This is a genomic window from Parasediminibacterium sp. HNIBRBA5674 (assembly GCF_056745525.1).
This window is the reverse complement of the sequence record NZ_JBQWIE010000001.1, coordinates 288,357-337,046: the sequence shown is the minus strand read 5'-3', so window position 1 is coordinate 337,046 and position 48,690 is coordinate 288,357. Positions and strand designations below refer to the sequence as shown.

Here is a 48,690-nt window from a genome sequence, read left to right as displayed (position 1 = left end):
CATTGTTCTTTGTGTTTCCCATACAATTCAATCTCTGTCCATTCATTACAACCACCTAATACAGCACATATACTCAAGCCTATGATATCCGTTAAACTATGAAGTTTACTGCGCTCTATGCGTGGATCTGTCAAACCAGAAAAAAAAGATAGCATAAATGTTTTCTATCCAAAACGTTCGCCTTTACTTAATAAGTATGCAAAAAATAAATTTAGATGCGTTTGCCCTGGTGTGCAATAGCTTTACAAGTCAATATTCATCGTTAATTTGTACGCAGCAAATAGTATGTAATATGGAAGACAATCAACTCAATTTAGGCATAGGTACAAGGCTACAACATACACAACTTGGGCCAGGCGTTATTGTAGGTATTCGCTACGCTACCTACCTTATTTCGTTTATTTACCACGGTGTAAAAGAAATAGATAAAACCGATACCAATTTAGATGAGATTATTGCAGAAAATGTAACGGCAGAAGTTGAAACCGTATCGGCAGTAGAAACGTCTTTACTAAAAATATTACGCCAATGGAGCGATGTAACAGAACTAGTACCCCTTGGCGATAAATGGGTAGGTGGTACGATGTTGTTGCAAGCCGCTGATAAAAACTTAAAGCCAAAAGAAATACCTATTGAAGACTTCTTTCACAAAATAGTAATGCTGCGTGACCGCTTACGTGTACTAGAACAAAACATCAACAGCAACAAAAAACTTAGCGATGAAGAGAAGGTAAACATTCAGCAATACATTACTCGCTGCTATGGTAGCCTTACTACCTTTAATGTGCTTTTTAAAAATAAAGAACATTGGTTTGTAGGCGAAAAAAGTGGTGGTGAGTAAAAAATATTTAATTGAATAAATATTAGAGGCGATGTGAAAATCATTTGAAAATAAAAAAGGCAAGGTTTCACATAATAATCCCCTGTACATAACACATGTCAGGGGATTATTTTTTACAATTTCTGAGTGATTTATTTTATAGTATCATTTCTTTTGACTTTTAATTTTTTAGCCCCATAACCTACACCAGCTGCAATTAATAAGGACAGGCCACCATCTATAGGTGCACCGCCAGGTTCACCGTTACCTACTGGTTGTGCAAATATTGCAAAGGGTACAATCAGTAAGAGCATAACCAATAGCGACAAATATTTATTGTATTGTTTCATGTCTTTATGTAATTATCGGTTTAGTTTTTTATAAATTGTTGTTGTTGTTGTTGTTGTTTTCCATCATTAGTAATTACCACAAGCGTGTAAGACCCTGGCGCTAATTGAGAAGCTAGCAATGCAATAGTGGTACTTCCGGCATTAACATTTTCAACTTGCTGTAGTACTACTTTTCCATGTGCATCTGTAATAGATAGGGTAGCTTTACCTGCCACTGTTGAAATTACCTCTGCGTATAACGTGCTTTTTACAGGGTTTGGATAAATACTTAAACCACTTTTAATATTACTGCTTGGTGCTACAGTTACTGTTTTACTATAAGCTTTACTGCCATCTTTATCTACCATTTGTAAGCGATAATAAATGGTTTTAGGTATAGAAGAAAGTGTTGATAAATCATCGATGTATGTATAACTACCATTACCTGTTGCAGCTATTTTAGCAATATTATAGAAGCTACTACCATCGGCACTACGTTGTAATTGGTAGTAATCTGCATTTACTTCCGTTGCACTTTCCCAATTTACAGTTGCTTTATTATTGGTAATTAGCTTTGAAGTAAAGCTGCTAATGGTTGTTGGTAGTATACCCGTACCAAGTACACTTATCTCAAAGCGATTGTCACCTTTTGTAGCTGTATCGCTACTAATATTAAAGTTATAACCTTCTGCCCCTGCTACTAATAATGTTTCTTTATTTAGCAATTTATCACGTAAAACAAACTGTGTATTTGGTAAATCTGTGACAGCGGTTGCACTAATACTATATGTACCAGTTAGCAATGTTTTGATGCCTAATGGTATAATATTATCAGTCAGTTTATCACTTCTGTAATCTACTGCTAGTTGTTGATTATCGGCTGATAGACTATAAAAATCTAGTAAGCTATTGGCTTTTTTAGTAGCATCATAAGTATCGGTAGCCAATCCTGTAGAGGTAGCATTAAATCCTACTTTTACCTCATCAATTACCCCTCTATCATTTTTTATTACCAATTGCAAAAATGGATTTTTAGTTACCCCAAATGTGGCATAACTAGGTGTAAGTGCTGTTGTTTTATCGCTTTCCTTAAATACAAGACTCTGCCCAGTTGCCGTTGATTTTACATAAAACGCACCCATATTTGGTACTATTATATTGTTACTACCATTGTGGGTATAGGTATCAAAACCACCAGCAATGCTATAAGGGCTGCCAATAGCAATATTTTTTGTAGGATTGTATATGTACACTGTACCTAATGGTAAGCCCACTACATTTTTAAGATTAATAGGACAAGGATAAGGATTACCTATTAAGTTGTAGTTGTCGGTTGTGGCATCACCGTATAATAACGGTACTGTTACATCGCCTTGATTAATTATACCATTGGCTGCTGTTAACGTTACTGGTGAAATTACATTGCCAGTATAACTACCTATACCAGGACCACTTGCACCTTCATTACCATTGCCACGTACAAATAAAAATATAGCATTAGCAGGTTGCCATTTAGCGGTAGAAGTTGGGCTAGTAATAGGTTCTAATACACTAGCATCGCCTGAATGTTTTAATGGATTATAATAAAATGCCGATGGATTACCTCCTGCTAAATTAGTACCATACGTGCCATTGGCAGTATCTAAACCTGTAATACGAATGGTATTGGTTAGTAAGCTTAATGGCTGCCCTGTAGTGTAAGGATGAGCCAAAGTACGGTAGCCACGCTGTGCCTGGGTGTAACGCTGAACGTTTACAGTGCCAGAAATATAACCACCACTACTACTACCCTGCCCAATAGCGCCACCGCCATTTATATCTGTAGATACTAAGGTTAAATTACCGCCAGTAGTTAAAGTGCCAGATGCAGGAGTAAGCACGCCAGTTAGTTTCAATGCGCCACCTAGTGTTACACCTGCACTGTTATTAATGGTAAGGTTTTGTACCGTATTGCTACTAAACGTATTGGCAGGTAAAGTTTGCGCTGTGCTACCATTTAACTCCACTGTACCCGATGTGGCTGTTAATGTGCCATTATTGGTAATGCTACCTGCAATTTTTATAATACCAGTTACCGTGAGGCTTGCGCCTGTATTAATAGTAAAATTATTTACGGTGTGCGTACCTGTAATAATTGGGTTATTAGCACTACTTGCTACCACAAAGTCATTAACTACAGTAGGCACAGCACCGCCGCTCCAGTTGGCTGGGTTACTAAAGTCTGTACTCGTGCCACCTATCCAAGTAATATTGCAATTATTTACGGTTGCAGTTAAAGACGTTCTAGTAGCTGAAATACAGCCTGTTGTAGTATTTCTTGCTTCTGCATAATAAATTGTGGTTGTAGAGATAGTAGGTGTTATAAAACTATTAGAACCAGTTTGTAAGGCTGTACCGCCAGTTGCAGCAGTATACCAGTCTATAGTTTCACCAGTTTTAGGCGACGCTATTAACGTAACTGTACCTGGATTACAAACAGAAGATACATAATCGGCTGGTGGAGCAATTTTAAGAATTAATCTATTTTGATTAGTGGTATAAAAATTTTTATTTGCGTCTAGTAAAAGCCCCATTGGGTTACTTAATCCAGAACTGAGAAACGTACTTATAACTCCATTAGATGTTATTTTATTGATGGATCCACCATTCTGATTAACTACAAATAAATTGCCTGCTGTATCAATGGCAAGCCCTGTTGGATTATTTAGCCCTGAATTTATAAACGTACTAACCGTTCCATTAGTAGCTACTTTACTAATTTTATTATCCCATTGTTCTACTACATATAATATCCCAGAATAAAAAGCTAAAGCATTTGGACTATTAAAAGTATAACTATCTACAAAAGATGTAATAGTGCCATCTGAAGTGATTTTATTAATTGATCCATCGTCATTGCTAACAAATAAGTTTCCTAACGAATCTCTAGCAATCGCTAAGGGATAGTTTAATCCAGAACTAACAAAACTCGTAACCGATCCATCAGATGCTACTTTACTAATTTTATTATCCCATTGCTCTACTACATACAAGGTTCCTGAATAAAATGCCAAAGCATTGGGTTGATTAAATAGCCCACTACTTACTAGAGTAGTAACAGTGCCATTACTAGCAATTTTACTGATAGATCCATCCCATTGATTGGCCGAATAGATATTGCCTAATGCATCGGATGTTAAAGCAAATGGCCCATTTAAATCACTAGCAAATGTAGATATGGTTGCTACAGGCCCATTAATAGGCGCACTAGGTAATGGATTTACAGTTACAGATTGGCTTGCTGTTGCTGTGCAACCAATGGCGTCAGTAACTGTAACGGTATAAGTATTAGACGAACTAAAAGTATTGGTGGCAGTAGTGGTAGAATTACCACCGTTCCAAGAATAACTAGTACCACCAGTTGCCGTTAAACTAACGGTATTACAAGCTGTTGCTGTACCACTAATACTAGCCGTAGGCGACAGATTAACAGAAATGGCGCTTGTAGTACTAGAAACACATCCAGTAGTTATATCTGTTACTGCTAGAGAAATATTTTTTGTTCCAGAAGATGTATAAGTATAGGCATCACTACCTAAAGTAGAAGTAACGCCACCACCAAAATTCCAAGCATAAGTGGCACCAGTAGGCGAACCTGCTGCTAACCAACTAGTACTAGTTAAGTTTAAACTATAAGCATTGCCACTACCATCATTTGCTGTAGTGCCAGTACCCTCATTAAAGTTCCAATATGCCAATAAACCACTTTGGGGGCTTACACTACAGGCTGTCATATCAGACTGAATATTAGCCGTACTTCTCGCAATTGTCCAATATTTCACTTCATCTATTGACCCATAAAATAAATGACCAGTACCGCTTTGGTCTGCACCAACTACTGTTTTATTGCCCCCAGCAACTGTAGGTGACCTTGGTGTGGTTGTATTAGGTGACACTGTATTTTGTACGCCATTAACATATAATGACCAAGTACCTGAATTTCTTACAATACCAATATGCGACCATACACCAGGGGTAAGATTTTGCGATGACCCTAAATAAGCTAAGCCGCCAATTAATATTTTTAAATTACCATTTGCAGTCATTAAAATACCATAACCACCATTACCAGTATGCCCATTGTAAAATATTATTTGGTCATCTCTTTGGCTGTTAATACCACCAGACCATTTTGCCCAAACCTCCATGGTAATATTATCAACTTGTGTAGTTATTGTAGATCGTAGTGCCGAAGAAGATAAACCTGAAAAATTAAGCGCACCATTTGAACCACAAGCAGAAAGCCCACTAAACTCTACTGGAAATCCTGAACACACAACCGATGGTGTAGTTGTAAATGTAGAAGAAGGCAACGCATTAACAGTAATAGCACCAGATATATTACTAGTAGCAGATGAACCATTTGAACTTGATACAACAACATAATAATACTTTGTGCCAGAAGCTACAGTGGTAGGTGTGTAAGTACTACTTGTAGCTAGATTAATAATGCTACCACCGGTATTACTATTGGTTGTATTACTATACCATTGATATGATAATCCAACACCTGAGGCTACAACGCTTAATGTGGTTACAGAACTACCTACACACAGTGTTTGTGTTGCTGTGGCTGGTTGTGTTGTAATTGTAACTAGTGGTACGGTATTAAACGAAAAAAGAAATACAAAAAAACTTAAAACTGAATGCATACTTAAAAATTAGGTATTAGGTAAGTGTTAGTGATGTACTGAAAGTGGTACTAGCTACATCTTGTAGCAGCACGTAATTACTGAATAAAAAAGTAACTTTTTAAATGTAAGGCCCTTTAATAATTGTATTGATGCATATAAATGGGAGGTGTTTTACTGCAATGCAGTAACAAAGCGGGGCATTTTTCATAGTATTACGTATTTTTTATTAGGATGTATCGTAGTGCTTTTGGTAAAGCAGTAATTAGATGTAGTAACGAAGTTATTTTGATATTTACAAATAGCCATAACACTACTTATAACAAATAACTAAGCATATTACTACACCTTGTAGTGCAATAATTTGAAAAGCAATTCTTTTTACATTAATAAATCAAAAGGGCGAACCTAACATAATCAACCAATAAATAGGCAAGAAGAAAGCGTAATGGTTAATAGGCATTAGTAGTGGTAGTAATACAACATTGCACCCAAGCAAGGTGCTGCTTGTAACAGCAGCTATTAAATAAGTTTGTACATCTGCTATACACATTACACTTAGTTTATTTACATTAAAGTAATGCGTTGTTAATAAATATTATAAACCAACATGTAATTTTTTAAATACTATTTTCGAAATTGCTTTAAATGAAATTTAAACAATTGTTGAAGCGTCAAACACACCAACAACAATACCTACACAACAAACCACCATGAGTAAACATTGGCTGAGAAAATATCCCAACCTGGTAAAAGATAAGTTGATTACAGCACCAGAGCAGGTGTGGGTGAGCGACATCACGTACATAAAAACAGATGAAGGTAACTGCTATTTAAATATGCTTACGGATGCATATAGCCGTAAAATAATAGGGTATGCCATTAGCGACAACATGCACACAGAAGCCATGTTGCCAGCCTATCAAATGGCTTTAAAGAATAGAAGCTATCCTTTAGAAACATTAATACATCATACCACCAGAGGCTTGTAATATTGTAGTAAAGACTATACAGAACTCTCTAACAAATGTAGCGTAACCATCAGCATGACAGAAAATGTAGATCCGTATGAAAATGCTTTAGCCGAAAGAATGAACAGAACGTTGAAAGATGAATTTGGGTTAGGTAGGCAGTTAATTGCCCTCAAGGTAAAAGCATACCGGTTGGTAGAAGAAGCAATAGACATCTATAACAATTATAGACCACATTGGGCATTAAAACTTAATTGCCCAAATCAAGTACATTTACAAAAAATCCCAGTTACAGTAGCAACTGGGATATCTTAAAATCTGTCAACCTATTCTGGGACAATAAACAAACCTATTTATTTGCAAATCTAAAACTGCCCGTCCAAGTATTACTAGGTTTTGATAAAGAAGTAACCGCTATAGTACATAGGCAAGCCTGTCCACCTGTGGGAATACTTGTTATCGTGAAACTATTTGAAACAGTAGTTGACTTTGGTGTACCCCCCGTAAAAAAGGTGGTTGTTGATGTTTCTAATTTTGCAGTTACATCTATTTTAACACCCGCAGTGGGCAAGGTAGAAGAACTAATAGACACAGTAACTGGCAAACCACTACCTAGCGCAGCTGGTGTCAAAACTGCATCTACTACGGGCGTAGTTGTTACGACCAATGCAGGTTCAGTTGGTGTAGGCGGTGTGGGTGTATCTCCACCCCCTTTACTACAACTGCTTGAACTAGCAGCTAATATTATAAAGGTACATATTGGCATTAACCACTTAGAAAATGACAGACACATAAAGATAATTTTGTTAAAAATAATAGTTTTACGAATACCCACACATAAACTTATCAGCTTGTTTAACCTAATCGGTAGCAATAATAACATTTCTACTAAAACTTTCTTCTAGCGATATAATAGTTTCTGTTCTATCGATGCCTTTAATTTTTTGCAATTCATCGTGCAGTACAAAGCGCAACTGCTGAATATCTTTACATACTATTTCTATAAACATGCCATAATTGCCAGTGGTATAGTTTACTCGTACTACTTGTGGAATTTTTTTAAGCTCTTTAGCAACAGCATCATACATAGAACTTTTTTCTAGATAAATGCCTATAAATGCTACCACATCATAACCTAGCGCTTTTAAATCTACCGCCAGCCTTCTGCCCTGTACAATGCCAGAATCTTCAAGTTTTTTTATTCTTACATGTATTGTTCCACCCGAAACAAAAAGCTTCTTTCCAAGGTCAGCATAAGAGACTTCTGCATTAACCATCATTTCTTGAATTATCTGATAATCTAGTTTATCGAGATGTAATTTATTTTGCATTACGTGTTATTTTTGAATATTTTTCAACGAAAATTGATTTTTATTAAACGAAATCTAAATTTTTAAAATTAAGTTTGAAATATTTGTAAGATTATGGCTGTTACTTTAATATTGCACTATCAAAGCTCTTTAAGCGTTTAAAATAATTTAACAAAATAGGTACTTTTTTGAAAATAAAGTACATTAAACATTTTAAACGGCATATTTTTTATTGTGGGGTGATGAAATTTTTGGCAGACATGCCCTCTTGTCTCGGGGGTGAGGATAACAGAATAAACTTAGCATAGAGCCGAACAGATAGTAATACTTGTTCGACCAGGGTAGACCACTCAACTTTGTGCTATGGCTAACTGCCTCGTGGAGGTTCGATCCCTTCCCCTACAGCTACCATTGATAATGGGTAAACCATTGTAACGCCTACGACCACAGCATTGTAGGCATTTTTATTTTTTCTATTTTTTATTTAGGTGTCCTCGTTGGGTGTCTTTTTTCTAAAAAATGGCTATTTGAACCACAAAAAAACACCTTTAAAAAAGGTGCATTTCTTTATACAAACGGCTTGCTAGGTTTTATACCATTCGCTTACTTTCTTTTACAAAAAATGGCATTATGTCAAATAACAATCCCTTTGTTTCTGGTTTTACTACGTTGTCCTTAAAATCATTTTTCGGGTTGCTCTTATCATTTCGGCATTTGTGGGCGGCTCTTTCGCCTACATATTTGGCAGTACAAAAATGGCTGTTATTTTTTTGGTGGCTAATATCCTTACCACAAGTAACACAAAAACGGGCTGCCACGTTTTCACCGTTTACCGTATTGGTGAAAACGTGGCAATCGTTGTTTTTCGTTCCTCTTTTTTGAGGTACTGGTAATTCTTGGACACTCGGTGAAAACGTGGCACTTTTTACAACCTTCAATTTTTGGACACTTGGTGAAAACGTGGCATTGTTTAAAAGTTGCTGCCATTCACTTACAATCAACGCCCTAATAATTTCGTGTTTGTAACCGCCTTGCATTTTTAAAAACTGTTTACAATCCCTCTTTTCACGTTTTCTTTTATCCCTGTTAATTACTTTCCAGTATGTCGGGTTTATCCAGTTACTTATTCGGTGGTTGCTGAAATCCTTTTTAATGTCAAATACCAGCACTTTATCCCACATCGTTAGTATTTCTTTAACCAGCTTTTCAACCTTGTTAAAGTCCTGTAAATCTGCCAATTTAACCACCTTGTAAACTTTCTTCAAACTATCCATTTTATTAAACCGCTTCTCTATTCGTAGCAGTTGGTAGGATAGATTATTTTGCCGCCCTTTGTCATAAATCTTTACAGAATAATTTGTACATTTTAACTCTATCCCTAATTCAATGCCTTGCCTGTCTTTATCGTACGGTTTAAAATTCTTACCCATGTAATGGATAATATCTTTAAAAACAAAGGTGTTTACATCGAAATCTAAAGGCACATTTACACCTACCTCAATATTTGAGATTTTAACTTTAGAGGGGTTTAATTGAAATCTGTTGCAAACGTTGTTTATTTCTTGCTGTAAACAGTTCCATGTAAAAGGCTGGTAATTGTAGCCATCAAAATAACTCTTGTGCAAACTACCTTGTATTTGCAAGTATTGCCGCTTATTGGTGGCGTTCCCTTCTATCTCTTCAACTTCATTGTAGGTTAGTGTATAGCTTCGCCATGTGGCTGTGTAGGTGGTTGTTTTCTCTTTACCTCTAGTCTTATGTTTCACACTGCCATCTTTAATATTAACACCTATTTCAAACGTGTCAATCCCTACTTTTTGCAGCCACAAATGAAATGGTAGATCTATTACAATATCCAGCTTTACACCGCAAATCATACACTACCATATTTTTCGAGGCAATGCAAATAGGCGCTAGCTAGCTTCATTCTATACATGGCGCTATCAAAGTCACCGCCAAAAGTGTAAACATACATTTGTTGTTTGTCGGTGGTAGGTACTACCATTAGTGCCTCGGTTACCTTTTGCCCGTTTTCATCATAATGCAAAACCCTGTTACCAACCTTTGCTGGTCCATTATCAACCTTTAATAATCCAGTAAACAAATCCCATTTGCCTAATGAATACCTTTCTAAAACAACATCACATTTGAGTGTATCGCTTCGCTTCTTGGTAATTCTTAAAGTTTGTGGTAATCCTACACCTGTGTCAGCCAATAGTTTGTAAATGTTGTTTGCTGCATCTAATTTGTAAATGGTTTCAATGGGTGTTATTGTTATCTTCGCTTCGCTAAATTGAAATGAGGGCGGTATGTGGTTATTCATAGCTGTAACCCCCCTTTATTTTCATTAAACAGCTATCTATTTCGCTATGCTTATATAGCACCCTTGCACCTACTCGGTAGCCTGTTACAATCCCCTTTTTAATATACTTGTTTAAAGTGGGTAACGTAATCCCTAACCTTTCGGCGGTATTTTTTCGGGTTAAATACTTTTCTAGTGCAGAATCTGGAGTAGTTGGTTCACTTGTTGCTGTTGGTAATGATTGCGGCTTTTCGGCCACGCTGTTGCTAATGGCTGCCACTAGTTCATCAAATGGCAGTGAAAAAAAACAAAGTTGTCTGTTTTCGTACTCATAAAATTGTAATTATTTAACGCAAACAGTTTCAATTTTACTGATATTACTCTTGTCTCACACGCAGAACACTCGGCTTTCTATTTTATATTATTATATGCTGCTAACGATGGAATTTTAAATTGAAATTCGTGTTTTTCAAGACTTTTAAAAACTACGAACATCATTAGCGAAACACTTACCTAAACTTTCTTTTGCAGGCTGTTATATGCAAAATAAAATACCTATAATAACAAAATAGACGTTGTTTCACCGTTCGGCGGTAATTCAATCCATCCCTTTGCTTTAGCATTTTGATTAGGGCTGTAAATTCTGCCGAACCACATTTTATAGTAATTTTTTAGGCTGTTTTGTTGGTTTATCCGCTTGTTTTTCTATCTCAAAAATTTGATGTGTAGAGTTTTCTAGTTCTTCCATTTTTTTTTAATCAAAAATATAATGGGCTGTAAATGCAGCACTAGCAAGGTTTTTAATGTATTTTATAAAGAAAGGTTCGCTTTTTCCCTCAAGAAATAGGAAATTTAATTTTACTCTAGTTGAATTCCTGTGTTCATAGTCAAATCTTTGCTATCCTTCGCTATTAGTTTGTTTATTATCTATTTTTTCACAGGCTACAATTACTTCAAAACTTTAATCATTCAAAGACTCTAACTATTATCATCTACTAAAAAAGTTACTTGTTGTCTTGCACGGTAGGCGACTTTTCTTCCGTTCTGTGAAGCGGGTTGCCATTTAGGTCCTTTCTTAATAATTTTTATAGCTTCTGCTTCTGTACCAAAGCCTGGAGCATTTTCCGCTTTTACATCGCTAATATTTCCTTCTTTATCCACTACAAAAGATACCAAAACGGTATATTTACCAGCTTGTGCACCATTTTCAGCGGGCAAACCAGCATTTAAGTTTCTTTCTAAATATTTTTTCCAAGCTTCAAAACCACCAGGAAATTGAGCTGGAATTTCAACATGTACAAAAATGCTTTCTTCGATGTTTTCTGGAGTTACTTTTCCATTTCCTGAACCATTTACAGAGTTCTCAATCGGTGCGCTGACGATGTTATCACTACCTTTTTCGCCATCAAAATTAGAAGCTCCAATTTTTACATCTTCTGTTGCTTCAACTGGTTTAATCTCATTATTATCATCAACTTGGTCATCAGGTGCTATTACAGGAATATTTACTGCAACTTGCTCAAACTGCTTTTGCGGCTGAGCTTTTGGCTGTTCTTTAGGAATTTCAGGTTCGTCTTTCTTCTTGTCTTTATACTCATCTAAATTAACCTCAATGGTATTCATTGGCTTAGTATCACCTTTTTTGCCATTGGCAAATATTGACCCCATGGTGAATAACAAGCAAATACCCAATGTACCCGCTAAAGCTTTTACCAAGCGTTTGTTATAATTCTTTCTTAGGTCATAAGCGCCATAAGCTTTGTTTCTGCCGTCAAATAAAATGTCTAAAATGTTTGCGCTCATAATGTTTTGTGTGTTCATAATTGTAAGTTTTTAAATGAGACACACAGCACAAATTCTTCCATAAAATTTGTGAAAATATTTTTTAAACTTCGCTATAACCCAATGATAGCAAAGGTTTTAAAGAAATAGACAGAGTCGAAAAACAAAAATGCCTCCCAAAAATTGAGAGGCATTATTATGATTTATAAAAGCCAAAACTAATTATTCTTCACTTACTTGGAAGGTAATAGCTTGTCTTTTACGGCTAGTTACTTTACGGCCATTTTGTATGGCAGCCGTCCATTTGGGTCCTTTTTTAATAACCTTAATGGCTTCGTCTTTTGTACCATAACCAGGGTCAGTATCAGCAGAAACTTCGCTAATATTTCCTTCTTTATCTACAATAAAACTAACCATAACAGTGTACTTACCTGGAGGTGCACCATTTGAACTAGGTACATCTGCGTTTAAGTTTCTGTTTAAGTATTTGGCCCAAGCAGCAGCGCCACCAGGAAATTCAGATTCGATTTGTACGGTAGTAAATACCCTATCATAATCTTCCTCTACCTTAGGCGCTTCTACAACACCCGTACCAGTACTTGCCACAGGTGGCGCAACAATACCTTCATCTTTTGTACCTTCTTGATTAATTGTACCAATTTTGGTTTCGGCCAATTTTTCTTGTTCTGGAGGTGGTTCTTTTACTTCCTCATCCTTTACAATTTTAGGAGGTGTAAACCTTGTGATTTCCACTTTTGGTGGATCTTGTTTTGGTGGTGGAGGCGGTGGAGGGATGTCGGGCTTTTTCTCCTCCTTTTTTACGTCCTCCAATGATACGTCCTGCACAACTATCTGATTCTTGCTTTCTTTCTTAAAAGAGTTAGCGAGAATAGAACCAATAAACAACAGTAAGCATAAAGCAACTGTGCCCAATAATGCGTAAGTGATACGCTTATTGTAGGTTTTGCGAAGATCGTAAGCACCATATTCCTTATGTCTACCATCAAAGATGATATCAAGGACATCTGCCGACATAATTTTGTTTATATCCATCTTGGTGTCTTTTATAAATAAGATTCAATTAGTGGAAAATTCCACAAACTTTATTTTCCTGGCTGAGCAGCACTAGCTTCTGTTACTTTAATCAGTTGGTTTTCACCTTCTGAAATGTCTACTAGCGCATATCTTTTTACCACGTTAATTGACATCTCGTCTAAAATATCGATAACGTTTCTATAGTTACTTTCTTCGTTCGGCTTAAGGATTACAACAAAATCTTTTTCGCTTGTACGTCTTTTTTTATCTATAATAACATTACGAATCTCTTTAAAACTAGATGACTTGAAGTTAGCACCAGCAGGATCTAATTGACCTTCATAATAAAAAACGTTATTGTCTTTACCCAACATTACCGTAAGCACTGCTGATTCTTTTGCCTTAGTTTGATCTTCTGGCTTATCAGCATCTTTTGGTAAGTTTAACTTCATGGCTGTTGGATGGCTCATGGTAGTTGTAAAGATGAAAAACGTAATTAATAGAAAACCTAGATCTACCATTGGTGTTAAATCAACTCTCGTTGATAACTTTTTACCTTTTTTGACCCCTGGGCCTTTTTTATGGCCACCGCCACCCGAGGTATCCATTTCTGCCATGGTAGTAAATTTTAATTTTTACGCAATATTGTTTACTTAGTTACCCTTATTCAGGTTTGTTTTCAGCTCCACCTTTCTTTTGGTTGTCAATCCATAAATCGCTGCCTTCTGGTGCGCTTTCAGGATTCGTTACCATTTGAAACTTCAAGAAATCGTTTTTCTTAAAAGCATCAAGTACATTTTTGAAAGCTGGGTACTTAGCATCGTTATCACCTTTTAATAGAAGCGCTTTCATTTGAGAGCCTTGGTAAGCGTTAAAAATTAAACGCATCCATTCAATCATCTCATTATTAGTACTGTCTTTGCAAGGAATACCCGGTAAAAGGTTGCCTTTTCGCTGTTCTTTAGGCAATGCCAAAAATTGTGGCAATTGGCTAAAAGAAGTACCAAAAAATTCAGCTTCTTTAAAGGCTTTAACGTCGATACCAAGATTTCTAGAGCTATTCAATGCAGTTGCAATAGCTTCTTTTTTACTTGCATCGTCCATTGAAAGAAATACTTTTCCGTCTTTGTCGATTGTAACCATGACAAAATCCTTCTCTGGTGCCATTTTGGTTGAAACAGAGCTAGGCGTGGTCACAGTTACAGCTTCGTTTGGTTTGAATTTAGTTGTCAAAATAAAGAAGCTCAACAGCAGGAAGGCAACATCACACATCGCTGTCATGTCAATCGAAGTACTCTTTCGTGGAAGTTTGGGCCTTGACATTTTTATAGTATTTTAATGGTTTCGCAAATAGAGATTCAAAACTTTGATTTTTCCATACAAATAATCGGAGGGATTATTTATAGTTAGCAGCAAAGCTTTGTGTAAGTGTGAAACCAGACTCATCAATACCATAAGTAATAGCATCAATACGAGTAGTAAATACGTTGTACATAATGATAGAGATAGCAGAAGTACCGATACCTAACGCAGTATTATACAAGGCCTCAGAAATACCTTGAGATAATTTCGCAGCAGCATCGCCACCGCCTTCGTTACCTAATGCAGAGAAAGATTTGATCATACCTAATACGGTACCTAACAAACCTAATAAGGTAGCAACAGAAGCGATTGTAGATAAGAATACCAAGTTTTTCTCTAACATAGGTAATTCTAATGCTGTAGCTTCTTCTACTTCTTTTTGAATATTTAATACTTTTTGTTCAGTAGTTAATTCTGTGTTGGTGATCATTTCTTTGTATTTACGTAAACCACCTTTCATTACGTTACCTACAGAACCTTTTTGTTTGTCGCACTCAGCAATTGCTTTATCAACTTCTTTGTTAGCTAAATGAAACTGTACTTTGCGGATAAACTCAGCATTGTTACCAGTACCAGCAGCTTTAATTACAGTTAATAATCTTTCAATTACAAATGTTAATACAGTAAGGAAGCAACCGATAAGGATGGGTACGATAATACCACCTAAATACATACGAGGCAAACCACCTTTAGGACCATCATGATCAGGCCAAAACCAATGGCTAGCATCTGGATCTGGTTTTGTGAAATTACTTGAACTACCAATTAGGAAACGCCAAATGATGTAACCTGCAAGGATACAAAACAGGGGAGCAAATGTTGCAATAGAGTTACCGCCTTTTTTAGGTTGTACAGAGGTTGCACTTTTTACGGCAGCTGTTGCAGCTGGTTTAATGTCAGCCATGATTCAATTGATTTTTGGTTAAAAAAATTACAGTTGTTAAAAATTTTAATTCCGCAATGCTACTAAAAAAACTTTTGAAAAAACAAAACATTTATTTAGTTGAATTTTAGAAAGGGCATAGCAAATTAGGTATTTTATTCAATGCACCAAATTAGTTTTACAAATCTTAATGAAAAAAATATACGCAAAGGTTTGCAATTCATTTTTAGTACCAATAAAAGCAATGTTAAACAGAAATTGATGGAAGTATTTTACCATTCATAATAATCCACTCAACAAAAAGTATCTCATATAAAGCTCACTCTTACCTTTAAATTTCACTTTTATAAAACTTTACTACACTTATGAAAAGAATTTTTGTAGCGACTGCCTTGTTAGCAAGCGTTTCAGCTTTTGCTCAGCAGAAAGACAGTGTGCCTTCAAGACCAAGTACTGGTATGCCTAATATTGCAGGGCTTGCTGGTTTTGGTGCAAGAGGTGGCGCTTCTTCTGCCCCTAAACCTTTTAAAGAGGTAATTACCGAAAAAGCTATTAGCAAAAAGGGCTTATTTACCGTACACAAAGTAGAAGACAAATACTACTTTGAAATTAAAGATTCGTTACTTGGTAGAGAAATTTTAGCCGTAACACGTTTTGTTAAAGTGCCTAGTGGTGCTGGTTACGGTGGCGAAATTGCTAATCAACAAACCTTAACTTTCGAAAAAGGTCCTAGTAACACTATTTTTTTAAGAGTGGTTACTTTGGTAAGTACTGCTGATTCTACCAATGACATTTACAAAGCAGTAACAAATTCTAACGTTAACAGTATTGCACAATCTTTTCCAATTGCAGCTTTTAGCAAAGACAGTACTGGTAGCGTGATTGACGTAACTGACTTTTTTAAAGGCGATAACTTACCTGTAAGTATTAATGCCAACGTAAAAAGAAGATATAGTTTATCAATGCTTGCAAGTGATAGGTCGTTTATCCAGAAAATAAATACCTATCCTATTAATACAGAAATTAAAACTGTAAAAACATTCTCAGCACAAGCTGGTGGCGGTTTTGCAGCAGCACCATCACCTTTTCCTAGTGCATCTTTACCAGCGGCCTCTCAATCTGGTGCAGTAACTATTGAACTGAATACTTCATTATTGTTATTACCTAAAACACCTATGAAATATAGAGTTGCTGATAAACGTGTAGGTTATTTTACTGATGATTATGTAAAATATGGTGATGACCAACAACAAGTAGAAAATAAAGAATTTGCTGTACGTTGGCGACTTGAACCAAAAGATGGTGAATATGACAAATGGCTAAAAGGCGAATTGGTTGAACCTAAAAAGCCAATTATATACTACATAGATCCTGCAACTCCAAAACAATGGCGTAAGCATTTGATTTTAGGTATTAACGACTGGCAGAAAGCTTTTGAAAAAGCTGGTTTTAAAAATGCCATAATGGGTAAAGAATGGCCTGAAAACGATACTACTATGAGCATGGAAGACGCTCGTTTCTCAGTAGTACGTTATTTCGCATCAGATATTGAAAACGCATATGGCCCTAATGTTCACGACCCTCGCAGTGGTGAAATTTTAGAAAGCCACATTGGCTGGTATCACAACGTAATGAAGCTTGTACACGACTGGTATATGATTCAAACAGCAGCGGTAGATCCACGTGCTAGAAGCATGAAATTTAGCGATGATTTAATGGGCGATTTAATTCGCTTTGTATCATCTCATGAAGTTGGTCACACACTTGGTTTGCGCCACAACATGGGTAGCAGTAGCAAAACACCAGTAGAAAAATTGCGTGACAAAGCTTGGGTAGAAGCAAATGGTCACACAGCTTCTATTATGGATTATGCTCGCTTTAACTACGTGGCTCAACCAGAAGATAATATTGCTAAAGAAGGTTTATATCCTCGCATTGGTGATTACGATTTATGGGCTATTAAATGGGGCTACGGTTTTATACCTGGTGCTACAGATGAAGACCAAAAGAAAGCTAGCAGCAAGATGATTATTGATGCTTATAAAGCTAACCCACGAACATGGTTTGGTACTTATGAAAGCGGTAACCCTGCTGACCCTAGAGCACAAAGCGAAGACTTAAGTGACAATGCTGTAAAAGCAAGCGAATATGGTATTAAAAACTTACAACGCATTTTGCCTAAACTACCAGAATGGACTTACGAAGAAGCTGATTTGCAAGAAAATATCGCTGAAATCTACACTCAATTACTTGGTCAATTTAGAAGATACATGGGCCACGTAACTAAAAATGTAGGTGGCATTACAGAAACCTTTAAAAGTGTAGACGAAAAAGGTGATGTGTATGAAGTAGTACCAAAAGCTTATCAAAAAGAAGCTGTTAGTTTCTTAAACAAACAATTATTCCAAACACCAAAATGGTTAATTGCTAAAGACATTTGGAACAAATTCAACAACCCAGTTTCTTTAGATCCTGTTGCAAATGCACAAGAAAGTACCCTGTCTAGCTTAATCAGTTCTGACAGAATGAATCGTATGCAAATTTGCTTAGAGCGCTTTGGTGCTGATAAAGCTTACAATGCAATGGAACTATTGAACGATGTTCAATCTGATTTATTCAGTGAATTAACTAGCAAAAAGCCAATTGACGAATACCGTAGATTGTTGCAAAAAAGCTATGTAGCTAAATTGTCAGCTATTATTGCACCAAGTGCAGGACCTTCTACTATCTCAATTCAAGGTTTAACACTAACCGTAGGAACAGATTTAAAACGTAGCGATGTACCAGCAATTGCAAGAGCACAATTAGTAAGCTTACGTAGTAAAGTAGCAGCTGCTGCACCTACCACTACCGACACAATGAGTAAAATACATTTATTGGACTTAGAACAAGCCATTAAAAATGCTTTAGATCCAAAATAAAAACGCTGATTTAATGATTGTAATGATTACCATGATTTAAATGCATATGGTTATCAACAAAAGTGCCCAATGCCTTAAAACGCATTGGGCACTTTTATTTGTACAAGTAAGATATTTTAAGAGATAATTACTAAATATACCCAGCAGATTGTTGTTACTTCACAGCGCATTTGTAACATTTTATTATGAAGAAAAGCCTGTATTCTCTTTTACTTATTTGCGCAGCTACCACAAGCAAGGCACAACAAAAAACAGTTATTGTAGGTATTGTAAAAGATAGTACAACTAGCGCTATTATTGAGTTTGCAAGTATCAGCAACATCAACAAGAAAAATACGATTGTAAGTAATACAAAAGGTATTTTTAAGATAGACATTGCTTTAAACCATTTACTATCGGTAGCTGCGGTTGGTTATAATTTCGATACCATTCGTGTTACAGAAGAGCTGCTAAAAAATGACACACTGTATATTTTAATGCATCCATTATCAAAAAGATTAGCAGATGTAACGGTTATTAGCACTACTAAATATAACCAATATCAACTAGACAGTATAGAACGTAGAAGAGACTTTTTTATCAATAGAAGCGATGTAAAAATTCCAGTAGTTTCCATTGCAAATTCTGGTGTAGGATTAGGTATTAATCTTGATCATTTTTACAACCGTGAAAAGCGTAAACGCAGTGCTTTAGATTTATTTAACGATATGGAAAATGAATCGTACACCAATTACCGTTTTACGCCTGCTTTAGTAAATAAATACACGCAGCTTGAGGGCGAAAAGCTTGTAGAATTCATGCAAAAATATAGACCTAGCTACGCATGGTTACGTAGCCATACAACTGAGGAAGATGTTTTGTATTTCATTAACGACAAACTAGCTAACTACAACAAAAAGCAGAAGAAATAGACTTATCTGCGATTGTTACGCATTTTTTGTCTATTCTGTATTTCTTTTTTAATAATAGACCCAAAATTTCTATCTACTAAAAAAACTTTATTTGCACGCTCGTCTGTGCCAAGCGTTTTTTTAAAGTCAGCGAAATAGCGCTTCTTAATGACTATAGCCTTCTCATCAAAAGCAATTACATCATCTCTACTTTCATTTCTTGCTTTTTTCAAATCATCAAAATAACCGAAATATAAAGGCCAAAACTTCTGAGCCTCATCAGTTGTAAGGTTTAGTTCACGAGTGATGTAGGCAATTTTTAAACCTTGAACATTAACGCCAGGTTTGGGTGGTTCTTGCGCAATACTTGTAAACGTTGTAAACAAGAAGAGAAAGATACTAAATAATATTTTCATGTGTTTTGTTTTTTGACTCAGTATCAATGCACTGTATATTTGCAACTTCATTCGCCATAAAATGCACATTAAATACCAATCTGGTATTCATCACTCGATGCAGTTACATCCACTTCTTTTAAATATTGTTTCAACTCTTCATCAGATACCGTTTGAATATGCTCTTGAATATCTGGCAATTTCACATCAATAGTAGTTACAGCATTAGAATTAGTAATTGAGTTGACATTTTCTAAATAATTCACCAATTCTTCGTTACTTATTTTATTTATAGTACTGTTCACATCTATTTGCTTGTAAGCAGCATAATCTATTTTCTCGCTGTTTTTGGTAAATATGAAAGCACCTATAGCCATTAAACCTATTACACAAGCGGCTGCCACATATAGTATTTTGCGTTTAAATGATGACATAGACACCACTTTAGCGGTTGATGATGCATCGTATATGTTGACTTCAAATTTGGCAAAATAAACTTTAGGAAGTGTGTAAATATTTGTTTTGTCAATGGTATTAAGTATCGGTGCAATAGCTTCAAGCTCTTCAATTACTTCGTTTTTACTAGTTGCTTCTTTAGCTATTGCTGCTAAAATATTGCTACTTAAGTTGGTAAAATAATCTTGCGGTACGGTAAATGGCGCTGCTGTTTTTGGTAAATTATCAACTGAAATTTCTGCCATTACTGCCTCGCTCAGACTATCAAAATAGCCGGTAGGCAAGGCATAAGGCATCCTGTTATTAATAGTAGTTAATACTGGGGCTACTGTTTCTAACTCTGCCAATATGTTGGTATCTTGTTTCATGTGTTATATTTAAGACGCGCAATAAACTGCTACGTTTAACCTGCTACTATAAAGGCCTCAATTTTTTTTGCTGCGTGATGGTAGCTTGCTTTTAAAGCACCTTCACTTGTTTCTAAAATTCGGCTCATTTCTTCATAAGGCATTTCGTCGTAATAGCGCAGATTAAATACAAGTCGCTGCCGTTCGGGCAATTGTTGAATGGCCAATTGTAATTTCCATTCTAGTTTATTAGCGTCAAAATTACTATCTGCTTTTATTGTATTACTCAAGCTGCTTTCTACATCGTCAAATCTTTCTGCACCTTTTCGCTTTTTTTGGTCTAAAAAACTCAAGCACTCGTTGGTAGCAATTCTATATAACCATGTATACAGCTGACTATCTTCTCTAAAATTGGCCAAGCCTTTCCACACTTTTACAAACATATTTTGCAATACGTCATTGGTATCGTCGTGGTCTATTACCATTCGTCTAATGTGCCAGTACAACTTTTCCTGATACTTTTTTACAATAGCAGTAAAAGCCACTTCTTTATTCGCACTGTTCTTGAATTGGTAAAGCAATTCATTATCTTCAGCGAGCATGCAGGGAAATTTTCTTGTACAACAGTCTTATTGACTGCCTAAACATACCAAAAGTTTAAACGACTTTTATTTTCGTTGCGTAACAATGTGCCAATCCTACATCTTACTCAACACATAATACCTTGTAAGTTCTGTATGAATAACAGGAAAGTTAAAACGAACCAACTTTTCTGCGCCAGCTTTTTCTTTTATTTCAGTTTGCGCAATAGTCATTTTTTTTCCTTCTTGGTCATACATCGTCAACTTTAATGTGCCTTTAAAGTTTTTGGTAAATGTGATAAAAATGCTCATAAATACATCCTCAGTTTTTCGTTCGTATAACTCTTCTGCCCTACCAAGCTCTAAATCTGCATTGGCAAGCGATGCATCTATAAAAATACTTGGTCTAAATGTAGAATCCCAGCCAGACGAAGTGGCTTTAATGGCTTTACCAATTATCGTTCCTGATTTGCCTGCAAGCGCAGCAATAGCATTATCATCTAAAGTTTGGTTCATGCCTTTTGCACCGCCAGAAATAACGCTACCAGCAGTTTTACCAGCCACTTCAACGGCTTTACTCACAACTGTTTGTACATCTTGTTTAGCCACATAATCAACTGTTTTTATGGCAAATTGGAAAATCATAAACGCACCAATAATACAAGTAATTACAAATACTATTACAGAGCCAGTAAACAGCCCCATTTTCTTTCTGATAATACTTATAATAGCCATTACCACACAAGCAATAGCGATAATACCGCAAATAATGATTGCAAGAAGATAGTACATAACAATAGATATTAGATAAGCAATATAAAGAAGAAAACGAAAACAAGTAAATTATTTAATACAAAGGCTCATTCATCCATCATAAATCACGCATCTCACAACTACCCATTAACCCATTATATTTGCGACTCTAAATTTTGAGATAATGTATAGAACGCATACTTGTGGCGAATTGAGAATAGCACATGCTAGCCAAACTGTAACCCTTGCAGGTTGGGTGCAAACTGTGAGAAAATTTGGTAGTATTACTTTTGTAGACTTACGTGACCGTTATGGCATTACGCAATTATTATTTAACGAAGCCCTAAATGCACAGCTTGATACTAACCCGTTGGGCAGAGAATTTGTATTACAAGCCGCAGGTACTGTAAACGAACGCAGTAATAAAAACGCTAACATACCTACTGGTGATGTTGAAATTGCCGTTACAAGCTTTAAGATATTGAACAAGAGCGAAGTGCCACCATTTACCATTCAAGATGATACTGATGGTGGTGATGAACTACGTATGAAATACCGTTACTTAGACTTACGTAGAAATGCGGTAAAAAAGAACTTAGAATTACGCTATGCCGTAGGTAGAAGTACCAGAAATTATTTACACGAAAATAATTTCATGGATATTGAAACCCCATTTTTAATTAAATCTACACCAGAAGGTGCAAGAGATTTTGTGGTGCCAAGCCGTATGAATGGTGGTCAATTTTATGCCTTACCACAAAGCCCACAAACCTTTAAGCAACTATTAATGGTAAGTGGTTACGACCGTTACTACCAAATAGTAAAATGCTTTAGAGACGAAGATTTGCGTGCAGATCGTCAGCCAGAATTTACGCAGATAGACTGTGAAATGTGTTTCGTAGAGCAAGAAGACATTTTAAACATGTTTGAAGGTTTAATTAAACGCATTTTTAAAGATGTTAAAGGCATTGACTACACCGATGCTGTAGAACGCATGAGCTGGGAAGAAGCCATGTGGCAGTTTGGTAACGATAAGCCTGATATTCGTTTTGGCATGCAATTATGCAATTTAAAGTTTCCATTGCATACCTTTCCTACAAAGGTTAGTGCTTTAGAAAGCACCCCTTTAGGGGCGGGGGGGCTTTTGGGCTTTCCTGTGTTCGACGATGCTGAAACCGTAATTGCCATTGCAGTGCCAGGCTGTAGCGAATACACTAGAAAACAAACCGATGAACTAACTGAGTGGGTAAAGCGTCCACAAATAGGCATGAAAGGCTTGGTATTTATTAAGTGTAATGCTGATGGCACTTACAAAAGCAGTGTAGATAAATTTTACAGTGAAGACAAGCTAAAAGCCATTGCAGATGCTGCTGGCGCTAAAGCCGGTGATTTAGTATTGATACTAGCTGGTGCAGAAGAACGTACACGTAAAGCTACGTCTGAACTACGTTTAGAAATGGGCAAACGCCTTGGCTTGCGTAAAGAAAATGAATTCAAATTATTGTGGGTGTTAGATTTCCCATTGTTTGAATTTGCATTAGAAGACCAAGATGGTGGCGGTGCTGGCCGTTGGGTAGCAAGGCACCATCCATTTACAAGTCCTAAACCTAGTGATGTTAATATCATGATTAACAATAGCCCTAAGGTGGAAGATTTGGACAAATATCTTGAGCATCCTTATGCTAATATTAAGGCCAATGCTTACGATATGGTATTGAATGGTAATGAAATTGGTGGTGGTTCTATTCGTATTTACCAAAAAGAATTGCAACAAAAAATGTTTGCAGCCCTTGGTATGACAGAAGAAGAAGCGAATCATAAATTTGGCTTTTTATTAGGTGCGTTTGAATATGGTGCACCACCACATGGCGGTTTAGCATTTGGTTTTGATAGATTGTGTGCTATTTTAGGCGGTAGCGAAAGCATTAGAGACTTTATTGCGTTTCCTAAAAACAATAGTGGTAGAGATGTAATGCTAGATGCACCAAGCTGTATAGATGATAAACAATTGGTAGAATTGCAGATAAAGTTGGATGTGAAAGCGTAATGCATGAACTCTATATAGATTTTGAATCCTGCTAGCACTTCCTAGCAGGATTTTTTATGCCATAATTTGCCACTCTCGTTGAAATGCAATTTAATCAAACTATTTACAATCAACCATCATTCATTAGTAATTATTCAACAAAAAGACCGAAATAGTAAATATTATGCACCATATAGGGAATATTTTTACCTAAAATGTATAAAGCAACTCGAATTTTAAAAAAAATAATGAAAAATAGTAGCAAGAAAGTTTTGCTAATTAAATTTATCCCTATCTTACAAGCACTAAGTTGTACAAACTAGTAAGCATTTGTTTAAACCCCATTTACTGTACTAAAATTTTTGCTGATTTATGACGAATAGTGCTGACTTATGGCAACAATACACCACCCAACCGGGCATTTGGGACGAAATGAATACGGGTTCATCTATACGTGAACAATATCAAAAAGTATTTGAAGTATTAAAGGGATTGCCAGTAGATGCGTTGCACCAAAAAGATAAATTGGCTAGCGACCTGTTTATGAATCAGGGTATCACTTTTACTGTGTATAGCGACAATGCAGGTATTGAGCGTATTTTTCCATTTGACATTATACCACGTATTATTACCTCGGCAGAATGGAGCCACGTAGAAAAAGGTATTAAACAAAGGTTAAAAGCCTTGAACATGTTTTTAAAAGACGTGTACAACGAGCAAAACATATTGAATGATGGTATAGTACCTAGAGAACTAATAGAAAGCTGCCCACATTTTACCCGTGAAGTATTGGGCATAAAAGTGCCACACGATATTTATGTACACATTAGCGGTATCGATTTAATTAGAGGTGAAGACGGCACTTTTTACATTTTAGAAGACAACCTACGTACACCAAGCGGTGTAAGCTATATGCTTGAAAATCGTGAAGTTACCAAGCGCTTATTTCCTAATTTATTATACCAAAGCAAGGCCAAAATGGTAAGCAGCTATCCATTAATGCTGCACCAAATATTGCTACAACTAGCTCCTAGCCAATTGAGCAATCCTAATGTGGTATTGCTTACACCGGGTGTTTACAATTCTGCTTATTACGAACATACTTTCTTAGCTAGAAGCATGGGTATAGAACTAGTAGAAGGTAGAGACCTAATAGTAGACAACTATAAAGTGTACACCAAAACTACCAATGGCTTAAAACAAGTGCATGTTATTTACCGCAGGGTTGATGATGAATTTTTAGACCCAATGGTGTTTAGAAAAGATAGTTTGCTAGGTGTGCCAGGTTTAATAAGTGCCTATGCAAAAGGCAATGTAGCCATTGTAAATGCACTTGGTAATGGCGTGGCCGATGACAAAGCGGTGTACTGCTATGTACCTGCCATGATTAAATATTACCTAAACGAAGAACCTATTTTACCAAACGTACCTACTTATCAGTTGGGTGATGATGAGCAACGCAAGCATGTGTTTGAGAATATTACCAACATGGTTGTTAAGCGTACCAATCAATCTGGTGGTTATGGTATGCTGATGGGTAACAGTGCTTCAGAAAAAGAAATTGTTGACTTTATAAAAGCGATAGAAGAAGACCCACGAGGTTTTATTGCGCAGCCAATTATTAAACTATCTACCGTGCCATGCTTTATTGACGGCAAGTTTGTACCACGCCATGTAGACTTACGCCCTTATGCTTTATGTGGCCCAGAAGGTGTACACATTGTACCGGGCGGCCTTACACGTGTAGCACTGCGTGAAGGTAGCTTGGTAGTAAACTCATCGCAAGGTGGTGGTAGTAAAGATACTTGGGTAGTAGAGTGATGATAGGAACACTGATGACACTGATTGAACTGATTTACGCAGATACTTGAATCAATACAACACTTCAAAATCCGTTTATATCATTTTCATCTGTTCAATCTGTGTTGCTATTTATTTGGATTAATTTATAAATCAATTACAACATGCTTAGTAGAATTGCAGATTCATTATTTTGGACCAATAGATATATGGAACGTGCAGATGGCTTATTGCGCTGCACCATGACTAACTACATTTTAATGTTTGATAAGGGCGTAACTAACAACCTTAGCTGGCAGCATATTTTACAAATATTTTCTAATAGCGATGACGCTACTATTGAAGCCATGCAGTTTAATACAGAGGCTGCCTTGAAAGAATTATTGCTAAATACTGGCAACCCTGGCTCGCTAAAATGCATTATGGGCAAGGCAAGAGAAAATGCCCGTGCTATACAAGATAATATCACCAAAGAAGTATGGGAACAAGTAAATGGTATGTATCATGCTATTAATGCACCCAACCTTGAAGATAAATTGAAAAGCTACGAAGCGCTAGAACTAGTAGATACCTTTAGCAAAGAAAGTATTTTATACAATGGTGTTACAGATACTACCATGCCTCGTGGGCTAGGCTGGGCTTTTATGAACCTTGGTAGATACATTGAACGCTGCTTTATAACCATAGAAGTGGCCGACAAGTTTTTTAGTATGATAGACTATAAGCTTGATGATGAAAAAGATATTTTACAATGGCGACCAATGTTATTGGCTTTATCTGGTTACGAGCTGCACCTTAAAACCTACAGAAGTGCTGCGCATAACGAGAATGCCTTGCACCAAGTGGTGTTTAATAAAGACTTTACTAGAAGCATTATTTACTCACTTAGTCGCACCTCAAAATACTTGGTAGATGTGTTGCAAGAAAACAATACAGAACATAAAGATGCCATCACCAAACGCTTTGGCAGATTGTTAAGCAAGGTTGAATACACAGATTTTGATACGCTAAACAGCACTAACCTAGAGGCATTTTTTGATGAGATACGAACAGAACTTGCAGCCTTTAGCAATATGATAGGCCAAATATTCTTCTCATACGTATAAAGCAAAAGCCCTACAATATTTACCAAAATTGTAGGGCTTTTTACATAAAAATAGTTCATCTTGCAGGCCTGAAAGGATAGCTATGTTAGGAATAAAAATATACAGAATACTCACTTTTATTTTACTACCAATTGAAATATTGATGGGCCTAATGGCATTGCTAATGTTAGTAATGTCATTAGGCAATATTGCTGCGTTGCTACCAGTATTTATGATTAGCTGCACCGTTATTTACATCTTCTCAAGTTTTCGTTTTTTAAACAGTGGTATAGAGCAACACAAGCCTTTAAAAGCCAGCCTTAAGCATTGGATAAAAGTAAATGGCTACGTAAGTGTAGGCTTTTGTATGCTCATGATTACACAGCTCATCACTATTTTATTACACCAAGAACTATTGCAAGAAATGTATCAACAAGCGATAGTAATGCAAAGCAAAATGAAAGGGCAGAAATTGCCAGAACAAGTGTTTAAAAACGTAATGATAGGCATGCTTTGTGGCATACTTACCTATGCTGTATTGCTTTTAGTACACACGTTTATGAGCTTTCGCTTTGTAAGGCAGTACCAGCATTTGTTTGATGAAGAATAACGCCACATGTCTACAGTGCAATAACAACACTATCAGCCTTCAAGCGTAAGATAATTATTTATTGGTCATCGCTAGTACAAAGCCCACCGATATAGGCGTCGCACACTGCGGCTATAGCAAGTGTTTGGGCTTTTATTGAAGCGTAGGTGTTATAAGTTACTAATCATACTATCTCGGTCCCATAAAACGGTCGCCATTAAAGTGTATCATGTGTTCAGGAAAATCTACTACCCAAACTTCCGTCTCCCAAGCAATATTTGTAGAATGCTTTTTAAATTCTGCAAAGTCAGGAAATGCTGAAACATAAACTTTGCCTGCTTTACAGTCTTTAAGCAACTCTTCTAACTCAACAATTCGTTTTGGTGAAACAGGACCATGAGAAGTAACAGCTTCAATTAAATAAAGCCAATTTTTCTTTCTGTCAAATAAAACTACGTCTGGCAGTTTGCTATGTTGCGTTATTGGAATGCCAATTTCTTTCAATACTTTTTTGTCAACGTATAGGTCTTTGTTTGCCGTATCACCTAAATAAAGAACTTCACTGTCATTTGCAAAACGTGCCGCAAAATCTTGAACAATTGCAGCTTGTACAATATTATGTTTTCCAGCAGATAGCTTGAGCATTTTACCATTACTCAATTTTACAGGAATTAAATTTTGCTTTCTCTCTTTAAGATAACGCTTTGAAAGTTCGCCAACTTCTGACTTAAATCTTTCTGCACCTTCTTTCCATGCTTTTGTTCCATAAGTTTTTATAGCTTCCAAAGCTTCACCTGTTATTGCATAATGTGCATTAGGACTATTTACAGGAAGGCTTGGATTATCAGGATTATAATCTGCAATTCTTGCTTGAACAAATTGATGCAATACTTGCCTACGAAATGTTTCTCTGGTATTAGGTGCATATTCCTTTTTGTAAACGTCTTTACAAAATGCCATAATCCCTTTTGAAACTTTTAAGCTTGCTTTAGTTGCTTTGCTCCATTTACCATTAGGTTTAATATCGCAAAGGGCAAGCAATGTATAGGCTGAAATTTCGTTTTGTTGTGCTGCTGGCAACCCTAATTCTCTAAGAATTTCTTTTGCCTCGTCAATTTTGCTCATAAGCGAATATATGTTCTATATCAAAGTAGTTATTTATGATTTCGTCAATCTTTGATTGTGAAAAGTCTTTTAGCAATATTACTTGGTTGCCAATTTGCTTGATGTCTTCTAATGGCGGTAAAGGCATTTCTCTTAATTCGGTTGCACTAACATTAATATTTCCATTGAAGGTTCTGAAATATGTGTCAAATAGATTGCTGTTTAACAAAGCAGCAAGTCCTAATATTTCATTTCTTTCAAGATGCCCTTTGCGTCTATAAATATAATTAAGATGATTTTCTATGCCTATAAATTCTGCTTGTGCCATATCCGCAAAATAAGGTGTAGCAACTAATCTACTCTTATCGTCCTTAGCACTAAATCGGCGAAGAAAAACATAGTTTTTATTTGGCAGTAAAAGAGATTTTGTTTCTTCACAGAGTTGAATGTATTGCGGCTTGTTCCGCCTTGTAATCGGCCAGTCAAATTGCATTTTAGATGTGTTGACGAGTTGATACAATGGCACTAAAAAAACAGTTCCATTTTGATACCGCTCATACAAATATTGTGTTGCTCTAAATGAAACAACTGGGCCTGTAGAAATTTGAATATCGTATAGATGTAAATTTCCTTCCCACGATTTAAATAACTTTATTACGTTGTCATCTGTATCGTTTGTGGGAAGATGGATGATTTTTTCTTTTGACTTTAAGTCAATGAGTTCATCAGTTTTATAAATCTTTTTAGTAAAACTTTCGATGTCCTTTATCCCATTAGAATGTGTTACAAGTATTGAAGAAAGTTGCTCATTTAGTCTTTGTTTTTTACCTTTCAGTATTAGTGTTTCTTGCAAAACACTATCTCTATCAAAAGTATCAGTTCTAGAACCGAACAAATGGATATGTTCAATTTCTATCTCCGCAAAGAATGCCTCACGGAAAGCCCTGAAATAATTGCCCGACGCAAAGCTTCTAGGTGTAATAAATATTAGTTCGCCGCCTTCTTTTAAAAGTTTTGTAGCAACCATCATAAAAATTGAGTAGATATTTGGTTGCCCCCAAACAATAGACTTTGCTACAGTTGCCCTTTTATCATCCTTTGCTATTTTGAAATATGGCGGATTGGAAATTACAATGTCATACGTCGCATTTTTCGGTTCGGAAAAAAGTGTCGCCGAAACTTGAAAGCAGTCTTTGTTTTCAAGTACAAAATCGTTTGTGTTAAGGATTGCTTTGAACTGTATTTTATAATGTTTAAGCCATTTACCTAAATAATCAAGTACTGCTTGTGTGTAAGGCAAAATGTCTTGGTCTGTTTCATAAACAACAAGTTCAATCTCTTTTAAATTGTCATTCTGCCTCGTAAGTGTCTCAATGAGTGAGCTTGAAAGAATGGCTGTACCGCAACCAGGGTCAAGTATTTTGAATTTGTGTTTTGTTTCTTTGCTAAGTCCTGCCATGAAGTGTGCAATTTCTGTCGGCGTAAAAAATTGTCCGTTTTCCTTCTTGTGCTGTGTCGTAACAGTTTTTGTATAAAGCTGTCCAACCCTGTCGGCAAAGTGGCTTGGTAATTCATTAGTATGTGGTTTGATGTCTACCGTTACTGTCATACCAACAAATTTAGTAAAACAACTTATCATCAAATCATAGATTTTCACCCTTCCCCCACCCACCAATTTCATTTTGCCATTTTTAAATTGCTAGGTGGCGTTTTGAATGTTCTAGATGCCTATTTACTATTCAAAACACCGTTTAGAAATTGCTAGATGCCATTTTGAAATTTCAAAACGCCGTTTTGAATGTTCTAGGTGGTATTTTTAATCTTCTAAGTGCCATTTAGAATATTTTACCCCCATCTAGAATATTATTACCCCACCTAGAATATTATTACCCCACCAAAAATGTTTTTACCCCACCTAAAACGTGTTTTTTGTGGATAAACATGTTAAAAAATAATCCTACAATTAAACCAAACATGCAGCAACTATTTTTTACATTTATGGTATTATATAACTTTTTAAATAAGCAAGTATGCCAAAAACACCTTTGCGTATTGACATTCCTACTAATGTAGAGGATCAGTTGAAACTAGCTGATAACATTTACAAAAAACACACAACTGATGGGGCTAATAGTGTGCTTAAAGTAATGCAAGATTTTAAATGGGATGCTGTAGGGCCAAACATTCCGCTAGCATTGGCCAAGCACCAAGAAGCTGAAGAACTACAGAAGAAAATGGAAAAAGCCTATGAAGACAGAAACAAACTGATGGATGGCATTCCTGAAGGGCTTAAAAGTACCCGTGACTTTTTAAAGGGTGTATTTAGTAAATCGCCAAAAACCTTAGGCAATTATGGCTACACGGTAGATGACTCGCCAAAGCCACCAAAAGCTACAACCACAAAAGGATAACACTAGGGGCAATGGTATTCTTAAAAAAAATAAACACCTTGTAAATAAAGTTTGCAAGGTGTTTTTATTTGGTAGCGATTTTTGTGGATGGTTGAAAAGTGCAGATGTGAAGGATTTTAGACCCCAATAATTTATAGTTCATTATGCTTTAATAGAAAATATGGAACTGCTAGGTTGGCAATCCATCAAACAGTGTTGTTTGAAAAAAATAATTTTGTTGTTAAGTCAAGTTGTTTTGTTTTATAAATTGAATACTTGTCAATAGTCGAAATCAAAAGTTTGCAAATGTTTTCTGCTAACCACATTTCAATATCAATATTAGCTGTCCAACCTAGCTTCAAGAAGCCTTCACAAAGAATATAAGACTGTGTTGGTGTCCAAAATGCTTTGAATATATCGCTCAAGTATTCAAACTTTAAATCAATAAATGTATTTTCATCCGATGTGAAAAATTGAAAAGCTATTGGATTTGAAATTCTAAAAGCTGGGGCTTCGCCTTTCCCTCCACCAAGAAGAATATCGCCAATTTTTCCATCAAAGCATAACTCGTCTGCTGGTATATTTTCTAACAGTTCGTATACAGCAAGTTTTCTTGTTTCTTCATTAAAATTGACAAAGCCATTTGTCGAGGGGCATTCAATAAAACCTAAAAGGTTGTGTTTGTAAACATCAATTGCTGACATAATTAGTTATTCAGTTTTGTCATAAGGTTACAAATAACACAAGTATATATCAAGTTATACATACCATCAAATGTTTTCTTCGCTTTCATAGCATCATTGCGTGAAAAAATTACGCTACGATAAAAGCTGAATAGCGTATCGAAACGATGCAGTGTGCGACGCAACGATGTTACATAGTAGTACTAATGCTGGTTACCAAAAATTTACTACCAACAATTTGCTTTGTTTGCGTTCTTTGTGTGAAAGTACTTTGTTATGACGACCAACATGCCTTTAGCCGAAAGAATGCGCCCTACTACTTTAGACGAGTTGATAGGGCAAGAACACCTGACTGGCAAGGGCAGCATATTGCGTAAAGCCATTGAGCAGGGGCAAATACCATCGATGATTTTGTGGGGGCCGCCTGGTGTGGGCAAAACCACTATTGCCAATATTATTGCGCATACATTGAACATTGGTTATTTTCAATTAAGTGCCATAAGTAGTGGCGTAAAAGAGGTACGTGAAGTAATAGAACAAGCGAGGAAACTGAGTAAAGCGATTTTATTTATAGATGAGATTCACCGCTTTAACAAAGGCCAGCAAGATGCGTTGCTTGGTGCGGTAGAAAAAGGAACGATTACGTTGATAGGTGCTACTACCGAAAACCCATCGTTTGAAGTGAACAGCGCCTTGCTAAGTAGAAGTCAGGTGTATGTGTTGCGTGCCTTGCAGGAACAAGATTTGGTGAATTTATTGCACCAAGTAATTGCCAAAGATGCGGTGCTGCAACAGCACAACATTACCCTACAAGAAACGGCTGCATTGATTAAAATTTCTGGTGGTGATGCGAGGAAATTATTGAACTTGTTTGAGCTAGTGATTAGTCAGCACAAGCAACAAGACATTGTGGTAACCGATGCCATGGTGATGACCATTGCGCAGCAAAAAATAGCCCTGTACGATAAGCAAGGTGAGCAGCATTACGATATAATTTCTGCCTTTATAAAAAGTATGCGTGGCAGCGACCCAAATGGTGCTGTTTACTGGCTTGCCCGCATGATAGAAGGCGGTGAAGATGTAAAATTTATTGCTCGTAGAATGCTGATTTTCGCGAGTGAAGATGTTGGTAATGCTAACCCAAATGCGTTGCTACTAGCGAATGCAACTTTTGATGCCGTGAGCAAAATTGGCTACCCAGAAAGCAGAATTATTTTAAGCCAATGTGCTACGTATTTAGCTTCATCGGCCAAAAGCAATGCCGCTTACGAAGCCATTGGTAGTGCTTTGCAAGCGGTTCAGCAGCATGGTGATTTACCAGTACCATTGCACATTCGCAATGCACCTACTAAGCTGATGAAAGACATGAACTATGGTAAAAATTATCAGTATTCGCACCTTGGCGACAACAATTTTATACCACAAGAATATTTGCCTGCACCACTAGTAGGCAAAAGCTTTTATAAGCCTGGCAATAATGCCAGAGAAAATGAATTGCGCAAGTTTTTAAAAGAAAGGTGGCATGAAAAATATGGGTATTAAGCATAATTAAAATAATCATTACTAACTGTTTATGCAAATAAAAATCCCTCAACCAAATAATCAGTTGAGGGATTTTTTATAAAGCTAAATGCAGATTATTTTTTCACTAAAAACTTATAGAAAGAAGTGGTTTTATACACACCACCTGGCTTTAATACAGTGCTAGGAAATTGTGGCTGGTTTGGTGAATCTGGATAATGTTGTGTTTCTAAACAAAATGCTGAACGCAACGTATCTGTAGTGTTGTATTTGCATTTGTTTTTACCAGTCATAAAGTTACCACTGTAAAACTGTAAGCCCGGCTCTACGGTTAATACCTGCATTTCGATACCAGTTTTATCGCCCACAACAGATGCTGCAAGGTTGTAACCTGTGCCTTTGTAAGTATTTAATACATAGTTATGATCGTAGCCTTTACCATTTTTAAGTTGCTCATTAGCATCGTTAATTCTTTCGCCAATAGTTTTAGCTGTAGTAAAGTCAAATGGTGTACCAGCAACAGGTTCAGCTTTACCAGTTGGTATTAAAGTGCTGTCTACAGGTAGATAAGTTGCCGCATTTACCATCATACTGTGGTTTAAAATAGTGCCACTACCATTTAAGTTAAAATAAGCATGATTGGTTAGGTTTACAATGGTTGCTTTATCAGTTGTAGCTTCATAATCCATGCGTACTTGATTATCGTAAGTAACGGTGTAAGTTACTTTAACATTCAAGTTGCCAGGATAACCTTCTTCCATATCTTTTGATAAATAGCTTAATTCTAAGGCACTATCACCTACTTGTTTGGCATCAAAAACTACATAGTGAAAACCTTTTGGCCCGCCATGTAAAGCATTAGGTGCGTTATTAATGGCTAGGTTATATTCTTTACCGTCAATAGTAAATTTACCTTTAGCTATACGGTTGCCATAGCGACCAATAGTTGCACCAAAATAAGGTTCTTCTTTGTTTAGTTTAAAACTATCAAGGTTATCAAAACCAACAACAACATCTACCAATTTACCATTTTTATCTGGCACTAATAGACTTACAAAACGACCACCATAGTTAGTCAGTGCAAGCTGCATGTTGTTAGCATTTTTAAGTACATACAAGTTAGTTTGCTTGCCATCAATAGTTTGTTGAAAAGCTTTAGCATCTGGTATTATAGCAGTAATAGCAGTATCTGCACTTGCTGCATCGGCTGGTTTTGAGGTATTGTTACATGCAGTAGTAAGCAAGGTTGCTACTACAGAAAGCGATAAAAGATAACGATTCATACGGCTGTATTTGGTTAATAATTGTATTGCAATATTATTATTAAATGTCAATACTACAATTTATTTTATTGACAACTGGTAGCAATTAAAAAGGCCGCTAAGAATAGCAGCCTTGTACTTAACTAACCCCTATAAAAATTAATTTAGTTTCTTTTTAAGTGTAGACACTTGTTCTTGCAAATTATTTACCATACCTGCTAGCTGATTAACATCCCAACGTTGCACGGTGTTAGCTTTTTGCATGATATAGACAGCTTTCCAAATTTCAAGCACATCTTCTTCACTTACATTATATGGCTCGTAAATAGGATTATCGCTTACCAATGTGAGTTTGTTTTTAATACGATTATTTCTCATAATACGCTTGTAAACAATGCCTTCACTTTTTGATAGTACGATGTAACTATTACTATTTTTTACATCGTCTAGCGCTTCTACTTTTTCGCCTACAATTACGCTACCACTTGGTGTAGGCAACATGCTATCGCCTACAATTTCAAATGCTCGATACTGGCCTGGTGCTAGCATTGGTAATGTAAATGTGTTTAATTCATCTACAAAATCAGGATCAGCATAACCGGCTAGATAACCTGCAGCTGCTTTAACTGGTACAAACTGAATACTTACACTTTGTACAGCCGATTTTAGTTTTCGTCGCTGCTCTATATATGTACTGCCTTTTACTTCAGATAAATCTTGCAACAGTAGTTCATCTAAGCTTAGCTTAAAAATAACACTCATGGTTTCAAGCACATCTAAACGTGGTTCGGCACGTTCTTCTTCGTATGCACCTACAAGTGAGCGCTTAACGTTTAGTCTGTTAGCGAATTCTTCTTGTGTCCAACCTCTAAGTTTGCGGAGGTAGCGAAAGTTTTTGCCTGCGTAACTCATAACTAATTGATTTAGCCGCAAAATACTAATATTTTTAGTTTTACCAAATTTATTTTTAACCGCTGACTAAAAATAATTGAATTGATTACCTATGATTGGAAGAAAACATCCTAAAGATTGCTTTTAAATTACTGTAATATTTGAAAGATTTTTAGCTTGATAGCACTATTGCGTGAGGGATAGAAGTGGAAATCCTTTTTGTCCCGAAGGGCAAAAAGATTGCAGCGAATAGCCCGACCCAAAGGGGCACGCCAAAATAAAACAAAGCGGCTCTAGTGATTTAGTCGATGAAAAATGACCAAGTAGCGCAAACACAGCGTATTTATTGTTTAGTAAATGATGCGTATCGCTTTTTTATAGTGTTAATGCCTATATTGCCAAGCAAAACTACTGCTGCATGTGGGTGGCGGTACTGACTAAATTGTAGCTGATGAAACAAAATAAATTAACGACCGCCATTTTAGTGGCCATGGTGCTTGGTATAGCTGTGGGCTTGGTAATTCATACCTATGGAGCGCCTGAAACAATAAGCGCATTTGCCAAAAACATTAAACTACTTGGTACTATTTTTATCCGTTTGGTAAAAACCATTATTGCACCATTGGTATTTACAACGTTGGTAGTTGGTATTGCTAAACTGGGCGACTTAAAAACGGTAGGTCGTGTGGGTGGTAAAGCTATGTTGTGGTTTTTCTCAGCATCGCTAGTGAGTTTATTAATAGGTATGCTATTGGTAAATGTATTGCACCCTGGTAGCTATATTGATTTAACACAAGCTGATAACTCTGGCCTGAAAGATTTGATGAGTAAAACCTCAGAATTTTCTCTACAAAAATTTGTTGAGCACATTGTACCATCTAGCGCCTTTGAAGCAATGGCTAACAATGAGATTCTACAAATTGTGGTGTTCTCAATATTTTTTGGTGTGGCCGCTGCAAGCCTTGGTGAATACGCTAAGCCAGTAGTAAAAACACTAGATGTAGCTGCGCATATTATTTTAAAAATAGTAGGCTTTATTATGAATTTTGCACCGGTAGGTGTGTTTGGTACACTAGCTGCTGTGGTTGCAGAAAAAGGCTTAGGTATTTTTAAATTCTACTTTATCTACTTTGGCTACTTTACACTTGGTATAGCTTGCCTTTGGGCATTAATGATTTTAATAGGCTTTTTAGTATTGGGCAAACGCTTACCTGTAATGCTTAAACACATTGGCAACCCATTATTAATTGCTTTTAGCACCACAAGTAGCGAGGCGGTTTTTCCTAAACTGACAGAAGAACTAGAACGTTTTGGTTGCAAAAGCAATATTGTATCATTCATTTTACCATTGGGTTATTCGTTTAATCTTGATGGTAGCATGATGTACATGACATTTGCTAGCCTTGCCATTGCACAAGCTTATGGTATTCATTTAGATATTGGCACACAGCTTACTATGTTATTAGTGTTAATGCTTACTAGTAAAGGCATTGCAGGTGTACCAAGGGCTTCATTAATTATTGTATTGGCTACTTGCTCTATGTTTAAAATACCACCAGAAGGTGTGGCTTTAATATTACCAATTGACCATTTCTGCGACATGCTACGTACAGCAACCAATGTACTTGGTAATGCCTTGGCTACAAGCGTTGTAAGCAAATGGGAAGGAGCGCTAGAAAACGTGCAGCCACAAGAAGCATAATTCTTTTTAAGACCTAAAGCAACTTAACTTAATAATCCACTGATGAAACACTTTTTTAGTCTTATCTGTTTGCTAGTTGTAACATCGCTTTCGTGTATTGCACAATCTGATAGTGTAGTAGTAACCGTTCGTAATCAGTACGAAACCGAAATAAAAGATGCGACTGTAACAGTAGTAAAAACAGGAGAAACTGCCACTACTAATAACCGTGGTTTGGTGACACTTAAAGCAAGTATTGGCGACTCAATTACCATCAACAAAGAAAAATACGATAGCACTGCTATTACTATACAACACGTAAAAGGCGAGATTAATGCCATTGCACACAAACAGTTTACTTGGAAGGATTTAATAACCCCAATGTTCTATATAATTAATGGTGGTTTGTGGTTGATTTTACTCATCATTTTTGCAGAAACAGGTTTGTTTATTGGCTTCTTTTTCCCTGGTGATTCATTACTATTTGTAGCAGGCATTTTTAGCGATAAACTAGCTGCATCGGTATTTGATACTGGCAATGTGTACCTAAACTTATTAATAATTATTGCTTTAATTACCGCTTCAGGTATTTTAGGTAATGCCGCAGGCTATTGGTTTGGCAGACGCATTGGCACTGCAATGTTTCAATGGAATGATAATATTTTATTTAAAAAGAAATACCTACACCAAGCACATGACTTTTACGAAAAACATGGTGGTGGTGCCATTGTATTTGCCCGCTTTGTACCTATTGTAAGAACGTTTGCACCAATAATTGCTGGTATAGTAGGCATGGATAATAAAAAGTTTACGTTCTTTAATATTGTTGGTTGCATTGCTTGGGTAGCTAGTATGATACTTGGTGGTCACTTTTTACAACAATGGATTTTAAACCAATTTCATTTCGACTTGAAACAACATTTAGAAGTAATAGTACTAGGTATTGTGTTTGTAACCACAGCGCCTGTTATTGTGAAACTAGTGTTTGGTAAAGCTTCTTCAACCCAGAAATAATATACACCATGACAAAGAAGGAATATGGTATTCTATCACTTCCTGTAATTGTTGGTTCACTTGGTTTTTTTGTTGATATCTACGATTTGCTGCTGTTTAATATCGTTCGCAAAAAAAGTTTGGCTGAACTACATGTACCTGATGCGCTAGCCAAAGAATTTGGTGAAAGTGTCGTAAGCTGGCAAATGCTTGGCCTTGTAGTGGGTGGCATTTTATGGGGCATGCTAGGCGATAAAAAAGGGCGTAAGAGTGTATTGTTTGGTTCTATCGTTTTGTATTCTGCCGCTACTGTAGCCAATGGTTTGGTACAAACTGTAGAACAATATACCATACTAAGATTTATAGCTGCACTTGGTCTTGCTGGCGAGCTTGGTGCAAGCATTACACTAGTAAGCGAAATGCTACCAAAAGATAAGCGTGGTATTGGCAATTCTATCATTGCTACAAGTGGTGTACTAGGCACTATTGCCGCCTATTATGTGTATGCTTTAAGTGGTGAAAACTGGCGCTTGTGTTATTACATTGGTGGCGCTATGGGCTTTATGCTATTGTTTTTACGTGTAGGCGTTTTAGAAAGTACTATATACGATACTGCCAAAAAACAATCTACCGAAATGGGCAATTTTGCTATGTTCTTTACTAGTTGGGAGCGCTTTTGGCGCTACTTACGCTCTATCTTAATTGGCTTGCCGGTATGGTTTGTAATTGGCGTATTAATTAGTTTCTCAGATGAATTTGCCAAACGTTTCGGTATTACAGGCTTTGATCAACCCAAAGCTTTAATGTTTCAATATTCCGCTTTAACCTTTGGTGATATGGGTGCAGGTTTATTAAGCAATTACTTTAAAAGCCGTAAGAAAACCTTGCTTATTTACTATTTCATTTTATCTGTATTTATTGCCTTATTCTTCATCTTAAAAGGTGGTGGTAGCGCTAGTAATATGTATCTCTTATGCATGGGTCTTGGTTTTGGTTCAGGTATTTCTGTATTGTATATTACTATGAGTGCTGAACAATTTGGTACTAACTTGCGAGCAACAGCAGCCATTTCTATTCCTAATTTGGTGCGTGGCTTCTTGCCATTAATCATACTATTATTCAAATTCTTAAGAAGCGAAACGGTGTTAAATAACTACGTAACAGCAGCTTGGGTAACCGCTATTATTGTAATTATCACAGGCTTGGTATCGGTATTATTTACCAAGGAAACGTTTAATAAAGATTTAGATTTTGTAGAAAGCAACTAACCACATAGACACTAAGGCACAAAATAGAGACTCACTAAAACTATGTGACTATCTGCCTATGTGGTGACAAACAAGACAACCATGACACAACAACAAAAACAATTTGGGCTTTTTTCTATACCAGTTATTGTAGCTGCGCTTGGCTACTTTGTAGACATTTACGACTTATTACTATTTACCATTGTACGTGAACCAAGCTTGCAAGGCTTAGGCGTAATTCTTACAGATAAGGTAGCAGTACTTGCTGCAAGTGCCAAGATTATTAACTGGCAAATGGTAGGCTTATTAATTGGCGGTATTCTTTGGGGCGTTATTGGCGACAAAAAAGGTAGATTGAGCGTGTTGTTTGGTTCAATAGCCATGTATTCTGTGGCTAATTTTGTAACAGGTTATATTCAAACAGTAGAGCATTATGCTTGGGCAAGATTTGTAGCAGGCATTGGCCTTGCAGGCGAGCTTGGTGCAGGCATTACGTTAATTAGCGAATTGCTACCACAAAACAAACGTGGTGTGGGTACATCGCTAGTGGCTGGTGTGGGCTTGTTTGGTGCTGTGTTTGCCTACTTTACATTTAAACTTACTGGTGACTGGCGCTTGTGTTACAAGATAGGTGGTGGTCTTGGTGTAGGGCTATTATTGTTACGCATTTCAGTGGCTGAAAGTGGTATGTTTCAGCAGGCCAAACAGCAAGATGTACAGCGTGGTAATTTCTTGATGTTTTTTACCAAAGGCACACGTTTTAAGAAGTATATGCTAGCTATTTTAATTGGCTTGCCTACCTGGTATGTGATTGGTATTTTGGTAAATTATAGTAATCGCTTTGCAAAAGAATTTTATGGCGATAACCATATAGAAAGTGGCAGAGCCATCATGTTTGCGTATGTAGGCATTGCCTTCGGCGATATTTTAATAGGTTTACTTAGCCAATATTTACAAAGCAGAAAGAAAGCCTTGTTTAGCTTTTACGGCCTTACCATTGCATCCTTGATTTTGTTTTTCAGTCCATTTATACAAAATGACGACAAAATGTATTTGGTGTGTGGCTTACTAGGGTTTTCTACTGGCTTCTGGGCCATTTTTGTAACCATGGGTGCAGAACAATTTGGCACCAACTTACGTGCTACTGCCGCTACTACTATACCAAATATGGTGCGTGGTGGATTGTATTTAATCAACTTACTATTTTTTGATTTATTTGTAAAAAGTTGGGAGTACTCACTAACAAAAAGCGGCATTATTACAGGCTGTATTGTGATGAGTATTGCCCTACTATCAGCCTTTTTCTCAGAAGAAACCTTTCATAAGGATTTGAATTATGTAGAGCATCCCTAGCCCTAAAGGGAATAATAAAAACTTTGATAAATGATTGAGATTAGTAACGATAATAGCGATTTAAAAAAACACCCTTCAGGGGCAGGGGTAAAATTTTTGGTCATTCGCTTCTCTTCTATTGGTGATATTGTATTGGCTACACCTGCCATTCGCTGCTTAAAACAGCAAATACCCAATGCAGAAGTACATTTTTTAAGCAAGCAAAGCTTTAAAGCCGTTACCGAAGCCAATCCTTATATCGACAAGTTCTTTTACCTAAACAACAACCTCGATAGCCTTATTGCAGAACTTAAACTTGAGCAATACGATTATATCATTGACTTACACAAAAACTTTAGAACTTTTAGAATAAAACTCGCTTTAGACTGCCCATCATTTACCTACAAAAAAGAAAGTTGGGCAAAGTTTCTACTAACAAATTTTGGCATCAACCGCATGAGTGGTAGGCATATTAGCGATAGATGTGTAGATACTTTAGCACCACTTGGCGTGGTGAACGATGGTAAAGGCTTAGATTATTTTATACCCGAAAAAGACGTCGTACCAATCACCGATTTACCAGCGCAGCATCGTTTTGGGTTTATAGCCATCGTTATTGGCGCTTCTTATTTTACCAAAAAACTACCTGTACAAAAGTTACAAGAACTGTGTTTAAAAATAGATTATCCCATTGTTTTATTGGGCGGTAAAGAAGATGCAGAAGTAGGTAATCAGGTAGCTAGTGTAGATGATATTAAAATTTATAACGCCTGCGGCAAATTTCGCCTGAACGAATCTGCAGATTTGGTGCGACTTTCCAAGTTGGTTATTTCTCACGATACAGGTTTACAATACATTGCTTGTGCGTTGGGCAAAAAAGTATTGGCCATTTGGGGCGGCACTTCGCCTAAACTTGATGTAGAACCGTATTATGGTAATCGTACAGGTATGTACGAAAACTTTATAGTGCCTGAGTTAAGCTGTCAGCCTTGTAGCAATTTTGGCACTAAAACTTGCCCTAAAAAGCATTTTAAATGCATGATGCTACATGATATAGAAGCCGTTGCCAACAAGGCGTTACAATGGAAATAACTAGTATTTTCTTGGACCTTTGTAGCTCGCTTTTACACGTTCACCATAAGCAACCACTGAATCTATCAATACTTTCATTTTGTCGGGCCTAGTTTGGTAATATTGATAACTATTGTAAAATTGTTGTTTGGTGATATTATGCGAAGCAAATACTTGTTCGTACAACTGAATGTTCATTTGTCGAGTTTTGTGTACAGAATCGGCCATAGGTATTTGATTGAACCAAACATCTGCATTTTCAATATCCCACAAAATGGTTTTCATATCGTTAATAGCCAATGGTTCGTTAGCTTTAGGTTTTTTGTCACAAGCAACAACGACCAAACAAGTTACGATTATCACATACACTATAGCTCTCATTATTTCAACTCGTCTTTAAAGCGTTGGTTATTGGTTATATCAAGTTTGCTTAGCAGTTCAATGGCTTTGGCTTTATCTGCGTTGTTCGCTTTTTTAAAAACACCTATTAGTTCAGTGGTTTTGCTTTGCATAAACACTTGCACAAACATGGTATTTGTATTTTCTTGGTTAAATGCTTGTAGCTGCGTAAGTGTTTGCAGTAAACTAGCTCTTGCCTCAGCTTCTTTATCGTACATTTTATCTAACCCAGAACGGTAGTACGAGTAAATAACATCGTGAATAATATTGTATCTTGTATTAATCAAGTTTTCGTTTAGCCAATAGCGGTTACGCAAACCGTCAAATAATTTCCAGCCACTAATATTGCTAGCTTCAGGTGCATTGTTTACAATGCTTTGTGCTTTTTGGTAAAATTTATCGCCGCCTTTTGGGGCAAATGAATCATAATCTAAACCCAATATGGTGTAGCAATAAAAAGCAAGCGTTGCAGTTAAATTACCAATCAATGGGTCATTACCTTGTACACGGTTTTCATTAAACTCTATGGGCTGAAACTCAATATATTTGAACGTAAGGTCAGCATCTTGATAGTTAAGTAAAGCAGCTTGGTAACTACTGTTAAAAACTGGCCTTGCCGCTTGAATTATCAATGATGCTTTGTAAACATTTGTCTCTGCAATGCTTTCAAGATTTAGCAAAAAGCTACACTCAATCTTTTCGTTGGCCTTAAATTGATCAGTTGTCCATTTTCGGTTATTAATGAAATTATTGAGTTGATTTTGAAGTGTCGTAAACACTTTTCTATCTACAGTACTATTTATTCTGCTAGCATTTACCGTCACCTTAGCCTGAAATTCTTGCGCAAAAACAGGCAGTGATAATAAGGCAATGGCAAGCATTAAAACATTTTTCTTAACCATGTATTTTCGAAATAATAAATGATACAATATCTTTTGCAACTTCCTTTTTAGACTTTAATGCAAAGTTTATTTCTTCCCCAGACTTGTGTAAAATAGTTATTTTATTGGTATCAAAACCAAAGCCTGCACTATTGTCATTCAATGAATTTAGTACAATACAATCAGCGTTTTTATTTCTAAGTTTACCAAGTGCGTTTTCTTTTTCGTTATTAGTTTCTAATGCAAAGCCCGCTATAAACTGATGTGGCTTTTTTATTTGGCCAAGACTAAATAGAATATCCTTAGTTTTCGTCAAGCTTAAAGCCCAACTATCTTCTTTCTTTTTTACTTTCTCAGTAGCAATGGTTTCAGGTGTGTAATCAGCAACAGCAGCGCTCATTACAGCAATATCAGTTATTGCAAACTGCTCGTGACAAGCATTGTACATGTCTTGTGCACTTCTTACATCTTTACGAGTAATGCCTTTGTATGCTAAAGTTTCGTGAGTTGGTCCAGTTACTAAGGTTACATCTGCACCTTGCAGGTACAATTCTTCCGCAATAGCAAAACCCATTTTACCACTTGAATGATTACCAATAAAACGAACAGGGTCAATTGGCTCATAAGTAGGGCCAGCAGTCACCAATACTTCTTTACCTTTTAAAGTATTATTTCTAAAAAAATACTCTACAAGAAAGGTTACAATTTCTTCTGGTTCAGCCATTCTACCTTCACCAATAAGACCACTAGCTAGTTCGCCAGCGTTTACTTTTATAATAGTGTTACCATAACTTTCTAGTAGTGAAAGATTACGCTTTGTAGTGCCATGATGCCACATATCTTCATCCATAGCTGGCGCAGCCACCACTGGGCAAGTTGCTGACAAATAAGTAGCCATCAATAAATTATCGCAAATGCCATTAGCCATTTTGGCCAATGTATTACAACTTAAAGGTGCAACAATAAAAACATCTGCCCATCTACCTAAAGCAACATGGTTAGCCCATTCATCATTAGTAGCTAAATCATGCAGTACTTTATTTTTAGATAATGTAGCAAGCACTAAAGGCGACACAAAATCTTTCGAGGCTTCAGTTTGTACTACTTTTACTTCTGCACCAGCTTTTACCAAAAGCCTTACTAACAAAATGGTTTTGTAGGCAGCAATACTGCCTGAAATACCGATTAATATTTTTTTACCTGCTAGCATTTTTACAAAATGAAAGTAATAAAAAACGACAGTACAAAGACTGCCGTTTACAAATTGCGTTCGATATCTTCTATCTGAATAAATCGTTGTCGTTTTTACGGAAGTAAATTTTGTCTTCCATAAATTCTTGTGTTGCTAAAATAGCTGGATTTGGCATACGCTCATAAGCTCTTGAAATCTCAATTTGCTCTTTGTTTTCATGCACTTCTTCTAAGCTGTCGGTATGGCTAGCAAATTCTTCTAGCTTATTGTGCAATTCTTCGCGTATAGAAATATTTATTTGGTTAGCTCTTCTTGATGCAATAGCGATAGACTCGTATAAATTACCAGTCTTAGCTTTAATATCAACTAAGCTTTTGGTTTCTACAACCGCAGGTACATTGCTGCTATTAAAGTGTTTTTTTAGTTTGCTCATTTTGTTGTGTTTTTATAAAATTAGTTGATTGAGATTTATATTTTACTACTTCATCTAAATACTTACTTGTATTAAAGCGTTCTATAAAGTCAGCACATTCGCTCAATACCTTTTCGTAACGTTCTTTTTGTTTTTCCTCAAAACTCAATTCAGCGTACTTAAAGTACGATTTAATAACTAAGAGTTTGTATTGGTCTGCATTTTTAGAATCTGGAAAATTTTCAGAAATTGTTCCAAATGCAATCGCTGCAGCTTTGTAATAACCCAAGTTGTAATACAATTCAGCACTTTTATACTCTTTCTCTTCTAGCTTCTCTCTACACTCATCCATTAATGAATTAGCTTCTTTTACTTTTGGCGAATTTGGATGCGTGTTAATAAAAGCCTGTAACAAACTCATTGCCTTATTAGTATTGGTTTGATCCAATTCTACCTTAGGTGATTGCTTGTAAAAAGAATAAGCTCTCATGTATTCACACTCTTCTGAACGGTTACTAGCAGGAAAAGTTTCTGTAAATGACTTAAATAAATTCTCAGCATTTACATAGTCCTTTTGATAGTAATAACAGTAAGCCAGCTTATAATAAAGATCTTCATATCTAGCCGAACCTTTTATATAAGGCGACAAATCTTCGTACAAAACTTGAGCAAAATTGTATTTCTTCTCTGTGTAAAATTGCTCAGCCATTTTATACTTGTATTCGTAATCTTTACTCTTTAGTATTACACCAAACTTTGAGTTACAAGATACCAAAGCGACCAATAAAATTGAAAAAAGTAGAATCCTATTCATAAAAGTCTGCGAAAATAGTTAATTGTTCGCAATATATGCACTAAGATGTTTACTATGGCAGCAAAACGGTTAATAATAACACAAAAAAGGCTGTTTCAAAATTGAAACAGCCTTTTTTATAAAGAATAAATATCTTATTTAGATCTTAAGTTTGGATGAGGTGCAGGAACTGTATTAGGACCATCTTCAGTAGTACCTTGTAAATCTACAGTGTTAGCATCACCATTTTCGCCATAAAAGAATAATAATCTGCTTTCAGAAATACCTTGTTTTTCTACAAGATATTTAATCACGGCAGATACTCTATCATAGCTTAATTGCTGTGCTGCTTTTGAAGCTGTTGCTGTACCAACATAACCAATAACTTTTACTTTACAATCTGGGTTAGCTTTTATTTGAGCAGCAGCAGAAGCTAGAACAGTTTCAGCGTCTTTAGTTAAAGTAGCACCTTTTTTAAACTGTACACTTGGTAAACTAGCAATTGCACAAACTGGTGTAGCTGGTGCTACTTTAATATTTGCGATAGCAGTTCTTAATTCAGTGCAACATGCTGGTTCTGGGCAAGTACCAATACCATCGGCATTTACCGGGAAACATTTTTGAGAAGTTAATAACTCTTTGTCTTTGTAATCAGGTACGCCATCACCATCAGTATCTTTAGCAACACCGTGATTATCTACAGCAGCACCAGCTGGTGTGTTTGGTTCTAAATCGAACTGATCAGTTACACCGTCTTTATCAGCATCTGGTAATACAACCTTAGGCAATTTCATGTGCTTAGGTGCATTCAACTCGCTGTAAGCGTAATTGTTAGGATTTAACCAATATAAAGGTTCAACTCTTTTTTTACCAGTTTTTGATTGTGCGTCTGCACCTATTTGAATAAAGGCTAGTAAACCAATAATCAATAAGAATTTAATTTTATTCATAAATATTTTTTTAGTCAATTATTTAAAAAAGTTACTAGTTACCAAGATTAATATTTAATCTGATAGCGGTAAATGCAATAATATCTGGAGCAGAATATCCAGTAGAAGGTTTAAATCCGTCCAGATAATCATATCCATAGGTCGGAGCTATAAGTTTTTCCTCTACACCAATATTTAACTTATTATTAATTTTATAAGAAACACCAGCACCAAAATTTACAGTTGGCACTATCACTGTGGTTCCACCTTTTGATAGAGTATTTTCCCCTGGTAATCTTAATTTATTGCCAGATTTGTCTTTGGAACTAACACTAGCTAAAGACCCACCCACTAGTCCATACCAATCAAATTTTGGATTACCCCTGTAGAAACTTAAAGCGTTAATAGAGAAAATGGCGTCTAAAGAACCAGTAAACATTGTTGTTTTAATAAAACTTGTTTTACCAGGAATAGCAGGAATGCTGGCTTGAGAAAAGTAAATACTACCACGCAAAGAAACTAAGTGGCTTATAGATTTTCTAAGTGATGCACCAACTAAGTAGCCACCATTGTTATAGCTGTTACTACCTCGGCTTTTTGTAAATGCCGGGATATCGCCAATAACAATCATGTGTCCCAATGTAAATCCTAGTTCCCAAGCATTTCTTGGTTTTGGTGGATAAGGAAATTGATTGTTTAAAAACTCATTGTATTGAGGGATAGATTTGGTAGGAACTTTAGAAGAATCTTTCCAATCCCAACCCCAATCTGTTTTTGTCTGAGCATTGCCAGCTATTTGTAACATAACTAACACAGCTACTAAAAGAGTGTACTTTTTGCTTGCCATAAAATTGTTTTTTTGAATAATTTTTTTGTTTTAGTGCTAAAAGTGTGCCACAAAATTTATGAAATACTTTTAACAAAAATAAGGTTTACATTGTAACTACCAAAATCAAAAGACTATATTTTGTCATTTATTGGAAAATTAATTTTAGAATTTTCTTTTTTAAGCTTAAAACCAAGTTAGAAATTTATATTGCACCTCTTAATTATGCAAATTGCAAGAAAAATAATATCAAAAGAGTTAGTACTTTTTGAAGAACATTTCAGAGAAGCTGTGCGTAGCCGCGTACCACTGCTTGACAGAATAATGCAATACATAGTAAAGCGTAAAGGAAAGCAATTGAGACCAATGTTTGTATTACTTAGTGCAAAGCTAGGTGGAGAAATAACCGAATCTACTTACAGAGCAGCTTCATTAGTTGAACTTTTGCATACAGCAACTTTGGTACATGATGACGTTGTAGATGAAGCAGAAGAAAGAAGGGGCTTTTTTAGTATTAATGCTTTGTGGAAGAATAAAATTGCAGTACTTGTGGGTGATTATCTATTAGCAAAAGGATTGTTACTACCGCTTGATAATAAAGACTACGCTATCTTAAAAATCGTAACAAACGCAGTGAAAGTGATGAGCGAGGGTGAATTGTTGCAATTAGAAAAATCGAGAAACTTAAACCTTGACGAGAAAATTTATTACGACATAATTAATGGCAAAACTGCTTCATTATTAGCTTCTGCTTGTGCTGCTGGTGCTAGCAGCACTTTTGAAGATGAAACCGCGATTGAAAAGATGCGTTTGTTTGGTGAAAAAGTAGGCATGGCTTTTCAAATAAAAGATGACTTATTTGACTATGGCACAGCAGATATAGGCAAACCCACAGGCAATGATATTAAGGAGAAAAAACTAACGCTACCATTAATTTATACGCTTAATACTTGCGATAAAGCCACTAAAAAGAAAATCATTTACATCATTAAAAACCAAAACACGGTGCCTGAAAAAGTGGCCTATGTAATTGATGCCGTAAACCAATGTGGTGGTATTGATTACGCTACTAAAAAAATGTTCGCCTTTAGAGACGAAGCACTTGCAATATTACACAGTTTTGAAGATAGTGAAGCAAGACAAGCACTTGAAGAGCTAGTAAGATACACCACAGACAGACAATACTAAGGTTTGTCAAAATTGCTAAACAAAGTACAAAGCGTTTAAGTGTGCGACGCAACGAAGTTTAATAGTATTACAAAAGCCTGTAACCAAAATAATAAATGCAAAAACGTTGGAAAATATTATCGGCAGAAACAGGCTTAATTGATAGCCTTACTAGCGCTCTGAAAGTAAACAGAACGCTTTGCCAAATGCTGGTACAACGTGGCGTTGATAGCTATGAAAAAGCCAAAGATTATTTTAGACCTCAGCTTTCGCAATTACACAGCCCATGGCTGATGAAAGACATGGATAAAGCTGTTGCAAGAATTGAAGCAGCCTTTAAAAACAACGAAAAAATATTAGTTTTTGGTGATTATGATGTTGATGGTACCACTAGTGTGGCTAGTATGTTTCAATATTTAAAAAGCATTTACCCACATGTTGATTACTACATACCTCATAGATATAAAGAAGGCTACGGTGTGAGTAAAATGGGTATTGATTATGCAAAAGAGCAAGGTATTACGTTAATTGTTTCGCTTGACTGTGGTATAAAAAGTGTAGACCTAATTGCTTATGCAAAAGAGCTTGGTATTGACTTTATTGTGTGTG

47 protein-coding genes (1 of these 47 cut by a window edge) are annotated in these 48,690 nt (G+C 36.2%); 19 read left to right on the top strand and 28 right to left on the bottom strand.

Annotation, left to right across the window (positions count from 1 at the left end; genetic code table 11):
* Nucleotides 1-155 (bottom strand): transposase family protein (locus ACT9TX_RS01385; RefSeq protein WP_481336347.1); only part of this gene is annotated, 155 nt, incomplete at its 3' end.
* A gap of 41 nt (nucleotides 156-196) precedes the next feature.
* Between ACT9TX_RS01385 and ACT9TX_RS01380 the strand changes: the two genes are divergently transcribed.
* A complete protein-coding gene (locus tag ACT9TX_RS01380) occupies nucleotides 197-841 on the top strand; it encodes a hypothetical protein (protein ID WP_481336344.1) in 645 nt (214 codons plus the stop codon).
* 131 nt (nucleotides 842-972) lie between these two features.
* On the opposite strand, the gene ACT9TX_RS01375 is transcribed toward ACT9TX_RS01380, so the two are convergent.
* Together ACT9TX_RS01375 and ACT9TX_RS01370 are read right to left on the bottom strand one after the other, a co-directional pair.
* On the bottom strand, nucleotides 973-1,170 hold the full coding sequence (locus ACT9TX_RS01375; RefSeq protein ID WP_481336342.1) for a PID-CTERM protein-sorting domain-containing protein: 198 nt from the start codon (nucleotides 1,168-1,170) through the stop codon (nucleotides 973-975).
* Between the two features lie 20 nt (nucleotides 1,171-1,190).
* Nucleotides 1,191-5,840, bottom strand: coding sequence for an Ig-like domain-containing protein (locus ACT9TX_RS01370; protein WP_481336340.1), 4,650 nt, complete (start codon nucleotides 5,838-5,840; stop codon nucleotides 1,191-1,193).
* 692 nt (nucleotides 5,841-6,532) lie between these two features.
* Between ACT9TX_RS01370 and ACT9TX_RS01365 the strand changes: the two genes are divergently transcribed.
* The 3 genes from ACT9TX_RS01365 to ACT9TX_RS01355 all read left to right on the top strand — a co-directional run bounded on the left by ACT9TX_RS01365 (nucleotide 6,533) and on the right by ACT9TX_RS01355 (nucleotide 7,695).
* On the top strand, nucleotides 6,533-6,811 hold the full coding sequence (locus tag ACT9TX_RS01365; RefSeq protein WP_481336339.1) for a DDE-type integrase/transposase/recombinase: 279 nt from the start codon (nucleotides 6,533-6,535) through the stop codon (nucleotides 6,809-6,811).
* A gap of 54 nt (nucleotides 6,812-6,865) precedes the next feature.
* On the top strand, nucleotides 6,866-7,105 hold the full coding sequence (locus tag ACT9TX_RS01360) for an integrase core domain-containing protein (protein ID WP_481336337.1): 240 nt from the start codon (nucleotides 6,866-6,868) through the stop codon (nucleotides 7,103-7,105).
* Between the two features lie 146 nt (nucleotides 7,106-7,251).
* The gene (locus tag ACT9TX_RS01355; RefSeq protein WP_481336336.1) at nucleotides 7,252-7,695 is read left to right on the top strand and encodes a hypothetical protein; all 444 of its coding nucleotides are present in this window, start codon (nucleotides 7,252-7,254) and stop codon (nucleotides 7,693-7,695) included.
* Here ACT9TX_RS01355 and ACT9TX_RS01350 read toward each other — a convergent pair.
* From ACT9TX_RS01350 to ACT9TX_RS01310, 9 genes are all read right to left on the bottom strand, one after another.
* Nucleotides 7,651-8,121 (bottom strand): Lrp/AsnC ligand binding domain-containing protein, encoded by a 471-nt coding sequence (locus ACT9TX_RS01350; RefSeq protein ID WP_481336335.1) that lies wholly within the window; start codon nucleotides 8,119-8,121, stop codon nucleotides 7,651-7,653. The two genes, ACT9TX_RS01355 and ACT9TX_RS01350, sit on opposite strands and share 45 nt — an antisense overlap.
* Before the next feature lie 569 nt (nucleotides 8,122-8,690).
* The gene (locus ACT9TX_RS01345) at nucleotides 8,691-9,977 is read right to left on the bottom strand and encodes a hypothetical protein (RefSeq protein ID WP_481336333.1); all 1,287 of its coding nucleotides are present in this window, start codon (nucleotides 9,975-9,977) and stop codon (nucleotides 8,691-8,693) included.
* Nucleotides 9,974-10,423: a hypothetical protein gene (locus tag ACT9TX_RS01340; RefSeq protein ID WP_481336332.1), complete on the bottom strand. Its 450-nt coding sequence runs from the start codon at nucleotides 10,421-10,423 to the stop codon at nucleotides 9,974-9,976. The genes ACT9TX_RS01345 and ACT9TX_RS01340 overlap by 4 nt, the downstream gene beginning before the upstream one ends.
* Nucleotides 10,416-10,682, bottom strand: coding sequence for a helix-turn-helix domain-containing protein (locus ACT9TX_RS01335; RefSeq protein WP_481336331.1), 267 nt, complete (start codon nucleotides 10,680-10,682; stop codon nucleotides 10,416-10,418). Before ACT9TX_RS01335 ends, ACT9TX_RS01340 begins: the two co-directional genes overlap by 8 nt.
* A gap of 698 nt (nucleotides 10,683-11,380) precedes the next feature.
* Complete coding sequence (locus ACT9TX_RS01330) at nucleotides 11,381-12,223, bottom strand: energy transducer TonB (protein WP_481336330.1); 843 nt, start codon at nucleotides 12,221-12,223, stop codon at nucleotides 11,381-11,383.
* A 183-nt stretch (nucleotides 12,224-12,406) separates the two neighbouring features.
* Complete coding sequence (locus tag ACT9TX_RS01325) at nucleotides 12,407-13,237, bottom strand: energy transducer TonB (protein WP_481336329.1); 831 nt, start codon at nucleotides 13,235-13,237, stop codon at nucleotides 12,407-12,409.
* Between the two features lie 50 nt (nucleotides 13,238-13,287).
* Entirely contained in the window at nucleotides 13,288-13,836 is a 549-nt protein-coding gene (locus ACT9TX_RS01320) for an ExbD/TolR family protein (RefSeq protein WP_481336327.1), read from the bottom strand.
* 46 nt (nucleotides 13,837-13,882) lie between these two features.
* Complete coding sequence (locus tag ACT9TX_RS01315) at nucleotides 13,883-14,542, bottom strand: ExbD/TolR family protein (RefSeq protein ID WP_481336325.1); 660 nt, start codon at nucleotides 14,540-14,542, stop codon at nucleotides 13,883-13,885.
* 73 nt (nucleotides 14,543-14,615) lie between these two features.
* The gene (locus ACT9TX_RS01310; protein ID WP_481336324.1) at nucleotides 14,616-15,485 is read right to left on the bottom strand and encodes a MotA/TolQ/ExbB proton channel family protein; all 870 of its coding nucleotides are present in this window, start codon (nucleotides 15,483-15,485) and stop codon (nucleotides 14,616-14,618) included.
* Nucleotides 15,486-15,829: 344 nt separating this feature from the next.
* On the opposite strand from ACT9TX_RS01310, the gene ACT9TX_RS01305 reads away from it, so the two are divergent.
* The gene (locus ACT9TX_RS01305) at nucleotides 15,830-18,385 is read left to right on the top strand and encodes a zinc-dependent metalloprotease (protein ID WP_481336322.1); all 2,556 of its coding nucleotides are present in this window, start codon (nucleotides 15,830-15,832) and stop codon (nucleotides 18,383-18,385) included.
* A gap of 185 nt (nucleotides 18,386-18,570) precedes the next feature.
* Complete coding sequence (locus tag ACT9TX_RS01300; RefSeq protein WP_481336321.1) at nucleotides 18,571-19,296, top strand: peptidase associated/transthyretin-like domain-containing protein; 726 nt, start codon at nucleotides 18,571-18,573, stop codon at nucleotides 19,294-19,296.
* 2 nt (nucleotides 19,297-19,298) lie between these two features.
* On the opposite strand, the gene ACT9TX_RS01295 is transcribed toward ACT9TX_RS01300, so the two are convergent.
* The 4 genes from ACT9TX_RS01295 to ACT9TX_RS01280 form a co-directional block, all read right to left on the bottom strand.
* Nucleotides 19,299-19,691, bottom strand: a complete 393-nt coding sequence (locus ACT9TX_RS01295) for a hypothetical protein (protein ID WP_481336319.1) — start codon at nucleotides 19,689-19,691, stop codon at nucleotides 19,299-19,301.
* A gap of 68 nt (nucleotides 19,692-19,759) precedes the next feature.
* The gene (locus ACT9TX_RS01290) at nucleotides 19,760-20,494 is read right to left on the bottom strand and encodes a hypothetical protein (RefSeq protein WP_481336318.1); all 735 of its coding nucleotides are present in this window, start codon (nucleotides 20,492-20,494) and stop codon (nucleotides 19,760-19,762) included.
* A 35-nt stretch (nucleotides 20,495-20,529) separates the two neighbouring features.
* Nucleotides 20,530-21,075 carry an RNA polymerase sigma factor gene (locus tag ACT9TX_RS01285; protein ID WP_481336317.1) on the bottom strand — a complete coding sequence of 182 codons (546 nt, stop codon included), beginning with the start codon at nucleotides 21,073-21,075 and terminating at the stop codon, nucleotides 20,530-20,532.
* Between the two features lie 96 nt (nucleotides 21,076-21,171).
* Nucleotides 21,172-21,846: a hypothetical protein gene (locus ACT9TX_RS01280; protein WP_481336316.1), complete on the bottom strand. Its 675-nt coding sequence runs from the start codon at nucleotides 21,844-21,846 to the stop codon at nucleotides 21,172-21,174.
* A gap of 145 nt (nucleotides 21,847-21,991) precedes the next feature.
* Between ACT9TX_RS01280 and aspS the strand changes: the two genes are divergently transcribed.
* The 4 genes from aspS (at nucleotide 21,992) to ACT9TX_RS01260 (ending at nucleotide 27,328) form a co-directional block, all read left to right on the top strand.
* Nucleotides 21,992-23,854, top strand: a complete 1,863-nt coding sequence (aspS, locus tag ACT9TX_RS01275) for an aspartate--tRNA ligase (protein ID WP_481336315.1) — start codon at nucleotides 21,992-21,994, stop codon at nucleotides 23,852-23,854.
* Between the two features lie 351 nt (nucleotides 23,855-24,205).
* Nucleotides 24,206-25,654, top strand: coding sequence for a circularly permuted type 2 ATP-grasp protein (locus ACT9TX_RS01270; RefSeq protein ID WP_481336314.1), 1,449 nt, complete (start codon nucleotides 24,206-24,208; stop codon nucleotides 25,652-25,654).
* A 143-nt stretch (nucleotides 25,655-25,797) separates the two neighbouring features.
* Entirely contained in the window at nucleotides 25,798-26,739 is a 942-nt protein-coding gene (locus ACT9TX_RS01265; RefSeq protein WP_481336313.1) for an alpha-E domain-containing protein, read from the top strand.
* 82 nt (nucleotides 26,740-26,821) lie between these two features.
* Nucleotides 26,822-27,328 carry a hypothetical protein gene (locus ACT9TX_RS01260; protein ID WP_481336312.1) on the top strand — a complete coding sequence of 169 codons (507 nt, stop codon included), beginning with the start codon at nucleotides 26,822-26,824 and terminating at the stop codon, nucleotides 27,326-27,328.
* A 168-nt stretch (nucleotides 27,329-27,496) separates the two neighbouring features.
* On the opposite strand, the gene ACT9TX_RS01255 is transcribed toward ACT9TX_RS01260, so the two are convergent.
* Nucleotides 27,497-28,432 (bottom strand): BsuBI/PstI family type II restriction endonuclease, encoded by a 936-nt coding sequence (locus tag ACT9TX_RS01255; RefSeq protein ID WP_481336311.1) that lies wholly within the window; start codon nucleotides 28,430-28,432, stop codon nucleotides 27,497-27,499.
* Nucleotides 28,419-30,020, bottom strand: a complete 1,602-nt coding sequence (locus tag ACT9TX_RS01250; RefSeq protein WP_481336310.1) for an Eco57I restriction-modification methylase domain-containing protein — start codon at nucleotides 30,018-30,020, stop codon at nucleotides 28,419-28,421. The genes ACT9TX_RS01255 and ACT9TX_RS01250 overlap by 14 nt, the downstream gene beginning before the upstream one ends.
* Nucleotides 30,021-30,441: 421 nt before the next feature.
* On the opposite strand from ACT9TX_RS01250, the gene ACT9TX_RS01245 reads away from it, so the two are divergent.
* On the top strand, nucleotides 30,442-30,822 hold the full coding sequence (locus tag ACT9TX_RS01245; protein ID WP_481336309.1) for a hypothetical protein: 381 nt from the start codon (nucleotides 30,442-30,444) through the stop codon (nucleotides 30,820-30,822).
* 185 nt (nucleotides 30,823-31,007) lie between these two features.
* Here the strand turns inward: ACT9TX_RS01245 and ACT9TX_RS01240 are convergent, their stop codons facing one another.
* Nucleotides 31,008-31,505 (bottom strand): hypothetical protein, encoded by a 498-nt coding sequence (locus tag ACT9TX_RS01240; RefSeq protein ID WP_481336308.1) that lies wholly within the window; start codon nucleotides 31,503-31,505, stop codon nucleotides 31,008-31,010.
* Nucleotides 31,506-31,760: 255 nt separating this feature from the next.
* Between ACT9TX_RS01240 and ACT9TX_RS01235 the strand changes: the two genes are divergently transcribed.
* Entirely contained in the window at nucleotides 31,761-33,026 is a 1,266-nt protein-coding gene (locus ACT9TX_RS01235; RefSeq protein ID WP_481336307.1) for a replication-associated recombination protein A, read from the top strand.
* Between the two features lie 95 nt (nucleotides 33,027-33,121).
* Here the strand turns inward: ACT9TX_RS01235 and ACT9TX_RS01230 are convergent, their stop codons facing one another.
* Entirely contained in the window at nucleotides 33,122-34,288 is a 1,167-nt protein-coding gene (locus ACT9TX_RS01230) for an aldose epimerase family protein (protein WP_481336305.1), read from the bottom strand.
* A 138-nt stretch (nucleotides 34,289-34,426) separates the two neighbouring features.
* A complete protein-coding gene (locus ACT9TX_RS01225; protein WP_481336304.1) occupies nucleotides 34,427-35,179 on the bottom strand; it encodes an XRE family transcriptional regulator in 753 nt (250 codons plus the stop codon).
* 430 nt (nucleotides 35,180-35,609) lie between these two features.
* Here ACT9TX_RS01225 and ACT9TX_RS01220 point away from each other — a divergent pair, with 430 nt between their 5' ends.
* The 5 genes from ACT9TX_RS01220 to ACT9TX_RS01200 all read left to right on the top strand — a co-directional run bounded on the left by ACT9TX_RS01220 (nucleotide 35,610) and on the right by ACT9TX_RS01200 (nucleotide 41,503).
* On the top strand, nucleotides 35,610-36,860 hold the full coding sequence (locus ACT9TX_RS01220) for a dicarboxylate/amino acid:cation symporter (RefSeq protein ID WP_481336302.1): 1,251 nt from the start codon (nucleotides 35,610-35,612) through the stop codon (nucleotides 36,858-36,860).
* A gap of 42 nt (nucleotides 36,861-36,902) precedes the next feature.
* On the top strand, nucleotides 36,903-37,853 hold the full coding sequence (locus ACT9TX_RS01215; protein WP_481336300.1) for a DedA family protein: 951 nt from the start codon (nucleotides 36,903-36,905) through the stop codon (nucleotides 37,851-37,853).
* Nucleotides 37,854-37,861: 8 nt separating this feature from the next.
* Nucleotides 37,862-39,100, top strand: coding sequence for an MFS transporter (locus ACT9TX_RS01210; RefSeq protein ID WP_481336298.1), 1,239 nt, complete (start codon nucleotides 37,862-37,864; stop codon nucleotides 39,098-39,100).
* A gap of 81 nt (nucleotides 39,101-39,181) precedes the next feature.
* Complete coding sequence (locus ACT9TX_RS01205) at nucleotides 39,182-40,432, top strand: MFS transporter (RefSeq protein WP_481336297.1); 1,251 nt, start codon at nucleotides 39,182-39,184, stop codon at nucleotides 40,430-40,432.
* A gap of 30 nt (nucleotides 40,433-40,462) precedes the next feature.
* Entirely contained in the window at nucleotides 40,463-41,503 is a 1,041-nt protein-coding gene (locus tag ACT9TX_RS01200; protein ID WP_481336296.1) for a glycosyltransferase family 9 protein, read from the top strand.
* Here the strand turns inward: ACT9TX_RS01200 and ACT9TX_RS01195 are convergent, their stop codons facing one another.
* The 7 genes from ACT9TX_RS01195 to ACT9TX_RS01165 all read right to left on the bottom strand — a co-directional run bounded on the left by ACT9TX_RS01195 (nucleotide 41,504) and on the right by ACT9TX_RS01165 (nucleotide 46,935).
* Nucleotides 41,504-41,863 (bottom strand): DUF4296 domain-containing protein, encoded by a 360-nt coding sequence (locus ACT9TX_RS01195; RefSeq protein WP_481336294.1) that lies wholly within the window; start codon nucleotides 41,861-41,863, stop codon nucleotides 41,504-41,506.
* Entirely contained in the window at nucleotides 41,863-42,783 is a 921-nt protein-coding gene (porD, locus tag ACT9TX_RS01190; protein WP_481336293.1) for a type IX secretion system protein PorD, read from the bottom strand. The genes ACT9TX_RS01195 and porD overlap by 1 nt, the downstream gene beginning before the upstream one ends.
* A complete protein-coding gene (coaBC, locus tag ACT9TX_RS01185; protein WP_481336292.1) occupies nucleotides 42,776-43,972 on the bottom strand; it encodes a bifunctional phosphopantothenoylcysteine decarboxylase/phosphopantothenate--cysteine ligase CoaBC in 1,197 nt (398 codons plus the stop codon). Before coaBC ends, porD begins: the two co-directional genes overlap by 8 nt.
* A 70-nt stretch (nucleotides 43,973-44,042) precedes the next feature.
* Nucleotides 44,043-44,387: a DNA-directed RNA polymerase subunit omega gene (locus tag ACT9TX_RS01180; protein ID WP_379012589.1), complete on the bottom strand. Its 345-nt coding sequence runs from the start codon at nucleotides 44,385-44,387 to the stop codon at nucleotides 44,043-44,045.
* A complete protein-coding gene (locus tag ACT9TX_RS01175; RefSeq protein WP_481336290.1) occupies nucleotides 44,362-45,180 on the bottom strand; it encodes an outer membrane protein assembly factor BamD in 819 nt (272 codons plus the stop codon). The genes ACT9TX_RS01180 and ACT9TX_RS01175 overlap by 26 nt, the downstream gene beginning before the upstream one ends.
* A gap of 134 nt (nucleotides 45,181-45,314) precedes the next feature.
* The gene (locus ACT9TX_RS01170; protein ID WP_481336289.1) at nucleotides 45,315-46,109 is read right to left on the bottom strand and encodes an OmpA family protein; all 795 of its coding nucleotides are present in this window, start codon (nucleotides 46,107-46,109) and stop codon (nucleotides 45,315-45,317) included.
* A gap of 34 nt (nucleotides 46,110-46,143) precedes the next feature.
* A complete protein-coding gene (locus ACT9TX_RS01165) occupies nucleotides 46,144-46,935 on the bottom strand; it encodes a hypothetical protein (protein ID WP_481336288.1) in 792 nt (263 codons plus the stop codon).
* A gap of 204 nt (nucleotides 46,936-47,139) precedes the next feature.
* Here ACT9TX_RS01165 and ACT9TX_RS01160 point away from each other — a divergent pair, with 204 nt between their 5' ends.
* Both ACT9TX_RS01160 and recJ read left to right on the top strand, forming a co-directional pair.
* Nucleotides 47,140-48,102, top strand: coding sequence for a polyprenyl synthetase family protein (locus tag ACT9TX_RS01160; RefSeq protein ID WP_481336286.1), 963 nt, complete (start codon nucleotides 47,140-47,142; stop codon nucleotides 48,100-48,102).
* 95 nt (nucleotides 48,103-48,197) lie between these two features.
* Nucleotides 48,198-48,690, top strand: partial view of a single-stranded-DNA-specific exonuclease RecJ gene (gene recJ / locus ACT9TX_RS01155; RefSeq protein ID WP_481336285.1) — the start only. Its footprint extends 1,208 nt past the window's final position; 493 of the gene's 1,701 nt are visible here — the first part of the coding sequence; its start codon is at nucleotides 48,198-48,200; its stop codon lies off the right edge, out of view.

What these genes read in the sequence shown, in the direction of transcription:
- ACT9TX_RS01380 (WP_481336344.1), top strand. Translation starts at nt 197, where the DNA reads ATGCAAAAAATAAATTTAGATGCGTTTGCCCTGGTGTGCAATAGCTTT.
- ACT9TX_RS01375 (WP_481336342.1), bottom strand. Translation starts at nt 1,170, where the DNA reads ATGAAACAATACAATAAATATTTGTCGCTATTGGTTATGCTCTTACTG.
- ACT9TX_RS01370 (WP_481336340.1), bottom strand. Translation starts at nt 5,840, where the DNA reads ATGCATTCAGTTTTAAGTTTTTTTGTATTTCTTTTTTCGTTTAATACC.
- ACT9TX_RS01365 (WP_481336339.1), top strand. Translation starts at nt 6,533, where the DNA reads ATGAGTAAACATTGGCTGAGAAAATATCCCAACCTGGTAAAAGATAAG.
- ACT9TX_RS01360 (WP_481336337.1), top strand. Translation starts at nt 6,866, where the DNA reads ATGACAGAAAATGTAGATCCGTATGAAAATGCTTTAGCCGAAAGAATG.
- ACT9TX_RS01350 (WP_481336335.1), bottom strand. Translation starts at nt 8,121, where the DNA reads ATGCAAAATAAATTACATCTCGATAAACTAGATTATCAGATAATTCAA.
- ACT9TX_RS01345 (WP_481336333.1), bottom strand. Translation starts at nt 9,977, where the DNA reads ATGATTTGCGGTGTAAAGCTGGATATTGTAATAGATCTACCATTTCAT.
- ACT9TX_RS01340 (WP_481336332.1), bottom strand. Translation starts at nt 10,423, where the DNA reads ATGAATAACCACATACCGCCCTCATTTCAATTTAGCGAAGCGAAGATA.
- ACT9TX_RS01330 (WP_481336330.1), bottom strand. Translation starts at nt 12,223, where the DNA reads ATGAACACACAAAACATTATGAGCGCAAACATTTTAGACATTTTATTT.
- ACT9TX_RS01325 (WP_481336329.1), bottom strand. Translation starts at nt 13,237, where the DNA reads ATGGATATAAACAAAATTATGTCGGCAGATGTCCTTGATATCATCTTT.
- ACT9TX_RS01320 (WP_481336327.1), bottom strand. Translation starts at nt 13,836, where the DNA reads ATGGCAGAAATGGATACCTCGGGTGGCGGTGGCCATAAAAAAGGCCCA.
- ACT9TX_RS01315 (WP_481336325.1), bottom strand. Translation starts at nt 14,542, where the DNA reads ATGTCAAGGCCCAAACTTCCACGAAAGAGTACTTCGATTGACATGACA.
- ACT9TX_RS01310 (WP_481336324.1), bottom strand. Translation starts at nt 15,485, where the DNA reads ATGGCTGACATTAAACCAGCTGCAACAGCTGCCGTAAAAAGTGCAACC.
- ACT9TX_RS01305 (WP_481336322.1), top strand. Translation starts at nt 15,830, where the DNA reads ATGAAAAGAATTTTTGTAGCGACTGCCTTGTTAGCAAGCGTTTCAGCT.
- ACT9TX_RS01300 (WP_481336321.1), top strand. Translation starts at nt 18,571, where the DNA reads ATGAAGAAAAGCCTGTATTCTCTTTTACTTATTTGCGCAGCTACCACA.
- ACT9TX_RS01295 (WP_481336319.1), bottom strand. Translation starts at nt 19,691, where the DNA reads ATGAAAATATTATTTAGTATCTTTCTCTTCTTGTTTACAACGTTTACA.
- ACT9TX_RS01290 (WP_481336318.1), bottom strand. Translation starts at nt 20,494, where the DNA reads ATGAAACAAGATACCAACATATTGGCAGAGTTAGAAACAGTAGCCCCA.
- ACT9TX_RS01285 (WP_481336317.1), bottom strand. Translation starts at nt 21,075, where the DNA reads ATGCTCGCTGAAGATAATGAATTGCTTTACCAATTCAAGAACAGTGCG.
- ACT9TX_RS01280 (WP_481336316.1), bottom strand. Translation starts at nt 21,846, where the DNA reads ATGTACTATCTTCTTGCAATCATTATTTGCGGTATTATCGCTATTGCT.
- aspS (WP_481336315.1), top strand. Translation starts at nt 21,992, where the DNA reads ATGTATAGAACGCATACTTGTGGCGAATTGAGAATAGCACATGCTAGC.
- ACT9TX_RS01270 (WP_481336314.1), top strand. Translation starts at nt 24,206, where the DNA reads ATGACGAATAGTGCTGACTTATGGCAACAATACACCACCCAACCGGGC.
- ACT9TX_RS01265 (WP_481336313.1), top strand. Translation starts at nt 25,798, where the DNA reads ATGCTTAGTAGAATTGCAGATTCATTATTTTGGACCAATAGATATATG.
- ACT9TX_RS01260 (WP_481336312.1), top strand. Translation starts at nt 26,822, where the DNA reads ATGTTAGGAATAAAAATATACAGAATACTCACTTTTATTTTACTACCA.
- ACT9TX_RS01255 (WP_481336311.1), bottom strand. Translation starts at nt 28,432, where the DNA reads ATGAGCAAAATTGACGAGGCAAAAGAAATTCTTAGAGAATTAGGGTTG.
- ACT9TX_RS01250 (WP_481336310.1), bottom strand. Translation starts at nt 30,020, where the DNA reads ATGACAGTAACGGTAGACATCAAACCACATACTAATGAATTACCAAGC.
- ACT9TX_RS01245 (WP_481336309.1), top strand. Translation starts at nt 30,442, where the DNA reads ATGCCAAAAACACCTTTGCGTATTGACATTCCTACTAATGTAGAGGAT.
- ACT9TX_RS01240 (WP_481336308.1), bottom strand. Translation starts at nt 31,505, where the DNA reads ATGTCAGCAATTGATGTTTACAAACACAACCTTTTAGGTTTTATTGAA.
- ACT9TX_RS01235 (WP_481336307.1), top strand. Translation starts at nt 31,761, where the DNA reads ATGACGACCAACATGCCTTTAGCCGAAAGAATGCGCCCTACTACTTTA.
- ACT9TX_RS01230 (WP_481336305.1), bottom strand. Translation starts at nt 34,288, where the DNA reads ATGAATCGTTATCTTTTATCGCTTTCTGTAGTAGCAACCTTGCTTACT.
- ACT9TX_RS01225 (WP_481336304.1), bottom strand. Translation starts at nt 35,179, where the DNA reads ATGAGTTACGCAGGCAAAAACTTTCGCTACCTCCGCAAACTTAGAGGT.
- ACT9TX_RS01220 (WP_481336302.1), top strand. Translation starts at nt 35,610, where the DNA reads ATGAAACAAAATAAATTAACGACCGCCATTTTAGTGGCCATGGTGCTT.
- ACT9TX_RS01215 (WP_481336300.1), top strand. Translation starts at nt 36,903, where the DNA reads ATGAAACACTTTTTTAGTCTTATCTGTTTGCTAGTTGTAACATCGCTT.
- ACT9TX_RS01210 (WP_481336298.1), top strand. Translation starts at nt 37,862, where the DNA reads ATGACAAAGAAGGAATATGGTATTCTATCACTTCCTGTAATTGTTGGT.
- ACT9TX_RS01205 (WP_481336297.1), top strand. Translation starts at nt 39,182, where the DNA reads ATGACACAACAACAAAAACAATTTGGGCTTTTTTCTATACCAGTTATT.
- ACT9TX_RS01200 (WP_481336296.1), top strand. Translation starts at nt 40,463, where the DNA reads ATGATTGAGATTAGTAACGATAATAGCGATTTAAAAAAACACCCTTCA.
- ACT9TX_RS01195 (WP_481336294.1), bottom strand. Translation starts at nt 41,863, where the DNA reads ATGAGAGCTATAGTGTATGTGATAATCGTAACTTGTTTGGTCGTTGTT.
- porD (WP_481336293.1), bottom strand. Translation starts at nt 42,783, where the DNA reads ATGGTTAAGAAAAATGTTTTAATGCTTGCCATTGCCTTATTATCACTG.
- coaBC (WP_481336292.1), bottom strand. Translation starts at nt 43,972, where the DNA reads ATGCTAGCAGGTAAAAAAATATTAATCGGTATTTCAGGCAGTATTGCT.
- ACT9TX_RS01180 (WP_379012589.1), bottom strand. Translation starts at nt 44,387, where the DNA reads ATGAGCAAACTAAAAAAACACTTTAATAGCAGCAATGTACCTGCGGTT.
- ACT9TX_RS01175 (WP_481336290.1), bottom strand. Translation starts at nt 45,180, where the DNA reads ATGAATAGGATTCTACTTTTTTCAATTTTATTGGTCGCTTTGGTATCT.
- ACT9TX_RS01170 (WP_481336289.1), bottom strand. Translation starts at nt 46,109, where the DNA reads ATGAATAAAATTAAATTCTTATTGATTATTGGTTTACTAGCCTTTATT.
- ACT9TX_RS01165 (WP_481336288.1), bottom strand. Translation starts at nt 46,935, where the DNA reads ATGGCAAGCAAAAAGTACACTCTTTTAGTAGCTGTGTTAGTTATGTTA.
- ACT9TX_RS01160 (WP_481336286.1), top strand. Translation starts at nt 47,140, where the DNA reads ATGCAAATTGCAAGAAAAATAATATCAAAAGAGTTAGTACTTTTTGAA.